We start from the raw sequence: 52,522 nt of genomic DNA, 5'->3' as shown, positions 1-52,522 counted from the left end.
CCGGGGAGGGGGACCATGACGCGAAGCGGAATGGTGGTGGGGTGGGCCGGATCAGCCACGCAAAAAGGCGGAAGGGAAGTTCCCTCGCCTGCGGTATGTTCAAAGTTGACGCGGCCTTGAATATCAAATCAGAAAAACTTCGGCAGGTTGGGCAGGGCGCCGCCGAGGCCTTCGGAGGCTTCGGCCATCAGCTTGGTGTTGAGGTCGTCGAGGTGACGGCGGGCGTCGGCATGGGCGGCGCGGATCAGATCGGCCAGGACTTCGCCCTCACCCGCCACCATCAGGCTGTCGTCGATCGCGAGCTTGCTCATGTCGCCCGACCCCTTAAGCTCCATGGTGACGAGGCCGCCGCCGGCCGTGCCGGTGACAACGCTCATATGCATCTTGGCCTGGGCTTCGTGGAGCTTGTTCTGCACCAGCTGAGCCTGTTTCATCATGGCTGCGAAATCCATTATTCGTCATCCTTTTCGCTACGTTCGTCTTCGGGCATGGCGGGGTCGAGCGGCGCCACGGTCGGTTGCGGTTTGGCGCGGATCGCGGTGATCTCGGCGCCGGGGAAGGTGGCCAGTACGGCGGCGACAAAAGGGCTTTGTTCGAGCTTGGCGCGCGCCGCGGCGGTTTCGCGCCGGTCGCGTTCATAGATGGTTTCGCCACCGCCGCCGCCTTCGGTGGCGATCAGCCAGCGTTGGCCTGTCCATTCCTTCAGGCGGGTGACCAGTTTGCGCACCAGGTCGATCGGCGCATTGTTCGCCGGTTCGAACGTGATGGCGCCGGGTTTGAACGAGACCAGGCGGACATAGCGTTCGACGTCGACGCGCAGGCCGATATCGCGTTTGTCGGAGATCAGTTGCAGGACCTCGGCGAAGCTTTGCGGATTGGGCATGGCCTGATGGGCGGGCTTCATCTGCATGGCCGTGGCGCCGTGATGGCCGCCTCCCCCGCCGCCACCGCCGCCGGAAGGCGGGATGCCGGGCAGGAGCGGTTCGCCGCTTTGCAGGCGCTTCATCAGCAGTTCGGGGCCCGGCAGGTCGGCGGTATAACAGAAGCGGACCAGGGCCATTTCGAACGCGGCGCAGGCGTCGGGCGCCCGGCGCAGTTCTTCGAACGCCTTCAGCATCAGGGTCCAGAGACGGGCCAGGGTGCCGGCGGAGAGTTGCGAGGACAGGGCCGTGACGCGCAGGGCCTGGGGTTTGGGCAGGCGCGTCGCTTCGGCGCCCAGGATCTTGGCGACCGACGTGGCGTGGCAATATTCCAGCATGTCGCCCATGATCTGCGACGGGTCGGCGCCGAAGCCGTAGAGCGTGCGGAAACCGAGCAGGGCCTCGCTCATCTGGCCGGAAATGATGTGTTCGAAGAGGGCGAGCGTCGCGGTGCGGTCGGCCAGGCCCAGCATGTCGCGGACGACTTCGGTGCCGATGACCTCGCCGGCATCGCCCTGGACCAGGGCTTGATCGAGCAGGGACAGGCTGTCGCGGACCGAACCTTCGGCGGCGCGGGCGATCAGGGCGATGGCTTCGGGTTCGATGCGCACGCCTTCGAGGTCGCAGATCTTGTTGAGGTGCGGCGACAGGATGTCGGGTTCGACGCGGCGCAGGTCGAAGCGTTGGCAGCGCGACAGGATGGTGACCGGCACCTTGCGGATTTCGGTGGTGGCGAAGATGAACTTGGCGTGGGGTGGCGGTTCTTCCAGGGTCTTCAGCAGGGCGTTGAAGGCGCCGGTCGACAGCATGTGGACTTCGTCGATGACATAGACTTTGTAGCGGGCTTCGACGGGGGCGTAGCGCACGCTTTCGAGCAGGTCGCGCATGGCGTCGACCCCGGTGCGCGAGGCGGCGTCGAGTTCGAGGACGTCGATATGGCGGCCTTCGATGATGGCCTGGCAATGGCGACCCAGGGTGGTCAGGTCGACGCTGGGGGCATGGACGGTGTCGGATTCGAAGTTGAGCGCGCGCGCCAGCAGGCGGGCGGTGGTGGTTTTACCGACGCCGCGGACGCCGGTCAGCATGAAGGCGTGGGCGATGCGGTTGGCTGTAAAGGCGTTGGTCAGGGTCCGAACCATGGCTTCCTGGCCGATCAGGTCCTGGAAGGTGCGCGGGCGGTATTTGCGCGCGAGGACGGTGTAGGCTTCGGACTTTTCGATCGGCTTGGCGGGTTGGGTGTCGAGGATGGGTTTCGAGTCGCCGAACATGTCGTCGGTCGAGTCATCGCGCTCATGGTGTTCGGCGACGTGTTCGGAGGCAAAGGGATCGAGGTCGGGATTGTCGGACATGGGACCTATATAGGGACTTTTCGGCGCGGCGTCACCACCAAGCGCGATTCGTTCACAGGCGCAAAGGTGGGGTGCCTTTGAGGGGCGATCATGATAGTTATGCGGTATAGATCCAACGCTTCATGGAGTGCTTATGTCCACTGGTGATGTGCATCGCGTACATTATGATGATCTTGAATTTGATGATCAGTTGGCGCTGCTACATGATGTGCCGTTCACAGGGGTGATCTACGCGCATTACGCTGATGGCGGGCCGGAAATAGAGTTCAATTATGTCGGCGGTCTTCCATCGGGCCTACAGCGACGATGGCATCCCAGCGGCCAATTGGAGGCGGAATGGGATGCTGTGCGAGGACGAGGATCGAACTGGTCGCGTGTATGGTATCCCAACGGAAAGATGAAATCTGAACGCATTGACGAGGACCAATTTCCCATTCTCCTCCGAGAATGGTCGGAAACTGGCGAACTTACGAAGGACATTAAACGGCCAAGTGGCAGCAATAATTAGGTAGAGCGAGACGTTTTCAGATTGAGTCGGCGGCCTTAAGAAAGGACCCCTCACCCGGCAGGCTGAAGCCTGCCACCCTCTCCCCTTGAAAAGGGCGAGGGGGAAGGAAAATCGACCGAACAAAACGTCATCATGCCGTAGCTATTGCTACGGTATAGCGCTGCGGTTGGCAGAACATTCGCCGTTAGAGTTTGCGGAAGTTGACGGTTTCCCCCTTCCGGCGAGACAAGCTCGCCACCTTCCCCGCAGGCGGGGCAGGAGAAAGAAGAAGTGACGGTAGGTCTGATGAATTTTCCAAGCCACGCTGGCTTGGTAAGGGCAAGTGCCCGCCGTCGACGTTTCGCGAGGCTTGGGGGACGCCCAGTCCGGCGTCTGAGCTAAAACACCCGAGCATAGCGAGGAGGTGAGACGACTGACCCGCAGGTGAATTCGTTGTGGCTGCTACCTTCCGGTCCTGACCAGATTGGCGAGGCCTACGCCCAGCCGTCTCGCGGCCTATATGCTTATTTTTCGAGCATGATGCAAGAGGCGAATTGCACTCAGGCGGGGGCAAAGGCCGCGCAGCCCGGGACGTCGCGCAGACAGGTATAGACCGGCAGGCCGCGTTCGCGGGCGATGCGGACGTCGTTGTCGGCGCCTTTCGAGGGGCCCTGCAGGCGCAGGACGGCGTCGCACAGGGCCAGCAGGCGGTGGGCGACGGGATGGAAAATCTCTTCGTAAAGCGCATCGCCGACATGTTGGCCGCCGGCGGCGCGCCACACCGGCAGGGCCACCCATTCGCCGATCATCGGGGTGTGGCCGGCCTGGAACAGGGCGTAGGCCGGCTCTTCGAGGGCGCGCAGATTGGCCGCCATGGCTTCGGGGTCGTCGTTGGTGCCGGAACGGTAGGGGCCGGCGATCAGGATCAACATTTTGCATGTCCTTGTGGATTTTCGTGCAGAAATATGCACATTCTTGCCGTGTGATGCGGCCTTATCACAGACTTGTCTGCAATATCGTGATATTTCATGTATTATCGTGCATAGTCAAATCTATTTTGGAGCCTTCCTTATGCTGACATCGCAACGCCGGGCGTTGATCCAGGACCGATTACGGCAAGACGGTCAGGTTGTGGCCAAGGATTTGGCTGAGGCATGGCAGGTGTCGGAGGACACAATCCGCCGCGATTTGCGCGATATGGCCGGCGCGGGGCTGTTGTTGCGCGTGCATGGCGGGGCATTGCCGGTTCAGCCGCCCCTGCCCGACTTTTCCGCTCGTACTCAAGTCGCGACGGATGTGAAGGCGGCATTGGGGCGGTGTGCGGCCGGGATGATCCAACCGGGACAGGTGATCTTTCTCGATGGCGGCACGACGACGGCGCAGATCGTCCGGCACTTGCCGTTGGACATCAGACTGACTGTCGTCACACACAGCCCGACCGTCGCCGGCGGTTTGGAACACCACGGCGGCGTCGAGGTCATTCTGATCGGCGGGCGGTTGTACAAGCATTCCATGGTCAGCGTCGGCGCCGCGGCCATGGCGGCGATCGCGACCATCCGCAGCGATATATATTTCATGGGCGTGACGGCGATCCATCCGGTGCGCGGGCTGTCGACCGGGGATTATGAGGAGGCAGCGATCAAGCGGCATATTGCGCAACATGCTGCGGAAACCATCGTCATGGCGACGGTCGATAAGCTGGACGCGGTGTCGCCCTACACCATAGCGCCGGCCGACAACGCCGCGGCCTTTATCGTGCCAGCCGGGACGGACGATGCGGTGACGGCGCCGTATTGCGCTCTGGGTATACGGATAATTGCGGCATGACGACTTGCGCCCGGCGTCAAAAGGGATTGTGGTAGCGGAAGCTTTGCACGGGACATGACAAGCATGCGGCGGGATACGGAAACGACAGCAAACGGTTATGTGCGGCGCTGGTGGAAGGAGGCGGTGGTCTATCAGATCTATCCGCGCTCGTTCATGGACAGCAATGGCGACGGTATCGGCGATTTGGCCGGGATTACGTCGAAGTTAAGCTATATCAAGGGTTTGGGTGTCGACGTCATCTGGTTGTCGCCGCATTTCGATTCGCCCAATGCCGATAACGGCTACGATATCCGCGATTACCGCCAGGTGATGGCCGAGTTCGGCACCATGGCGGATTTCGATGCTTTGCTGGCCGGGATCAAGGCCGCCGGCATGCGGCTGATCATCGATCTGGTCGTCAATCACAGCAGCGACGAACATGCCTGGTTCGTCGAGAGCCGGTCGTCGCGCGACAATCCATACCGCGACTATTATATCTGGCGGTCGCAGGTGCCGAACAATTGGACGTCGATTTTCGGCGGGCCGGCGTGGACGCGCGACGAGGCGACCGGCGACTATTATCTCCATCTGTTCGCCGAGAAACAGCCGGACCTCAACTGGGATAATCCGAAGGTGCGGGAAGAGGTTTACGACCTGATGCGGTTCTGGCTGGACAAGGGCGTCGACGGGTTCCGCATGGACGTCATCCCCTTCATTTCCAAGGACCCGGCCCTTCCCGATTTACCGGCAGGCAGCCGGCCGCAGGACACCTATGCCAATGGGCCGAAGGTGCACGAGTATCTGCATGAGATGCACCGGGAGGTCATGGCGAAGTACGACGTCATGACGGTCGGCGAGGCGTTCGGGGTGTCTTTGGCGCAGACGCCGTTATTGATCGACGAGCGGCGCGAAGAGCTTGATATGGTGTTTCAGTTCGATGTCGTCGATATCGACCGGGCGCCGGGCGGGTGGTGGAAGCCGTGGGGATTGCCGGAATTGAAAGAGATTTTCACGCGGCATGACAAGGCATTCGATGTGCATTGCTGGCCGACCATCTTCTTTTCCAACCATGACAATCCGCGCATGGTGTCGCGTTACGGCGACGACGATCCGCTGTGGCGGGTGAAATCGGCGCAGGTATTGGCGACTCTGTTGCTGACCATGAAGGGGACGCCGTTTATCTATCAGGGCGACGAGTTGGGGATGACCAATTTTCCTTTCGAACGTATTGATCAGTTCGACGATCTGTGGGCGAAGAACAGCTGGCGCGAGCAGGTCGAGACGGGTCAGGTGACCGCGGCGGACTTTATCGCCAACCAGAACAAGGTCAGCCGCGACCATGCCCGGGTGCCGATTTCGTGGACGGCGGAGGGCGGCTTCACGACGGGAAAACCGTGGTTGGCCATGCATCCCGATACGGCGACCATCCATGCCGCGCAGGCCCTGGGCGATCCAGCGTCGGTCTATCATTATTATGCCAGGATGATCGCCCTGCGCCACGCGACGCCGGCCCTGGTCTATGGCGATTACAGCGATCTGATGCCGGAGCATGAGTATGTCTTCGCCTTTATGCGGGCGCTGGGCGGCGAGACCTATGTTGTTGCTCTCAACTTCTCGCGCATGCCGGCTAACTTCGAAGTATCCGACGACGCCGAGCTGGTCGTGTCGAACTATGGTGATGAGTCCTACTGGCTGCGGCCGTGGGAGGCGCGTATCTACCGCTATGCTTAGGCGGCGTGTTGTGGCATAGGGGCGCGCATGACCGATCCCGTTTTAGATACGCTGTGCCTGCCCCTGCTCGAAGAGCTTGTTGATCTGCCTACGGACGGACCGGCCCTGTTCCTGCGGGCGCGGCGCGGCGATGCGTTGGACGACCTGCCGCATAACAAGCTGCTGTGCGAGCAGAGTTTCAAGCCGGCCTATGATGCTTTGGAGCGGACGGGCTTTTTGCTGCGCGGCATGGACGACGATACGCATTACAGCCTGGTGATGGTCTTGCCGCCGCGGCAGCGCGAGGAGTCTCGGGCGTTATTGGCGCGGGCGGTTCAGTCGGCGCGCGAGGGCGGTATCGTCATGGCGGCGGTGTCGAACCTGGAAGGCGCCAAGACGATCGAGGGCGATTTGAAGGCTTTGTGCGGGTCGGTGACCAGCCTGTCGAAGAACAAGTGCCGGGTGTTTTGGGCGCATGTGGGCGATGGCGTCGATCAGGCGCTGGTGGCTGAGTGGGCGAAGTTGGATGCGCCACGGGTGATCGAAGGCGGGCGTTTCGTCAGCCGGCCGGGCCTGTTCGCCTGGGACCATTTCGATCCGGGCTCGAAGCTGTTGGCCGATAATCTGCCGGTGTTCAAGGGCGTCGGCGCCGATTTAGGGGCCGGGTTCGGTTATCTCAGCGACGAGATTTTGCGGCGCTCGCCCGAGGTGACGCGACTGGATGTTTATGAGGCGGAAGGTCGGGCGCTGGAGTTGGCCAAGGTCAATTTGGCCGGCTATGGCGAGCGGGTCGCCTATCATTGGCGCGATGTCACCAAAGGAATCGAGGGCGGTTGCGACTTTATGGTCAGCAATCCGCCGTTCCATGTCGACCGCGCCGACCGTCATGACCTGGGCAAGGGTTTTATTCGTGCCGCGGCGGCCGGGTTGAAGACAGGCGGGGCGTTGTGGATGGTCGCCAATCGCCACCTGCCCTATGAGGAGACCTTGAAGGCGGCGTTCAAGACGGTCGTGGTCATGGCGCAGGACAATTATTTCAAAGTCTTCAAGGCGATCCGGTGAGACTTGTAAAGCTCCTGGCGAACCTGGGTTACGGCAGCCGCAAGGAGGTGCAGAAGCTGATCCGCGCCGGCGCCTTGACGTCGGTTGGCGGCGAGGTTTTGGGCGAGGATTCGGCCGTGGCGCACAACGACATCCGTTATCGCGGGCGGCCGATCGATCCGGCTTTCGGCATGGTGTTGATGCTCAACAAGCCGACGGGCTATGTCTGTTCGTTGAAGGATCGCGGGCAGTTGGTTTACGAACTGCTGCCGGACCGGTTTGCGATCAGGAAGCCGGTTTTGTCGACGATCGGGCGGCTGGATTCGGATACGTCGGGGTTATTGCTGTTTACGGATGACGGCGATTTTCTGCACAAGATCATTTCGCCGAAAAACCATGTTGCCAAGATTTATGAAGTGACCTGCGCGCGGCCTTTGGAGGCGCATTATGGCGAGGTGTTTGCGTCGGGCACCCTGGTTTTGGAGGCTGAGAAGGATGCGTTGAAGTCGGCGTTCCTGGAGGTTACGGGGGAGAAGACGGCGCGATTGACCTTGTATGAGGGGCGTTATCATCAGGTGCGGCGGATGTTCGCCGCGGTCGGCAATCATGTCGAAACCTTGCATCGGGCGCAGATGGCGGAGTTGACTCTAGGTGATCTGGCGCCCGGGAAGTGGCGGTTGTTGACGGCGGAGGAAGCGGCGGGGTTGCTGGTTTAGCAAGAAAGAACCCCTCACCCGGCAGGCTGAAGCCTGCCACCCTCTCCCCTCAGGTGGGGAGAAGGGGAAGGAAAGTATCTCTAAGACATCCAACCGGTTTGGCGACCGGTGATTTTCCAGGAGTCGCCCTCTAGTGTCACGGTGACAATCTCGCCATGGCCGCATAGCGGGCATTCGTCGGCAGCAGAAACGACTGCATTTTTGGCATCCAGATATTGCGGCAAGCTGAAGTGCCAGGCGTGGCGATCATCCCAACCGCGTGCGTCGCGATCACCGGGAACAACATGCAGGCCGGCGGCGGTAAAGGCAGTCGAACAGTCAAGCGCAATGTGTTGATCCTGGATGCCCTCGACACCACCAATGACAGGCCCGCCCAGTTGGGAAGCGACATTGGCGAGAAGTTGACAGCGCGCGTCGTCGGTGACGCCGAGCGCCGTGCCGTCGGTCGCCGGTGCCGGTTCGGCGGCGAGCGGGGACGCGAATAGACAGGCCAATGTCGCGGCAGCAATTACGCGCCTCATGACACCCAGGTGGTTTCGCGTTGAACGATCTTCCAGGTGTTGCCCTGGCGGGAGAGGGTCAGCTTTTCGCCGTGGCCGCACAGGCGGCGGCAGATATAGTCGACCGTGACCGTGGCGGCATCGTCGTCGGTGAATTGCGGGGCCGAGAAGCGCCAGGCGTGGTCGACCTCGGTATTGTTGACGCGCGGATCGTTGGGATTGCCGAAGGGGACCAGCGGCAGGCCGGCGGCCTTGAACGCCGCGGTGCAGTCGGTGGCGCGCTGGCCGTCGTCATTTGGCTTGAGATAGGGCACGAAGCTGTCGCTGCCCAATTGTTCGCCGACATCGGCCAGGACGCGGCATTGCAGGTCGTCATTGATGGCGAGACGGCTGCCTTCGGAGGGCATGGCCGGGGATGGGGACGCGGGCGCTTCGGCGCATGAGGCCAAGGTCATGCTCAAGGCAAGGGCGGCGGCGATCGTGATCTTCATGGTTGCGTCTCCTGTTTTCGCGATGATAACGGCGTAGTGTGGCCAAAGTCAGGTCAAGTGCAAACGGTCGAGAATGGCGTTGGCGGCCAGTTTCAGGGTTTCGGCGATGCCGGCCGGCGACCGCGTGGCGCCGAGCAGGCGGAACATCGGCATGGCGGTGAGGCCGAACAGAAGGTCGGCGGCTTCGGCGCGGGCGGCATCGGTGCCTGACATGCGGTTCACCAGGGTGGTCATGATGGTGCGCCGGCGGGCGTTGCGGGCGTCGATGGCTTCGGCGAATTCGGGATCGACGGCAGCGGCGTCGTGCAGTTTGGCGAACGAGGCGTGGCTGCCCCAGAAATCGCACAGGATGTCGATGGAGCGATCGAGGGCGGTCCGCGGGTTCGGATCCTGCATGGCTTCGACGATGCGGGTAATGCCGCCGCGTTGGGCGTTGTCGTCGAAGACGGCTTCGAGCAGGGCGCGGCGCGAGCCGAACTGTTTGTAGACGGTCAGACGGGTGACGCCGGCGGCCTTGGCGACCGCTTCCATGGACAGGGTGGCCGGACCTTCGGCCAGGAGGCGGCCGGCGGCGTCGATGACCTGCTGGCGTTTGACGGCCGCGGCGGCGTCGCGTTTGGCGCTTTGATAGGGACGTGGTTCAGGTGGCATTTTGCGCTTGAGATTCAGTTTACAATATGTATATCTATTATTTCAGTGTACATAGTGTTCACTGAATTAATCGTTGCCGCGGGAGAGCGCCATGCAAATCGTTATCATCATTGTCGTGGCTCTGCACGCCCTGTCGGCCGTGTTCTGGATGGCGACGACCGCCAATCTGGCGCGCGGCGGCGGCCAGGGCGTGGAGATTCTGTTTCCACGCCAGATGGGTGCGGCGACGATTGCGGTGCTGACAGGTGGGTTTTTGTGGAGCCAGCTCCACACGGGTGGGTTCGGCACCTATGAAAAGGTCCTGGCCGGCGGGGTGGTGTGCGCCCTCGCCGCCTTGATCGTGCAAATCGTCCTGGTCGGGACGCGATTGCGGCGTTTGAAGGGTGAGGACGCGGACAAGGCGCGCGGCGGGATGGCCGTGGCGCATCGTATCGCGTCGGGGCTTCAGATGATCACCCTGGTCTGCATGGTGGTGGCGCGGTATATCTAGGCCGGGATGGCTTTAGGCGGTAACAGCAGAAAGAAAGTACCCCTCACCCGGTTCGCGAGCGAACCACCCTCTCCCCTTGAAAGGGGCGAGGGGAAGTTTTCGCACATTTTGCGATTTTAAGCCGGGCGCGGGGAAGCCAGGGCGGTATAGAGATCCGGGCGGCGGTCGCGGAAGAAGCCCCAGGCGGCGCGGTGGGTGTTGAGATAGTCGAGGTCGAATTCCGCCACCAGGACGCCCTCGTCCTTCGCGCCGAAGCTTTGCACCAGGTCGCCGCGGTGGTTGGCGATAAAGCTGTGGCCGTAGAAGGTCTGGCCGGCGGCGGTGACCTGTTCATGGCCGATGCGGTTGGACGCAATGACGGGCATGACATTGGCGACGGCGTGGCCCTGCATGACGCGCTGCCAGGGGGCGGCGGTATCTAAGCTGTCGTCGTGGGGTTCCGAGCCGATGGCCGTCGGGTACATCAGGATTTCGGCACCCAGCAAGGCCATGGCGCGGGCGGCTTCCGGGTACCATTGGTCCCAGCAGATGCCGACGCCGACCTTGGCGAATTTGGTGGTCCATACCTTGAAGCCGGTGTCGCCCGGGCGGAAATAGTATTTTTCCTGGTAACCCGGACCGTCGGGGATATGGCTTTTGCGATAGACACCCAGCAGTTCGCCACCGGCGTCGATCATGACCAGGCTGTTGAAATAGTGCGGGCCTTCCTTCTCGTATATCGAGGTCGGGATGACGATGTTGAGTTCCGCGGCCAGTTTTTGCATGGCCAGGACCGCCGGGTGTTCACGCCACGGAAAGGCGGTGGCGAACCACTTTTCTTCCTGGCTGACGCAGAAATATTCGCCCTGGAAGAGTTCCGACGGCAGGATGATTTGCGCGCCCTTGGCCGCGGCGTCGCGGACGAGCTGCTCGGTCTTGGCGATATTGACGGCCATGTCGGCGCCGTAGGACGTTTGCAGGGCGGCGACGGAAACAGTGCGGGTCATGTCTATACTCCAAATTCCAAAATGCTCGCATTTTGGCAAGCGCGACCGCGCGCCCGAGCCGTTGCGAGGAGCCTTGCGGCGTTTGAGCAGAAAAGGCCCCTCATAAAGGCGTAAGCATTACGCCTTTATGAGGGGGACCTGCTGGCTAATGCAGTGGAAGGAACCGCCGCCGGTCAGGATGGCGTTCGACGACAGGCCGACCACATTGCGTTCGGGGAAGAGGCTTTGCAGGGCCTCGACCGCCAGCTCGCCGGGGCGCTCTTCGTAGATGGGCACCACCACGCAGTCATTGGCGATCAGGAAGTTCATATGGGAGGCCGGGATGATTTCGCCATCCTCATCGAGCACTTTTCCCGGTGACGGGATGCGCACGACCTGGAGACCGAAGCCGCGGGCGTCGGTTTGGGTGCTGAGCAGTTTGGCGGTCCGGTCATAGACCTCGGCATTGGGATCGTCGCGGCCGAAAGCGACGGGACAGGCGACCACACCGGGCGCCACGAAACGCGCCAGATTGTCGACATGGCCGTCGGTATGGTCGTTGAGCAGGCCGTCGTCGAGCCAGATGACCTTGCGGATGCCAAGCGCCTGGAACAGGGCCTGTTCGGCGAGGGATTGGGTCCAGCCGGGATTGCGGTTGGGGTTGAGCAGGCACTGGCGCGTCGTCAGCACCGTGCCGTGGCCGTCATGGTCGAGCGCGCCGCCTTCGAGGATGAAGTCTTCCAGGGTTTGCGAAAAGCCGTCGAGCTGGCTGATCTGCAGCGACACTTCGTCGTCGAATTTCAGGTGGTATTTGCCGCCCCAGCCGTTGTTGTGGAAGCTGACCGGGAGGGCCTGATGCAGGTCGTCGTCATCGGCGTCGTCGGCGACATAGATGGGGCCCGTGTCGCGGAACCAGATATCGCCGAAACGGCCGTCGACGATTTCGAGTTTTTTGACGTCGCCCAGAAGGGATTGGGCAGCGGCGTGGGCCTCTTCGCCCATGACCATCAGCTTGACATGTTCGTCGCCCATCTCGGCCAGGACTCGGGCCAGCGCCGCCACTTCGGCCTGGGCGGGGATCAGGTCCTCCTGCCACAGGTTTTCGTGACTCGGGAAACCCAGCCAGATGGCCTTGTGCGCTTCCCATTCCGCCGGAACGATACGTGTCATAAAGACTCCCATAGTTTCTTCGCTCAAGCGCCACGGGGCTCGCACAAACGTGCGCGGCGGGCAGTCGCCCGCTGCCAACGGCTCATGAGTTCATCTCAGTCGCCGTTGCTACTAGCATAGGGCCAGAGGCTTTGGCATACAAAAAAACGGCCCCCGGACATCCGGAGGCCGCTTTCCTTGTGGTGTCGAACCGTCCTTAGAACTGCGTGTGCAGGGCCAGGATAACCGTGCGCGGAGCGCCGATGTTGAAGTTCGGGATGCCGGCTTTCGCCACGTTGAATTCCGGGTGCGCGAAGGCCGTGGTCTGCGAGCTGATCGAACCGAAATAGTAGGCGTTGGTGATGTTGATGACGTTGAGCTGGAAGTAGGTGCCCGTCTTGGTGAAGGGGACGCCCGGCAGATCCCAACGGACGGAACCGTCAAAGGTCGTATAGGCCTTGGTCTTGTCGTCGTTCATGTCGGTCGAGAAGCGCTCGCCGACATATTTGCCGGACAGATTGAAGGTGAAGTCCGAGAAGTGGTAGCTGGCACCCAGGTTACCCATCCACTCCGGCACTTCGACCAGCGACTTGCCCTTCAGCGGAATGAAGACCACCACGCCGCCGACCTTGCCGTTCGGCACGTCGTTCTTGACTTCCGTCTTGGTGTAGGTGGCGTTGGCGTAGAGATTGAAGTTGGTCGTGGGCGACCAGGCGGCCGCGCCTTCAAAGCCGTGGAAGTCCACCTTACCGACATTGCGGTCGAAATAGGTGTCGGTCTGGACGTCATAGGCCGAGACGATGCGGTTGTCGTACTTGGCCGACCAGACGTCGGCGGAAGCCTGGATGGTCGGGGTGTTGAAGCGGTAACCCAGTTCCATGGTCTTGGCGGTTTCCGGCAGCGGATTGGCCGGGGCAGCCGTGCCGGTGCTGGACATGGTGACGGCATAGTAGTTGTCCGTACGCGGCGACGACATCGATTCGGCGTAGTTGCCATAAACCTGGCTGTTGTCAGCGAACTTCCAGGTCAGGCCGAGATTCGGCAGGACCTTCGAGAAGTCGACCGTGGTGTGGTAGGGCTTGAAGAAGCTGTCTGTATTGCCGGCAAAGGTGACCGTGCCGTCGGCCGCCGTGGCGGTCGGCGCCTGGGTGGTGCAGAAAGGCGTGCTGCTGCCTGTACCCTTGGTCGACGAATAGCAGTGCTGGTTCAGGTCACGCGTCATCTTCTGGCTCTTGACGCCGATCTGAACGCCCAGGGCGTCGTCGAAGAAGCGGCCGCGATATTCGGCGAAGAAGACGTCGACATCGGCCTTGGAGAAGCGGTCGCGACGTTCGTAGGCGGCGCCGTCCGAACCCAGGAGTGCCAGGCTGTCCTTCAGCTTGGCGCCGAACGGATCGATCGCCGAGCCATCGGCGTTGACCAGGGTGCCATCACCGGTTTGACGCGTGCGGCCGCGGTCGAACGAGGCGCCGGCGCGGATGATATCGCCACGGTCAAGGGTGTAGACGGCCGAGGTGAACAGCGAGAAACGGTCGGTCTGGGTGGTATTCGGGTTATAGATGGTGAGCGTGTCGAGCGCATCGCCGTCGCCGTTCAGATCGTGGTTCTTGAAGTTGGCATTGGTCCACGAACCGATCTTGCCGGTGACTTCGCTGACGGTCGAGGTGCCGCCGCCATTGGCCAGGACGTATTGGTAGGACGGATCGACCGTGAAGAACAGGTGGTCATTGACGACCCACTTGGATTGACCGCGCAGGTTGCCGGTGTTCGACGGGTTGATGTTGGCGATGCCAGCGCTGTTGAAATATTCACCCTTGGTCGGGTCAGCGAAGGTGGCCTTGGGTTGACCGAAGATGAAGCGGTTGCGATTGCGGTTGAAGTGACCCGACAGGCTGGCGAAAGAACCGTTGTCGAACAACGGCTGATAGATGCGGAAGTTCAGCTGTTGCTTGTGCAGCTTGCCGGTATCCGGCACTTCGCGGGTGAAGGTGTCGTAGTTCTGGTTCGAATAGGAGATGAAGGCCGAGGTGCCCCACGGACCGACCTTGCCCGTATCGAGCATCAGGAAGTTACGGGTGTAGTTAAAGGAACCGAGCGAGCCGGTATATTGGACGCCGAAGGTGTCGGACGGCTTGCGGGTGGTCAGGTTGACCGTACCGCCGGTCGACGACGCCGTCATCGAGTCGACGTCGGTACCGCCGGTCAGGACCGAGGCGGTGGCGATCACTTCGGGATCGAGTTGTTGGTTGGTATAGATGGCGTAGTTGCCGGCGTCGTTGAGCTGGGTACCGTCGACCGTCAGGGAGATACGCGGGCCGTCGAGGCCACGCAGGCGGAGATTGCCGCCTTGCGAACCGTAGGGATCGTTATTGGTGAAGTTGTAACCCGGAACGACGTTCAGGGTCTGGGCGATCGACTGGCCGGTGGTGCCCTTGGCGATGAAGGCCTGGTCGACGACCGAGCGCGTCTTGATGCCGGTTTCCTTGTTGATCGGACCGAGGCCCTTTTTACCCTTGATCACAACTTCGACGTCTTGCGAAGAGGTGGACTGGGCAAAGACATGGCTCGACATCGCGAAGGCGACGACGGCGGTGGTGGCCAGAATGATCGATTTATTCAATTTCATTGGGAGTATCCCCTCTCCAAGGTTACAAAAAAGCAAAATTTTACCCACCAAGACAAATCGTGTCCCGTGACAGCCCAAGGTGCGTTTGGAAGCATCAAAGCGTGAGGCCAAGCCGAAAGGCAGGCCGTGTGATTAATCCTTTAGTAGGTTTTGCAGCGCTTTTTGAGCGAAAAGTGCAAACCTTTTGTGACAGTGGTCACATCCGTAACGTGTTGCTGCCTTATTGCCACAGTTCGCGGCGGTGCAAACGGCATGATTTTGCCACACAGGCCAAGCGAGTCTTGTGTCCAGGGTCCGGGGCACCACAATATATATGGGAATTTCGTGTAATTTACGGGTTTTGCGCGATGCGCGACGGCTATGACGGCCGTCCGAAAAAAATGCCTAAAATGGGCGCGTCAAAAAAATAATGCCGACGAAGTGACACTTTTTGTTGCGGCGCAGAAACAGATTTGTGAGCGCGCGGCCAAGGCAGGCTCGCCCGAGGCGCGTATTTTTTGACAATTGAGCAGCAAAAAGCCCGGCCTGAAAAATCAGGCCGGGCTTCATGTTTTGGACTGAACGTCGCGTTCTGATTAGAACGTGATGTCGATCGTCGAACGACGGTTCAGGGGTTCCTTCACGCCGTCGCCGGTGGCGACTGCGGGGGCGGATTCACCCTTCCAATCAACGGCCAGCTTGGAGCCATCGACACCGAGACCGGCCAGGGCGTCGGCGACAGTCTTCGCACGGCGTTCCGACAGGCGGATGTTGTAGGCAGCCGAACCGGAGGTGTCGGTGTGGCCGACGACCACGACACGGGCAGCGCCACCGGCCTTGGCATAGTCAGCCGCGGCTTGGACGACGGCTTGAGCGTCGGAGGTCAGGTCAGACTTGTCGAACTCGAAGTACACGATGAATTCGCGAGCTTCGTAGGTCGGGGCCGGGGGAGGCGGAGGAGGAGGCGCGACAGGCGTCTCGACGACCGGGGGAGGAGGAGGCGATTCGATCGGAGCCGGCGGGGGAGGCGCTTCCGAACCGAAGGCCCAACGCAGGCCGACCGAGATCGTCTGATCGTTGAACTTGCCGGAGAATTCACCCGGTTGTTGCCAGCCGGTACCCGTGTCCGAGAGACCCGGCGTCATGTCGTGAGCCGAGAGCGGAGCGACGATACCGTCGAACTTGGCCTTTTCGGCGCCGAGATAACGATAGGTCAGGTCGAGGCTGAGGCGATCCGACAGAGCCCAGGCCAAACCGGCCAGGAACTGATAGGCCGGAACCGTGTCGGTGCCGGTCATGCTGAGATCGGCAACGCCCGTCGAAGGGCTGGTCGACAATTGGCCGATCATCTTCGCCTTAACGTGGTCGAGACCAAGGCCAGCGCCGATGAAGGGGTGGAAAGTGGATTCCGGCAGGATGTCATAGTACAGATTGACCATGAAGGTCGTCTGATCGAACGAACCCTTGGGGCCGCCGCAGGGCGTCGAAGCCGTACGGATGACGCCGACGGTGCACAGCGCGGTGTCGACCGTGCCGGTACCGGCGATGGTCGGATAATCGCGCGGATAGCCGATCGCCGTGGTGATGTCGCCGGGGCGGTAGCCACCTTCGAATTCAACACGCCAGTTCGGGCTGTAGCGATAACCGAGACGGGCGAAACCGGCCCATTGATCATCCGTGCCCACGTCGTACGAATACGCACCGCCGTCGGCCATCAGGCCGGTCGACTTCGCTTTGTAATCGCCAGTGGTGTTGTAACCGAGGTCAACCGCCCCGTACCACCCATTGGATTGTTCAGCAGCAGCACCGGTCGCTGCAACCGCAAGTGCAGCGAGAGCAGCGCCCGCCAGCAAATTGAGTTTCATGTTATTGCCCTCTCTTGGCCATCGAACGAACAGCCGATCATCTCGACTGAAACTTTTAAGTACGCGTCTTCATAACTTTCCGAAGCCGTTTTGCATAGCACCCAAATGCGACTTTGGTTAAAAATATGCACTTTTTTATCCGCTTTAACGTTTACTGACACCAGAAAGACACGCTTATGAGGATGTATCCGTACACAAGCGTCTATTGGTCAAAGTTTGCCATAAGAAATCTATGGGCCAACTACGGACGAATGTAAAAATATCATAAGGGAAGCGAAAAGGCTTGCGATTCTTTGCGGCTGTCGCTAGGAACGCCACCTCTGACGACCGCGGTGCGCGCAAGCGCCCGAGCTTCGGACCGAAACCTGACTATATAATCCTTATATGTTCAAGGCTTTGGGCCGGTTCCCTCTGACGGAGAGGTGGCTGAGTGGTCGAAAGCACCGCACTCGAAATGCGGCGTAGGGGCGACTCTACCGTGGGTTCGAATCCCACCCTCTCCGCCATCTTACCTGAAAATCAGCTCCCCTCCCGGGAGCTTTTTTTATGGAAAATTAGCCAGAAATTTACACCTGACGCGGGCGAGGATCATCGAAAATCTATTCGGGCGGTCAGGCGGCGACTTTGCGGCGGGAGCGTGGCGTTAACACTTTCTCGCTCGCGGCTCAGGTAAAAACAGACCGGTTTTGGCATTTTTTTCATGCAATCCATTGCATTGCAGCATTTGGGGCCGTCTTTTTTCCACGGGTAATAATTCACCAATGGATAGACTAGCAGGCACCAAGGGAACAAAGCGGCGAACGACTGGCCGTTCGAGAGAATAACCTCTTCCTCCAAGCCCGAGCACGCCCCTCACCCGCCGGGCTGAAGCCCGGCACCCTCTCCCCGTGGTCACGGGGCGAGTGAAGGAAGCGGGGTCAAGTCGAGAGTGGCCGGCATTGTGTCCGATTACGCAATTTATCCGAAACCTGTGAGAAACATTCTTGGCACTTTAGCGGAATGCGCTTTAAGGTCCCGGGGCTGCGGAGACCAAAAGCATGGCGGATGATACGGTAACGGCCCCCATCGGCGAACGCCTGTTGAAAGCGCGTCACGCCCTGCTCGACCTGTCGACACGCAACCGCCTGCTCAACACGCCGTTGCGGACCCGCAACAACCGCGCCATCGAAATCGTCGATGAAAAGGCCGATGAGGTCTTCCGTGCCTTGAGCGACGGCAAGGCCATGACCTTTTTGCCGGGCGCCGATTTGCCGGCCGGGGAGCGCGAGGTTGACGACAGCGATACGGCGGCGATTCCCCAGCCCGGTGACGACACAATAGATTCTCGCGGCGTGGCGGCCCGGCACAGCGATTCGCGCCTGCAGACACGGCTGACATCGGAAGGCCTGCAAAAGCGACTGTTCGATATCTGGGACGATGCGCGTACGCTGGAAAGCGAACAGGGCGTCAATATCCTCTATCTGGCCCTGGGCCTGCTGAAATGGTTCGACGCCGAATCGTCCGACGTCGCCCGCTATGCGCCGCTGGTTTTGCTGCCGGTACAGTTGGAACGATCGAGTGCCGCAGACCGCTTCAAGCTGAAAGGCCGCGACGAGCCGCCCTCGCCCAATCTGACGCTCCAGGCCAAGATGAAGAGCGAGTTCGGCCTGACCATCGAGGATTTCAGCGACGAAGACGCCGTCGACCTCGGCGCCTATGCCGCCAAGGTGGCCGAGACGGTGTCGCGCCAGGGGCGATGGGAGGTCCTGCCCGACGCCATGGTCCTGGGCTTCTTTTCGTTTGCCAAGTTTTTGATGTATCGCGATCTTGATCCCGACAACTGGCCGGAAGGAGGGATAGAACAGCATGCCTTGATTACCGCCCTGCTGCGCGACGGTATTCCGGACAGCGCGCCGCTCATTGCCGACGATGCCGCCATCGACGAGGCGATTCCCGCCGTCGATCAAACCCATGTCGTCGATGCCGACAGCTCGCAATCGGTCGCCATCGCCGAAGCCGCCGGCGGACGCACCCTGGTCGTCAAGGGACCGCCCGGCACCGGCAAGTCGCAAACCATTACCAATATTATCGCCGCCGCCGTCGCCCGCGGTAAAAAGGTGCTGTTCGTCGCCGAAAAGATGGCGGCGCTCGATGTCGTTCATCGGCGGCTGAAACAGGCCGGTCTCGGGCCGCTGACCCTGGAACTGCATTCCAACAAGATCAGCAAACGCGCCGTGCTCGAAGAACTGCGCCGGACCAAGGACGGTATGTTGCGCCCCCTGACGGCGGACGCCAGCGTGGTGGCGCGTCTGGAGGATGTCCGCGGCGGCCTGAATGGGTTTGCCGGGCGGCTGCATGGACCGCTTAGTCCCAGCGGTGCGACGCCATACCAGATTCTCGGGCGGCTGGCGGGGTGGCAGGATGGGGGGCAGGTTGGCGGCGACACGACGTTCGACGGCGCGGAGACGTGGACGGCGGGCGATGTCGCGACACGCCGGCGTTTGGCCGAAGAGGTCGTCGAGCGGTTGAACGGCCTGGGGCCCATACCGGTGCATCCGTGGCGGGGCGTGCGCGCCGACGCCCTGGAACCGGCCGAACGCGATCGCCTGGCGAAGGATATTGCGGCTTCGCAGGCGGCGTTGCAGGCGGCGCAGGCACAGGCTGCCGTGGCGACACGGCTGTTCGGCGCGCCGGACGCCGAGCGTATTCCCGACCTGAAGCGGTCGCTGGCCTTTCTTCAGTTGACGCCCCTGCCCCGCGACGGCGACCGGGCGGCTTTCGGCGACAGTGCCTGGGGGCATCCCAAGGCCTTAAGCGACCTGATCAAAACGGGCGCCACGCTGGTCCGGTTGCGCGCCGAAGCCGGCAAGCTGTTCAACGACGCCGGCCTCCGTGCCGACTATACCGCCATCCGCGCCGATATCGTCACCAAGGGACGCGCCGTGCTGCGCTTTCTCGACGGCGGCTATAAGCGCAATATCGCCCTGCTGCGTTCCTATGTCAGGGACGCCTTGCCGCAGGATCCGGATGCGCGGCTGAAGATGGTCGATGTGATCGTCAGCCTGCAAAAGACCGAGGATGACTTTTCCGCCGCGGCAGGCCTGGGGCGGGCGTTCGGACGGCTGTGGCAAGGCGCCGACAGTGACTGGGAAGCGCTCGACAATGTCCTGCGCTGGCGGTTGTCGCACAATTTGCCGGAGCCGGTGTGGCCGCGACTGGCGGCGCTGAGCGATGCGGACCTGGCCGAAGGCGACCGGGCGCGGCAGGCGCTTTATGCCGCCATGACAGATAATGACGCAGCGATGGATGCCTATGTCGCCAGGCTCGACCTCGATACGGTCGCGGCGTTCGGCGCCGAGGGCGGCACGATCAACGACTATATAGTGCGCTCGTCGCTATGGTTGGGCGATATGGAGTCGCTCAGCCGCTTTATCGCCTTCGCGTCGCGCGGCCGCGCCCTGGCGGCGCTCGGTGCGCAAAGTCTGGTCGACGACGTCCACAATGGACGGTTGGACGGCGCCACCCTGCTCGGCGAGTTCGACGGCGCCTATACGATTGTGTTGCGCGACGCCCTGTTCGCCGATTGGCCGGAGTTACGCGGCTTCGAAGGATTGAGCCAGGACCGCCATGTCGACGATTTCCGCAAGCTTGACCTGGCGCGCATTGAGTTGGCCAAGGAACAGATCGCTGCTCAGCACGCCGAGGGCCGGCCGAAGGGCGCGGCGGGCATCGGGCCGCTAGGGGTGCTCAACGGCGAACTGGCCAAGAAGCGCGCCCACTTGCCGATCCGGCTGCTGCTGGAAAAGGCCGGGCCGGCGATTCAACAGTTGAAACCGGTCTTCATGATGTCGCCTTTGTCGGTGGCGCAGTTCCTCAAGCCGGGGGCTTTCGAGTTCGATCTGCTGGTGATGGACGAGGCCAGTCAGATCGAGCCGGTCGATGCCCTGGGCGCCGTGGCGCGGGTCAAACAGTTGGTTGTGGTCGGCGACGAGCGGCAATTGCCGCCAACGGCCTTCTTCAAGAAGCTGACCGGCGAGGACGAACGCGACGAGGATGACGACCTGACGCTCCAGGCGCGCGATGCCGAGAGCATTCTGGATCTGTGCCTGGCCAAGGGCGCGCCGTATCGGCTGCTGAGCTGGCATTACCGCTCGAAACATCAATCCTTGATCGCTGTGTCGAACCGGGAGTTCTATGAGAACCGGCTGTTCATCGTGCCCTCGCCCTACGATGCGGTGGCCGGTATGGGGTTGAAGTTCCACAAGCTCGATACGGTCTATGATCGCGGCGGCACGCGGACCAATGCCGGCGAGGCCAAGATCGTCGCCGAGGCCGTGATCGCCCACGCCAAGGCAAGCCCGGAACAGACCCTGGGTGTGGCTACGTTTTCGAGCGTGCAGCGGACGGCGATCCTGAAGGAGCTGGAACTGCTGCGGCGCGCCCATCCGGAGACCGAGCCGTTTTTCGCGCCGGAGGTGGTCGAACCCTTCTTCGTCAAGAACCTGGAAAACATCCAGGGCGACGAGCGCGACGTCATCTTTATCTCCATGGGTTACGGCAAGACGGCCGAGGGCTATCTGGCGCACAATTTCGGTCCGTTGAGCGGCGAAGGCGGCGAACGCAGGCTGAATGTGTTGATTTCGCGCGCCAAGCTGCGATGTGAGGTGTTCTCGAACTTCACCGGCGGCGATATCGACCTGGAGCGGACGCCGGCGCGCGGGGTGGCGGCGTTGAAGATGTTCCTGACCTTCGCCGAAACCGGCCATTTCGGTCAGGGCGAAGCGACGGGCGACGGCCATGACAGCGCCTTCGAGCAGGCGGTGTGCCAAAAGTTGCGCGGGTTAGGCTACGACGTCAAAACCCAGATCGGCGCCTCGGGCTTTCGCGTCGACCTGGCCGTCGCCGATGCGGAAACGCCGGGGCGGTTTGTCTTGGGCATCGAATGCGACGGGGCGCAATATCATGCCTCGCGTTCGGCGCGCGACCGCGACCGGTTGCGGCAACAGGTGCTGGAGGCGCACGGCTGGATCATCCATCGTATCTGGAGCGCCGACTGGTATTTGCGGCCGAAGGAAGAACTGCGCCGGATCGAGGCGGCGATTGCCGCGGCCAAGGAGGCCTGGCGGGGCCGCGATGCTTCGGGTTATCAGACCAGGCGGGCGGTGCCCGTATCGTTCGAGACAGCCGAGGGTGATGACGGGCCGGTGCTGACGGCGTCGATCGGCCGTGAACCGCCGGCCGCCGCCAATCTTTATGAAGAGGCCGCGTTCGCGGTTTCGCGGACGGCGGAACCGCAGGACCTGCCATTGGGGCGGATGGTCGATATCGTGACGAAGATCGTCGCGGTTGAAGGTCCGGTCCATGGCGATGAAATCGCGGCGCGGGTACGGACGCTGTGGGGCCTGCCGCGCATGGGGGCCAAGGTCAAGGGCGCCGTGGCGCGCGCGGTCGAGCAGGCGGCGATCGCCGGCGCGATCGAAGGCGGTCCCTTCTTCTATGCCATGCCGGGTCAGCCCATCGTCGTGCGCGATCGTGCGAAAGTGACGTCGCCTGGCCTGCGCAAGCCGGACCTGTTGCCGCCGGCTGAGATCGACCAGGCTATCGTTACTACGGTCGCGGACAATTTCGGCGCCACCAGCGACGAGCTGGTCGTGGCGGTGGCGCGTGGGTTCGGTTTTGCCTCGACGTCGGAGGCGCTGAAAAGCGTGTTCGAGGCGCGCATCCGCCGATTGGTCGAGACCGGGACATTGGTTGAGAAAGGCGCCCTGCTGAGTATCAGGTAGGCGTGTCTTTCCTTTCGCGCTGCCTGTGTTAGGGTCGCGGCATGAAACACCTGACCCCAGCGATCGTTGCCGCCATGACCTTGCCCATATTGCCTTTGGCCGCTTGCCATCCGGCGCCCAAGCCGCCGGAAGCTCCCGTGTCGGCTGCGGCGGCAGCTGTTCCGGTCGCTTCGGCGGCGCCGGCCGCTGCGATAACAGCGCCGAACTCTGCGATGCGGGCAGCGTTTTATGTCAATGACCTTGGCGATGAGGACGCTCAGATCACGGGCTGCACGACCATGCTCTTCCGCGGCAACGATGCGCCGCACGGTCAGATATTCGCCGAGGACGGCGTCGATACGGATGGCGTCGGCTTTATCAAGATCAATGACAAGGTGATCAAGCTGGCCCTGACGTCATCAACCCACAGCGACAAGGGCGGAGTGCGGGTTTTTACCTCGGCCGACAAGGCTTTGGTGGTGACGGAGAACTATATTATCGGGGCGTCGCACGAGGAAAGCGACAGCGTCGATCTGAAGGGCACGCTCGATGTGAGTTACAAGGGCGAACTGCAGTCGTTTATCGTCAATGGCGGGACGGCGTGTTAAACCGAGTGACGGTGGGCTAAACGACCTTAAGAAAGTACCCCTCACCCGGCAGGCTGAAGCCTGCCACGGCACCGGCCGCCCGGCCTCTCCCCTTGAAAGGGGCTAGGGGTTAAGAAAAGTTTCCTGTTAAATCACACCGGGGGGAAAAGCCGTCAAATTGGATGAGTGGCTAGCCGGCTAGCGCCGCAGGTATAATTCATACCTGCAAGCGACGACTGCGACGCCAATCGCCAATTTCACGCGCTTTTCCTAGGCGGCCAGTTGGGCTTTGACGCGCTCTGCCAGGGTCTTGATGTCGAGCGGCTTGGGCAGGAACGAGATGTTTTGCTCCTCTTCCAGCAGGTCGGAGAATTCCGACTCGGCATAGCCCGAGATGAACATCACCGGGACATTGCCGAGCATCGGCCGCGCCAGTTTCAGCATCGACGGGCCGTCGAGGCCCGGCATGATGACGTCGGAGATCAGCAGGTCGAACTTGCCGTTTTCGGCGGCGATGATGTCGAGCGCTTCTTCGCCATCGCAGGCTTCCAGCACCTCATAACCGCGTTGACGCAGCAGGTGAGCGGCGATCCCGCGGACGATCTGCTCGTCCTCGACGAAGAGGATACGGCCGACGCCGGACAGGTCTTTCGGCACGGGCTTGGCTTCGACCACCGGCTTGGGCGGGGCTTCGCCCTTGTCGACCTCGATCCACACCGGCAGGAAGATGCGGAAGGTGGCGCCGTGGCCGACCTTGGAATCGATGACGATGTGCCCGCCGGCCTGATTGATGATGCCGTGGACGGTCGACAGGCCGAGACCGGTCCCCTCGCCGAGGGGTTTGGTGGTGAAGAAGGGCTCGAAGACCTGGGCGATGATTTCCGGCGGGATGCCGGGACCAGTGTCGCTGACCTCGATCAGGGCCGCGCCCTGGGCCGGCGCGGTTTCCCAGCCGAGTGCCTGGGCGTCGTGCTGCGACAGGGGCGCGGTGCGGATATGGACCTTGCCGCCGCCCTGGGCGCGCATGGCGTCGCGGGCGTTGACGACCAGGTTCATCATGACCATTTCCATCTGCCCCTTGTCGACATGGACATTGGGCAGGTTGCGGCCGTATTCGGTTTCCAGCTTGACGTCTTCGCGGACCAAGCGGCGCAGCAGGACTTCGGCCTCGCTGACCATTTCGCCGACATTCAAGGTGACGCGCTTGACGGTCTGTTTGCGGGCAAAGGCCAGCAGGTTGCGGACCAGGTCCTCGGCGCGGGCGATGATCTGGCGGATACCGTTGAGGTCGTCATAGGACGGATCGCCCAGCGGGTGGTTGAGCAGCAGCTGATCGTTGCGGAACTTGAAGCCGGTCAGGAGGTTGTTGAAGTCGTGGGCCATGCCGCCGGCGACCTGGCCGATGGCCTGCATCTTCTGGGCCTGGATCAGGGTCTGTTCCAGCTTCTTCTGCTCGCTGACGTCGAAGAGATAGATGCTGAAACCGCCTTGGACCGGTGAAACGTAGATCTGGACGGCGCGGTCGGCTTTTACGCTGAGGTGGATATCGAACGGGCCGGCCTTGCCGGTGGCCAGTTTCTCGACCAGATCGGCGCGCGAATTTTCAGTGACCAGGTCGCCGAACGGAATGCCGGCCAGGTCGTCGGAAACCTTTTCGACCAGGGCAGCGAAGACGGTATTGAACTCGGTGACACGCGCGGTGAACAGGTCTTCGCCCAGGATCAGGGCGGCGCCGAACGGGGCGGAACCGGCAAAGGCGTCAAGAGCTGCTTCCGGCATGTCAACGGGTTCGTGGCGCGAGTGGCCTTCCAGCTCCGGCTCCTCGCCCGGCAGGAAGTCGCCGGCATTGACGTCGCGCCGGTTCTCATGATTGAGCATCAGGCCGTTGCCGAGGACGCCTTGCGAGCCGGCGCGGACAAGGACCAGTTCCTCACCCAGGCGCGACACGACCATCTCGTAATCGAAACCGCCCAGGCGGACCAGGGCGCGGCCGACACCTTGCGCCTTGGCTTCGCGCAGGGCCACGAACAGGGCCGGCGCTTCGTCGCCTTGCGGCAGGCGGCGCGCACCACCGCCGGCATCGCGCCAGGCGGTGTTGGTGGCCAGGACGTGACCGTCGAAGGCGGCGACCGCGGCGGCTTCGCTCAGGCTCTTGACGATGTCCTGGGCCTTGAAACCTTCGGCGGCCAGGACGTCTTCCTCGGTCGAAAATGCGAACATGCCGAGAAAGATGACGCCTGCGAAAGCGGCCAGAATGATGGCGAGGATGACGCCGAAGGGCAGCGAACCGGAGATAAGCCACACCACCGTACAGGCGCACACGACGATCGCGGCGACGATACCGGCCGTCCAGAGGTTACTGATGTCCTTGAGACGGCCGAACTTGGCCTTGATCAAATCCGCGACGGATTTGGTCGGTGCAGTGGCGGACGATGAAGGGGTGGACAAAGCGGGCACCTCGTATACTACAATCTTAACTTGCGCCACAACCTCGTTGCGCGCAAGCGGCAAGCGAATCACTTATCAGAGTGTACAGGATTCGCGAGAGTCATGCCCTGATTCAAAACTTATGTATTTTCAAGCATCTGGCTGCCTAGAAGGGTGCGAAATAGGCATGCAGGCGGCGGACAGCGTCGTCCATCTGATCGACATCAAGGTCGATATTATGTCCGCCAGAAGCGAAAGTGACGAATTCGACCGGGCAATGAGCGGCGGTCAGCTGGGCGGCGAAGGCCTCGGCCTTGGTATAACTGGTCCTGAAGTCGTCGACGGCATGGAGAAAACGAAAGTGCAGACCGGCAGGGCATGTTCCCTTGAGCGCCGCGACGTCGGGCGCCAGGTCGTCGCGCGAGCCGAGATAGCGCAGATCGTTATCGGCCAGAGGGTCGCCTTTGAGGAGATAGGCGCCGGAATAGCCGATAGCACCGGAAAACAGGTCCGGACGCGCCAGGACGGATTTGAACGCCAGCCAGCCGCCGGCGCTTTGACCGCGCACAGCGGGCTTCGAGGTCAGGCCGGGCAGGACCTTGACGACATCTTCGGCCACCGCGACGACATCGGCGACCGCCAGGTTGCGATAGGGTGTGCGCGAGGCGATAGCATAGTCGTAACCAAGATTGCCGTCGCCGCGCACGATAGCGAAGGCGATCGCCGTCTTGCTGGTGGCCATCGCGTCATGCGTCATGGTGTGATATTCGTCGAAGACGCGGCGATAGCTGTAACTGCCGTAGACGTCGATGATGACATGCTCAGGGATTACGCCTTTTGGCATCAGGACGATATAGGGGACCTTGGTGCCGTCGGCGGAGGTCGCGACGGCCTCCCTGGTTTCGAAACTGTCGCTGTCGACGACGGCGACCCCGCTGTCGCCAAGGGTGAATTTGATATCGTCGCAGGGACGCTGCTGCCAGCCGCCCGGAGATGCCGACAAGCGCAGCAGGTCAAATTGCGGCGTATGCAGCAGGCCCGTCGTTTTGAGCACGAAACCCGTGCCGGAATGGCTGGCGACGACCGTGGTCGTCTGGCCGTGGGGGATGTCGAACACGTGCTGGAAAGCATAGTTGTCACCGTTCTTGCACAAGACGGCCAGGGTATCGACGTCACGGCTTACCAATTCGACGACCATGTCGTTATTGGCGTCGACGGCGCCGTTGCGGGCTTCGACCAGGGGGCCTGAGGTTGGCAAGGCGATGATAATCTTCCCCTTGGCGGAGATGCGGCTACCGTCGCGCGCCAGGCGGACAAAACTGAGCGACCGGCGACCGGCGACTTGCGGAGGATCTTGGGTCCAGGTCTCGCGCTCGACCAGCCCGTCACCCGATATCAGCATGTTCTCTATCCCGTCATAGAAGACGGGCGCCGGATCGATGGCGGATATGACATGCATACCGCCTTTCAGGCGATAGGCGACCGGCGTCATGCGGCCATCGATCGGCAGAAAAATGGCGTTTTCATCGCCGGTCGTTGCACCGATCGGTGTCTCCTTGCCGGCGCTCAAGAGGCTGAGGTCCTGGCCACCGTCGGCGCGTTTACGGGACAGGTAGACCGTGTCGCGATAGGGCATATCCAGGATGGTGGCGCCGGTGACCGGCAGGTGCGTGACAAGGCCGGTCGTGGCGTCGAACCGGTCGAGCCAGGTCTTGTTGCCGGCCTTCATGGTTAGGATGCAGTCGCCTGAATCGTCGGCGGCGCAGTTGAGACTGCTGACAGCGCCGGCAAGCTCATCGGCCGGCAATATGACCGGCTGCCACGGCGAGCCGTCCGCTGCGGCGCGCCGCCACACATGTTGGTCATTGTCGAGCGCTATGAGATCGGCTCCCGCCCACACGACGGCAAAGGGATCGGCCGCCAATTGGGCTTGCGCGGCGGATTGGGCGTGGACGCTACCGGTACAAAGCAAGCCCGCCAGCCCTAGCGTCAAACTGTATCTCATACCAACGGTCATAATGATTGACCGTTGGTATGAGGTCTTTTTCAGCTCAATCGCCGCATGGCTCCTCGCAACATCTCGGGCGGGCGCTTGCCCGCTACCAACGGCAGATGAGTCAAGATCATTCATCGTTGGTATCATACCCTGCCCCCCGCTCCTGTTTTAGAATCCACGCCGTTTGCGCGTCAGGATGAAGCCTATCAGTTTGGCGACCGCGGCGAAATGCTCTTCGGGAATGACCTCGTCGATCTCCATGCTGGCATAGAGGGCGCGCGCCAGGGGCGGATCTTCGACGATCGGCACGTCGTGCTTGCCGCCCTCCTCACGGATTTTCAGGGCGACCGCGTCCATACCCTTGGCGACGCAGACCGGCACGGGACTTTCGGCGGGGTCGTAGAGAAGCGCCACGGCATAGTGGGTCGGGTTGGTGACGATGACGGTCGCCTTGGCGACATTGGACATCATGCGGCGACGCGACTTTTCCATGCGCAGGGCGCGCAGCTTGGCCTTGATGTGCGGGTCGCCTTCGGTTTGCTTGTATTCTTCCTTTTGCTCCTGTTTCGACATCTTCATCTTTTCCATGAAGCGGTAGCGCTGCCACATATAGTCGGCGGCGCCGCCGACGAAGAGGAAGATGCAGACAGCGACGGCCAGGGCAATGAAAGCTTCGCGGACATAGGTCAGGATCAGGATCGGCGGGGCGCCGACCAGGGCGAGCATGTCGGTGATGCGGTTTTTCAGCACCAGCCAGACGATAAAGCCAGTGATGATGAGCTTGATCACGGTCTTGCCGAACTGGATCAGGGAATCCAGCCCGAACATCTTCTTGAAGCCCGCCAGGGGGTTGAGCTTGCTGAGGTCGGGCTTGAGTTTGCTCGGCGTGAACATCAGGCCGGTTTGCAGGACATTGCCGGCGACGCCGAAGAAGACGGCCGTGCCCAGGACCATGAGCAGGATCGGGATGATGGCGAAGATGATGTCGTGGGCGATGGTGACGCCGCCGTCGCCGTCCATGGATTGGAGCAATTGTTCCGGGTGGGCAAAGAACGGCAGCAGGTCGCCGGCGAGGTCGCGGCAGATGGACGGTCCCTTGATGGCGACGATGGCGCAGGCGCCGATCAGCGACAGGGCTTGCGGAACGTCGGCGGATTTGGCGACGTCGCCGCTGTCGCGGGCCTGCTGGAGTTTCCTGCCGGACGCCTCTTCGGTTTTGTCTTCGCCGTCATTCCCCTCAGCCATGATTTACATGGCCTCCGCGGATAAAGAGGGCGAGGAACTCGGCGTAATGGTCGATGAAGAGCATGCCGGTGGCGCCGAGGCTGAGCGCCATGAGGCTGAGGCCGAACAGGACGCTGAGCGGTGTGGCGGCGAAGAAGACGGGAAAGTTCGGCATGATGCGGCCGACGAAACCGGTGGCGATATTGAAGACAAGGGCGAAGACGATCAGGGGCGCCGACATCTGCATGGCCAGGGCGAAACATTTGGTGACGGTCTGCAGCATCAAGGTGGTGGCGTCGCCGATCATGATCGGCTTGGTCGGGGCGAAAATCTGATAGGAATCGACCATGGCGCGGATGAACAGGTGGTGGGTGTTGGTGGCGTAAATCATGACCAGGCCCAGCATGGCGAGGAAGGTACCGAGGCTGGTCGACGGCTGGGCCTGGGCCGGATTGGCGGTCTGGGCGAAGGAAAGGGTGGTTTGCAGCGACATGATTTCACCGCTGATGATCAGGGTGAACAGCAGGACGCGCATCAGGGTGCCCAGCATCAGGCCGATAATGACCTCGTGAAAGATATCGCCGGCCATGGCGCCCAGCGTATTGGGCAAGGCCGGCAGGGTGTTGCTGACGATCGGCGCTATGACCAGGGCCAGCAGAAAGGCGAAGCCCAGGCGCAGGCGGGGCGGCACGGCCTGGTCGCCCAGGCCCGGCACCAGCATGACCAGGCTGGTCAAACGCAGGAAGATCAGTCCGACCGCCCACAGTTGCGCCGAGGTGCCGAAAAATGACGACACATCGACCCCGCCCGGTCCGGGGAGCAGGTCGGTGCGCAGCGCGGCTGTGGCGAGCAGCAGCATGGCTACATGGTCGCAATCTTGTTGACGATGTTGTGCATGAAGCCAGCCAGAAGCGTGCCCATCAAGGGCAGGAACAGCAGCAGGGCGAGGAAAATCGCAATGATTTTAGGAGCATAGATCAGGGTCTGTTCCTGGATCTGGGTCAGGGCCTGGAACAGGCCGATGGCGACACCGACGACCAGGCCGACCAACAAGATCGGCGTACATAGCTGGATCGTCAGCCAGATCGCATCGCGTCCGACACCCAGAACTTCCGTACCATTCATGATTTTACTCTCTTATTAACCCGGCAGATTTTGCCGCCCAAAGGGTTAATTTGGGATTAAATCATGGAGGGATTCTTGGGCTGATGTCGAGCGGTTCACGATATACGTGGCATATTGTCGAGGGATCATCATGCCCTTACCTCGCTTCCGATATACCGGGACGCTAAATGGGTCCACAACACCTTGCCCAACGCTGTGACCTCTGGCATGGATAGCCTTTCCAAGGGGGGAGCACATGCATCGTAACCAACAGAATATTGAATCCACGAATGCCGACCCAGAATTGGTGTTGCTCACCAGCTCGGCGGATGGCGTTGCCGCGAACGCCTTTACGTACGGTGGCTTCTTAAATTGGTATGCTCCATCTTTAAGTGACGATATCGTCGTCATTACAAGTGATGCCGATAATTTGGTGACGGGCGACACCAACGGCACGACTGATATCTTCTTTAAAAGCCTGTCGACAGGCGCCATAGTTCGCGTTTCGACGACGTCAACCGGAGGTCAGGTAAACGGTTACTCTGCGTTCAAGGATGTAACCAGCGATGGCCACGGCATGCTTTTCACCTGTGACGCCACTAATATTAATTCGAACGCCAACCGAGGACTTTACTATAAAGACCTGACAACAGGTCAAGTTAGGGAAGTCGACACTCTTGCCAACGGATATCCCGGAGAGGGAACTGTCGTCACCGCCCGCTTCATGCACGACGAGACAAAAGTAATTTTTTCGACGACTGCAGGTAATTTAGCACCTGGAGACACTAACAATAATTACGACATTTTTATCAAAGATCTGACCACGGGCGCAATTCAACTCGTATCATCGAATTCCGAAGGCGTAATTGAAAACAAATATTCCTTAGCTGTGAGTCATTTCTCGGCTGACGATACCAAAATCTATCTCAACAGCACGTCCACCAATCTGGTCGCCTACGACACAAATCACGCCGGCGATATCTTTATGAAGGACATGACGACCGGCTGGATGACGCGAATATCAACGACGTCGAGTGGCGGCGAAATAAACGGTCTCAGCACCCTCGTAAACGTTACCGAGGACGACAACACAATGCTGTTTATGAGCCTTGGTAGCAATCTGGCGCCGAATGATACCAATGGCGGCAACGACATCTTTCTCAAAAACCTCACAACGGGCCAAGTGTCAGTTGTGTCAAGCAATTCTGCGGGCGAGATCGGAAACGGCTGGTCGCAAGTCTTCGCCGAAACACAAGGTGACAAGGACATCATTTTTACCAGCACATCCAGCAATCTTGTCGATGGCGATACCAATGGCTCGATAGATGTCTTCACCAAAAATATTTTGACAGGCTCGACTACGCGGATATTTACAGCTGAAAATTCTCACGATGGCGATGTGTACGACTATTACCCAATATATGTGAATGACGATGGCATGGTCGCCTTGGAAGTTACACATTATAATACAGCCAATGACGCTGCCGCAAAGATTAACGGCGGAATTACTGTGACTACCGAAACGATTTATATCATTGATCTGGCAAACTTGAACGCCACAGTTTTGACCTCGGGTTCCAGCGGGTATATCTATGCACCCGGTAATGATTTACGGGGCAGCTACGTCAATGAATTTGGACTAAGTGTTGCCTCTCCAGATACAAAACATGTAGTCCTTCATTGGTCAGAAAGCCTGGGTGGTCCTCCAACCGCCCCATTGCCAATCGGCAATGATTACCTTGTTCCCATCACGGCGACATCCATACAGAAGAACATAGGCGACAGCCACGCCGATACACTCAATGCTACGAACGGCAACAATTACATGTTCGGATTTGCCGGCAAGGACAACATTACCGCAGGCACCGGTAACGATGTCATCGACGGTGGCAAGGATGCAGACATCATGCGCGGCGGTTATGGCGATGACGTCTACTACGTCGATAATACCGGCGATATAATTCGCGAATATAGTGACCACGGTGTCGACACGGTCAATGCCTACATCAGTTGGGCCTTGGACATAAACCTTGAAACCCTTACCCTTTTGGGAACGGGTGACATAGGTGCGACAGGCAACGGTGCGGATAACATACTGACCGGCAATGCCGGCAAGAATATCCTCGATGGTGGTAGCGGGGCCGACACCATGGTTGGTGGCGCCGGTGATGATGTGTACATTGTCGAGAATGCACAGGACATTGTTACCGAAACAGATGGCGGCGGAAGTGATCTGGTGAACTCCAGCGTTACCTGTACGCTTGGCGACTTCGTTGAAAACCTGACCTTGACCGGCAGGGCCGCTATCAATGGTGTCGGCAATGCGCTCGACAATGTCATCAAAGGGAATGCCGGCAACAATACCCTGGTCGGGGGAGATGGCGACGATACACTCGACGGCGGCGCGGGAGGCGACACGATGCGCGGCGGCAACGGCAACGACCTCTATATCGTCAGCAATATTACCGATGTCGTTAAGGAAGCCGCAGATCAAGGCACGGATTTGGTCAAGGCATCTGTGAGCTTCTCATTGGTTGGCCAGCAGATCGAAAACCTGACCTTGACCGGGACGAAGGCAATCAATGCCACCGGCAACAGTCTGGCCAATACGCTCAGCGGCAACAATGCCGCCAATGTGCTGAACGGTGGTTTTGGCGCGGACACCCTGACCGGGCACGGCGGGGCCGATATTTTCCTGTTCGGCACGGCCAGCGGCGCCGACACCATCACCGATTTTTCGGCGGCGCAAGGCGACAGCATCAATGTCCATGCCTATACGTCCGGCACCGCGCACACGGCCTATATCGTCCAGGCTGGCGGCGATGTGCACATCAATCTCGGCGGCAGCAATGTCATCACCGTGACCGGCGCCAGCGTCGCCGATGTCACCGCCCATATGGTGTGGTAGACGGATCTGAAGCCGGCACCCCGGTTGCGACCATAGCTATTAAGTGATCGGCCCACACCTTGTGGGGCGCCTAGGTATCTGGCATGAAGGCTTATACAACTTAGGGAGCTATTCATGTCGCGTTCCCAGACACGCATCGAGTCCGTTGCCACCGAGCAGGTCACCGGCGCCGACCCGGGCCTTATCCTCGTCACCAGTTCAGCCGACGGCGTCGCCGGAGACGGCACCTCCTATGCCGAGGTGCGCGGCAACTTCGCCTATATTACCAGCAACGCCAGGAACCTGGTTTCCGGCGATACCAATATCGGGTTCGACATTTTTGTGAAAGACCTGACGACGGGGGCCATTACAGAGATTACGGAACAGAGCGCCGAGCAAACCGTCCATAGCGCCAGTTTTTGCGACGTCACCAGTGACGGCAACGGCATTCTCTATTTCGGCTTCTACGGCGATTACGGGCTCTTTCTCAAGGACTTGACGACCGGCCTTGTGCGACAGGTCGACACCAGCGCCACCGGCGTGCCCAGCGTCGACAGTAATATTTCCGCGCACTTCATGCATGATCAGACAAAGGTCCTGATCACAACCTCCGGGGATATGGGCCTGGGCGGGGGCCATAGAAACATCTATATCAAGGACTTGACGACCGGCGCCGTGACCGCCGTCTCATCCAGTTCCAAGGGCGTGATCGGCGATTATTATTGCAGTGACCTGGGCTTCTCGGCCGACGACAGCAAGGTTTATCTCTGGAGCTCGGCGACCAACCTGGTCGCCAAGGACACCAACCGCGCCAACGACATTTTCATGAAAGACCTGACGACCGGCGTCATGACCCGGTTGTCGACCACCTCCAGCGGAGGCCAGCTCAACGGCTTCAGTGCTGCCAACTATATCAGCCACGACGACAGCACCCTGATCTTCACAACCACCGCCACCAATCTCGACGCCGGCCTTTGCAATATTTTTTCCAAAAACCTCATCACCGGTTTGGTCACGCCCATAGCTACCAATTCGGCCGGAGAGTTGGGCAACAGCAATATATCCGGTGTTTTGGCGGTGGATGACGATGGCAAGACTGTCCTTTTTTACAGCCAGGCCACCAATCTGGTCGCGGGTGACACCAATGGCGCGCCCGATGTGTTCATCAAGGATATGGTGACCGGCACGACAACCCGCATCTTTTCTGCCGACCCTTATCGCAGCCGCGATTCCACCAGCTATCGTGCGCAATATGCCGACAATGGCAGCAAGATCATCCTGACGGTCGAACGCGGTAACGATAACGACGAACATACCGCCTGGCAGGACGGCGGCGCCTCGATCTATACGAGCACGATTTATCTTATCGATCTGGTCGCGCACACGACGACGACCCTGACTTCGGGCGCCCAGGGCATGATCTATCAGCCCGGCGGCGTGGTGGCAGCCCGGTATGTCGACTGGCTCCTGTTGGCCGGCCTCTCGCCTGACGGAGACCATCTTGTGCTCAATGAGGTGCAAAATGGGGTGCCTTTAATCCCGGTGAATGTCACCAATGTCTATGTCGCCCCCTTAAACACGACCTCCCTGCAGGATAATATCGGCGACAGCCACGATAACGTGCTGACCGGCGGCCCTGGCGTTAACGACATGTTCGGCCGTGACGGTAACGACATCCTCATCGGCAATAGCGACAATGATCGTATGGATGGCGGCGCCGGTATCGACACAGCCGCCTATAGCCGGTCGGACCATGGCGTTCACGTCGATCTCACGCTTCAATCCGTCCTGCAAGACACCGGCGGCGCCGGCCAGGACATTCTCGTATCCATCGAGAACCTGACGGGTTCGGATTTCGCCGATACGCTCATTGGCGACGATACCATCAATACCTTGCTCGGCGGAAGCGGGGACGACAGCCTGGCCGCCGGGGGCGGCAATGACCGCCTCGACGGCGGCACCGGCGACGACCAGTTGTCGGGCGGCCTGGGTGACGACATGTATATCGTCGACAGTCTTCATGACGTGGTCACCGAAGGCGTGGGCGCCGGCAGCGATACGATCGTTACCCATCTCAACTACAGTTTGGGCGACAATATTGAAAACCTCACCCTCACCGGTACGGCCGATATCAACGGCACCGGTAATGGGCTGGCCAATGTTCTGACCGGCAATACCGGTCACAATATCCTGCGCGGCGGCTTAGGCGACGACACCTATGTCACGGACGGCAACGACACCATCGGCGAAAACGCCTATGAGGGCACCGACACCGTGCGGAGCTCGGTCACCTATAGTCTGGGCAGCTATCTCGAAAACCTGACCCTCACCAGCAGCGGCAATATCAACGGCACGGGCAACGCCCTGAACAATATCCTGACGGGGAATACCCGCAATAATGTGCTGGATGGCGCCGCCGGGGCCGACACCATGGCCGGCGGACGCGGCAACGACACCTATATCGTCGACAATGCCGGCGACGTGGTGCAGGAAGGCGTCAATGCGGGCACAGACACGGTAAGGGCCTCCGTCACCTACAGCCTGGCCGGCGGGTTGAGCGAAAGACTGATCCTGACCGGAGCCGGGAATACCAATGGCACCGGCAATAGCCTGGATAACAGACTTGTCGGCAACAGCGGCGACAATGTCCTGAACGGCGGTTACGGCGCCGATGTCATGCGCGGACACGAAGGCAACGACAGCTACTATGTCGACAATGCCGGCGATGACGTCATCGAAACGACCGGCGAAGGCAGCGATATCGTCTATAGCTCCATAACCTACAGCCTGGCGGACCGCTTCGTCGAAAACATGACCCTGATCGGCCCGGACACGGCCGATGCCACCGGCAACAGCCTGGCCAATGTGATCAGCGGCAACAAGGCCGCCAATGTGCTGAACGGCGGTTATGGCGCCGACACCCTGACCGGCGGATTGGGCGCCGATACCTTCCTTTTCGGCACGGCCAGCGGTTTAGACACCATCACCGACTTTTCGGCCAGTCAGGGCGATACCATCAACGTCCATGCCTATCTGGCCCGGGCGACGGCGGTGATCAGCCAGGTCGGCGGCGATGTGCAGATCCATCTCGGCGGCGCCAATGTCATCACAGTAACCGGCACCACCATCGCCGATGTCAGCGCTCATATGGTCTGGTAACGGGGCTAGCCGGAGACCGGCTAAGCGCCGGTTTAAGGTTTCGCATACCCTGATAAAATACCGCATCTTAAGACCGTGACCTTAGGCTGGGCGCATTCTCGGAGCCCGCCATGAGTCGTTTGAATCTTACGCCCGAGACCCTCGTCTCGACCTCCACCGCCGGCAACCAAAGATTTTCCCGGATCRCGACCCTAGACGATGGCGGTTATGTCATCGTCTGGCAAGGTGCCGGCGACGGCGCCGGGACGGCAGAGACCTTCTTCCAGCGTTACGATGCCGATGGCAGCAAGATCGGCGCCGAAACCCTGATCAACACAGCGAACACCACCGGCACCCAGGCTAATCCCGATGCCGCCGGTCTCGCCAATGGCGGATTTGTCATCGTCTGGCAAAACGTCGATGACGGTCAGGGTAACGGGGTTATGGTGCAGACCTATAATAGCGCCGGTGCCGTCGTAACCTCATCCCAAGTCAACAGCACGACCGATGCCGGCTATGACAATCCCGCGGTCATCGGCCAACCCGGCGGCGGTTTTATCGTAACATGGAACGTCGATATCACGGTCGGCACCGACACGCAGACTCACGTTTTTCAACGTCTTTACGATGGCGACGGTCATGCCATCAGCGGCGAAATGGAGATCGGGACAGACAGTTATAGTGACATCGCCGTACTGGCCGATGGCAGCTATGTGATCACGTGGGGATTTAGTGCGATCCTAGCCCGCCACTTCCAGGCCGATGGTACGCCCTTAGCGGCGACGCAGACGGTCAGCGTCCCTGGGACAACATTTTACGACCAGCAGGCTCTTCCGCAGATCACGGCTACCGCCGACGGTGGCTATGTGATTGCCTGGACCTACTATCGCGGCCCCGAAACCGGCGGCTATTATTTCCAGCGCTATAATGCGGGCGGCCATAGAGTCGGATCTATCACCGAACTGCCGCCGGGCACCTACTCCGCACTGACAAAGCCGGCCATGGCAGTGCTCAGCGATCGCAGCCTGGCCATCGCCGTCACCCAGACCTATGACGGCAAGTCGGGCATCTTCGTACACCATTACGACGATCACGGTGCCCTATTGGGGCCGGCCATATTTGCCGGTGAGACCTCGGATGACGGTATCGCGCCGCAGATGACGGCGCTGGCCGACGGCGGCTTTGTCGTTACCTGGAGTGCTTTTCACGACGGCACGGGCGTGGATATTGTCCAACGCGTCTTCAGCCACTCCACCGATGGCATTGGCGACAATCTGGTCTATGGCACCTCAGGCGCCGATGTCCTCGACGGCGGCGACGGCTCCGATATCATGGCTGGCGGTCGGGGCGATGACACCTATATCGTCGACAATGCCGGCGATACGGTCTTCGAAACGATCGACAGCGGTACAGATACGGTCAAGGCATCGGTCAGCTTTTCGCTGTCAGGCCAACATATCGAAAACCTGACCCTGACCGGTGCCGGAAATATCAACGGCACAGGAAACTCCCTGGTCAATACCCTCACTGGCAACAGCGGCGACAATATCCTCGATGGCAAGGGCGGTGCTGATAGCATGATCGGTGGACTGGGCGACGATAGCTATTATGTCGATAACATCGGCGATGTCGTGGCCGAAGCTAACGGCGAGGGTAGCGATACGATCATTTCCTCGGTCAGCTATAGCCTGGCTGGACGCTTTGTTGAAACCCTGACCTTGAACGGCACAGCCGCGGTTAACGCCACCGGCAACAGTCTGAACAATACGCTCAGCGGCAACAATGCCGCCAATGTGCTGAACGGTGGCTATGGCGCGGACACCCTGACCGGACACGGCGGGGCCGATATTTTCCTGTTCGGCACGGCCAGCGGCGCGGATACGATTACGGATTTCTCGGCTGCACAAGGCGACAGCATCAATGTCCATGCCTATACGTCCGGCACGGCGCATACGGCCTATATCGTCCAGGCCGGCGGCGATGTGCAGATCCATCTCGGCGGCAGCAATGTCATCACCGTGACCGGCGCCACGGTCGCCGATGTCAGCGCTCATATGGTCTGGTAACGGGGCTATATTTTGCTATAGTAAAGGCAGTGGCTAGCGCAGCCGCTGCCTTTTTTATTAAATAAAAAAAATGTCATGACATAAATTTAAGGTACGCAAGCACCCTGCAGCCCTTGTTTGAAGACCCGCGTTCTGTCATCAGCGTCCCAACTTTTCCGCTCTCCAGGAGATCCACATGAAGATGTCCCACGGCCTCGACGCGTCCTTGGACGACGCCATCACCAGCACCGATCCCGACCTGTTGCTGGCCACCAGCTCCGCCGCCGGCGTCGCCGGCAATGGCATGTCCACGGCCGGTTTCCTGACCGACACCAGTGTCGTCATCGACAGCGACGCCGATAACCTGATTGCCGGCGACACGAATACCAAGAACGACATCTTCCTGAAAAACCTGACGACCGGCGCCATCACCCGGATCTCCACGACATCGACGGGCGCGCAAGCCAACGGCGATTCCAGCTTCGAGGGCATGACCACCAACGGTAACGGCTTGTTGTTCAGCAGCAGCGCCACCAACCTGTTCGCCGGCGGCAGCGGCAACGGCACGCCTTACGGCCAATCCCTCTATTACAAGAACCTGACCACCGGTGTCGTGCAACAGGTCGACACCAGCGCAACCGGCGTCCACGGCAATGGCTTCTTCAGCTTCGGCCAGTTCATGCACGACGAGACCAAGGTCCTCCTGGTCAGCGATTCGAGCAATCTCATCGCCAACGACACCAACGGTACCAATGACGTCTTCATCAAGAACCTGACCACCGGCGCGATCACCCTGGTATCGTCCAGCACAGCCGGCGTGATCGGCAACGGCGCCTCCTACGGCCTGCAGATCTCGGCCGACGACAGCAAGGTCTATGTGTTCAGCGCCGCCAGCAACCTGGTCACCGGCGACACCAATAGCGGCACCGACATCTTCATGAAAAATGTCACGACCGGCGCCATGACGCGGATTTCGACGACCACGGCCGGCGCCCAGATCAACGGCAGCAGTGCGCCGCTCTATATTACCGCCAACGGCAATACCATGCTGTTCCTCAGCGACGGCACCAATCTGGCCAGCGGCGACACCAATGGCGGCATAGATATTTTCAGCAAAAACCTGACCACGGGCGTGGTCACTCTGCTGTCGAGCAGTTCGGCCGGCGTGATCGGCAATGCCGAATCCGAAATCCAGACGGCGACTTTGGACGGCATGAAGATCGTATTTTCCGGCGAGTCGACCAATCTGGTGACCGGCGACACCAATGGTTCTGCGGATGTGTTTTTCAAGGACGTGGCGACGGGGACGACGACACGGATCTTTACGGCCGACGCCCATCGCGACGGCGACGTCTACGAATACAGCGCGCAATTTGCCGACAATAATAACAAGCTGGTCCTGTCGGTCACCTATCACAATGAAAACGACGACAACGCCGCCCTGTTGAACGGCGGGATTTCGGCGACCACGACCTCCATCTATGTCATCGACATGGCCACCTTTGCCGCAACCCTGCTGACGTCCGGATCGTCGGGCACGGTCTACGGGCCGAACTTCGATCTCCAGAACTTCTATACCAACGGCTTTTTACTCGAAAGCGTATCGCCCGACACAGAACACGTCATGCTGGCCGGGCAGCAGAGCGTCACCGGCCTGCTCGATCCGCCATCCATGGTCACCAACGATTATGTCGCCACCCTGACCGCGACCTCATTGCAAAAGAACGTCGGCGACAGTCATGCCAATACCCTGACCGGCGCCGCGGGCACCGCCAATTTCATGTTCGGCTTCGCCGGCAACGACACCCTCACCGGCAATACCGGCAACGACTTCATCGATGGCGGCACGGGCGCCGATGTCATGCGCGGCGCCGCCGGCAACGACACCTATTATGTCGACAATACCGGCGACATCGTGCGCGAATATACCGGCCAGGGCACCGATACGGTCAATGCCAGGGTCAGCTTCACCCTGGACGCCAGTGTCGAGAACATGGTCCTGTTCAGCACCGGCAATATCAACGCCACCGGCAACGGCATGGTCAATGTGCTGACCGGCAACAGCGGCAATAATGTCCTCAATGGCCTGGCCGGCGCCGACACCATGTCGGGCGGCATGGGCAACGACACCTATGTCGTCGACAGCAGCGGCGACGTGGTCACCGAAGACTCCGGCGCCGGGACCGACACGGTCATGGCCGCGATCGACTATACGCTGGGCGCCGATGTCGAGAACCTGACCCTGACCGGCACGGCCGGGATCAAGGGCGTCGGCAACAGTCTCGACAACATCCTGACCGGCAATACCGGCAACAATTCGCTGGTCGGCGGCGATGGCAAGGACACGCTGAATGGCGGCGGCGGGACGGACATCATGAAGGGCGGCGCCGGCGACGACACTTATGTTACCGACGGCGGCGACACCCTCACGGAATACACCAATGCCGGCAATGACACTGTCCAGAGCTCGGTGACCTACACCCTGGGCAGCAACCTGGAAAACCTGACCCTGACCGGTGCTGGCAATATCAATGGCACCGGCAACAGTCTGGTCAACAACCTGACCGGCAATGCCGGCAATAATGTGCTGGACGGCGCCGCCGGGGCCGACACCATGCGCGGCGGTTTGGGCGACGACACCTATGTCGTTTATGACGCCGGCGATGTCGTGATCGAGGCCGCCAGCGGCGGCACCGACACCGTCAATGCCGGGGTCTCCTACAGTATAGCCGGCCAGTCCATCGAGACCCTGAATCTGGTTGGAACCGGCAATTTCAATGGTACCGGCAACAGCCTGGTCAACGCCTTGCTCGGTAACAGCGGCAACAATGTTTTGAACGGCATGGGCGGCGCCGACACCATGACCGGCGGTGATGGCGACGACACCTTTTATGTCGACAATGTTGGCGATGTCGTCAATGAAGCGACCGGCCAGGGCGTCGACAAGATCTTCAGCTCGGTGACCTACACCCTGGCTGGACGTGTCGTCGAAAACATGACCCTGACCGGCACCGGCGCGATCAGCGCCACCGGCAACGGACTCGACAATATCCTGATCGGCAATACCGGCGCCAATACGCTGAACGGCGGCTATGGCCACGACACCCTGACCGGCGGCTCGGGCGCCGACACTTTCCTGTTCAGCACGTCGAGCGGGGCGGATACGATCAGCGATTTTACGGCGGCGCAGAACGATCATATCAATGTCAACGCCTATACCCACGGGACAGCGCACACGGCCTATATCGTCCAGGTCGGCGGCGATGTGCATATCAATCTGGGCGGCACCAATGTGATTACGGTGACGGCGGCGACCGTCGCCGATGTCACGGCGCATATGGTCTGGTAAGATCCCTGGTTTGTGGATGAAAAAGCGCCGGCGGAGAGTTTCCGCCGACGCTTTTTTTGTCGAGAAGGCTTTAGGGAAGAAAGAACCCCTCACCCGGTCCTTCGGGCCACCCTCTCCCCTCAGGTGGGGAGAAGGGATAAGAGGAACTCTTGCGCCTAAAGGTGTTTTTTACCAGATCATATGGCTGGAGACGTCGGCGACGACGGCGCCGGTGATCGTGACGACATTGCCGCCGCCCAGGTCGATCTGCACGTCCGTACCCACTTGAGTGATATAGGCCGCATGGGCCGTACCATGGGTATAGGCGTTGACGTCGATCTTGTCGCCGTCACTCAGAGAGAAGTCGGTGATGGTGTCGTGGCCGCTGTGGCTGGTGAAAACGAAGGTGTCGGCGCCGGCATTGCCGGTCAGGCTGTCGTCACCCTGGCCGCCGTTCAGCACGTTGGCGCCAAGATTGCCGCGCAACGTGTTGGCCAGCGAATTGCCGGTGCCGTTCAGATTAGCGCTGCCCGTCAGCAACAGCTTTTCGACGAAGCCGCCGGCCAGCGAATAGCTGACCGAGGCGGCGATTTCGTCCGTGCCCTGGCCGTTCAATTCCGTGACGACATCGCCGGCATTGTCGACGACATAGCGGTCGTTACCGTAGCCGCCGGCCATGACGTCGGCGCCGAAACCGCCGTCGAGGATATTGTCGAGGCCGTTGCCGTTCAGCGTATTGGCCAGGGAATTACCGGTGGCGTTCCAGGCATTGGCACCGGTCAGTTGCAGGTTCTCGATAAAGGTGCCGGACAGGCTGAAGCTGATCGACGACACGACGCGATCGGTCCCCTGCCCTGCGGATTCGATGACCAGATCGAGCGCATTGTCGACATAGTAGGTGTCGTCGCCGAGGCCGCCGGTCATGGTGTCGGCGCCCAGCTTGCCATCGAGCACGTCATCGCCGGCCAGGCCCTTCAGGGTGTTGGCGCCTTCATTGCCGGTGATGGTATTGTTCAGGCCGTTGCCGGTGCCGGCCGCGTCGCCATAGCCGCCGAAAAAGAGATTTTCGACATTGGCGCCGAGGGTATAGCTGATGAGGTCGGTGAGGACCGTGTCGTTGCCGCCATTGGCCTTTTCGTCGATGACGTCGCCGGCATTGTCGACGACATAGCCGTCGTCGCCGCCAAGGCCTTCCATACGGTCGGCGCCTTCCTTGCCGTTGATCATGTCGTTGCCGAGCGTCCCCTGGACGTTATCGGCGAATTTGGAGCCGTAGAAGGTCAGGCTTTCGATCTGATAGGCCTGGCCGTAGAAACCGGCCGGCATGTCGGCGGTATAGAGGCGCGTCATCCACCCGTCCGGGCTGGCGACATTGGACACGGTGACGCCGGAGGCCGAGTCGCCGTAATTGACGAAGAGCTCGTCGCTGCCTGTGCCGCCCCACCAGGTAAAGGTGCCGACCGAGGCGTCGACCTGCAGGCGGTCGTCGCCGGAGCCTGTCGTAATGGTGCCGAGGCCTTCGACATTGACGATGTGGACGGTCTTGCCGTCGACGATCAGGTTATTGCCGTAGAGTGGTGTGTCCATGCCCATGGCATTGACGTCGATGCGCGTGGTGACGGCGGAATAGTCGAAAGTGAGTTTGTCGAAACCGGCGCCGCCGTCGACTTCGTCGCTGCCGCCCTTGCCCGGATCGAGCAGGTCGTCGCCGGCTCCGCCCTTAAGCACGTCATTGCCGTCGGTGCCGCGGATATCGTCGGCGCAGGCGCTGCCGGTGACCTGCACGGCTTCGATGCCGGAGGCTTCGCCGTAGACACTGTCGCCCCACTGGTCGGCGTGGACGCTGAAAGCACCGGCGCCGGCATAGTGGGTGCGGATGCCGGAGGTCGCGGCGCTGAAGTCGATTTTCAAGGTGTCGGTGCCGGCGCCGGCCTGCCATTCGAAGGCGCCCTGGGCCACCGAGATCTTCAGGCTGTCGTCACCGCCGCCGGTTTGCAGCAGGCCGAGATGTTCGACATTCTTGACCGACATATATTGCAGCGGCGCTGTGCCGGTGGCTGTCGCCGCGGCCACGGCATTATAGTTGACGGCAAGATTGGTATAGCTGAGGTCGATCGAAATCGTGTCCGAGCCTGCGCCGCCGTCGACCGTGTCGCCGCCCTTGATATTGAGGAAAGTGTCGTCGCCGTTCGTGCCGACGAAGTTGTCGTGGTCCCAGGTGCCGGTATAGGTGGCCATGTGATGTGTCCCGAAAATGGTGAATTGTCGTTAAGCTTGCACGCTTCATGCCATCGGAGCGCGTGGGCCCGAGGGGTACGACCGGCGCCGCCGCTGCCGGGTTACAGGTGGGCCCATGTCACCCAGCGGGACGGTTCGCGCCAAGTGATTTCCCCTCTGGCGTGTGAGGCAACGATCTGCGGTTAGGCGGTGGGGGCGCATGGGCTTAGGATCATAGGCGAAGTTTGCGACACGGATGTAATGGCCGAAACCGCGAATCCTTGATTCGGAGTGGCTGTGTCCGGATTGGCGGAAAACCGACGCTCCGAATCTCAATATAGCAATTCTTGAATGGTATTATATTGCCGCATAATTACGATGCGTGAAATGTATTATCATATTTCGTATTTTTCCCGTTGACATGGCACGGCAAGCTTGGTAGCCTTTCCTCAGCATCCAGTGTTGCGAACGAAATCAACCCCACGGTCTTTGGCCGGTGGGGCTTTTTTATGCCTGAGGAGGGCCTTCCATGACCACAGAGACAAAGACAGAGCGGCGCCCGCGCAGCACCTATTCGGAAAAGCTGGCTGAGCGGGTTTGCCAGCTGATTGCGGTCAGCACAATCGGATTGAAGCGGATGGTGGCCGCCGACATGACCCTGCCGAGCGAAAGCACCATCTATCTGTGGGTCCAGCTCTATCCCGACTTCCACGACAAGTATCATGCGGCCCGGGAAGCCCAGGCCGAGGCGCGATGGGCGGCGTGTCAGGTGATCGCCGAAGACTACCAAAGGGATGTCAAGGTCCTGGTCGATGCGAGCGATCCGCAGTTGGCGGCCAAGACCAAGGCGCTGAATGAGGCCGCTAAACTGGTGATCGACGTGCAGTGCCGGATGATTGCGTGGCTGTCGCCGAAGAAAGCGAGCGAAATTGTCGGCAAGCCGCCCAAGCGCAAGAGCAAGCCGTTTATGTACAAGACCCTCGACGACCTGATTTGCTAAGGCGGGATGGCCTTTATGGCCGCGGCGATCGCTATCCGAGGATTGTCACGTGGCCGGCAAAGTCCGGACTATATTTGAGCCAGGGAGATTATGTCCTGATCCGAATTCATGTCCCCAGGAAGACATTATTGATTTCGACGTGCGTCAGGAAGGCATTGTCCAGGGTGACCCCCGCCACGATGATAAAATGGGTCTGGTCCAGCGCGATGATGACGTCCGAGCCCGATTGCGAAAAGTCCGGGGATATGTCGTTTGGACTGACAATATGAATGATGTCGCCCTGGTCGCTGGAAAAATCGCTGATCTGCTCCCCTGCGCCGATCTGGGACGCCGAATAGAAGAATTCATCGGCGCCGAGCCCACCGGTCAGGGCATCAATACCGGCCCTGCCATCGAGGATATTGGCGCCGGTGTTGCCGATTAAGACATCCTGATAAGTGTTGCCGGTCGCGCTCAGGTTATCCGTCCCGGTCAAGGTAAGCGTCGCCTTGACATTGGGCGCCATGGTATATGACACGGAGGAGTAGATAATATTGCCCTGGCCGGACGCATAAACCCGGTCGTCGATATTGTCGACATAGAAGATGTTATTGCCGCCATAGCCGATCAGGGTGTCGGCGCCGGCGCCACCATCCAGAACATTGTTCGTGCCGGCACTTTGAAGGGTATTTGCGCCAGCGTCACCGATCAGCGTGGCATTCCCGTTGCCGGCAATAACAATTTCAATGCCGATCAGCGTGTCATGGCCAATACCGGCGCCCGTTGCGATGCCGGTCGCGAGATTGATATTCAGGCCTGACCCGGCAGCGGAATAGTTCACCGTATCGACGCCGCCGGCGCCATCGAGGACGTTGTCGCCGGAATTGCCCGTCAGCCAGTTGTTCAAACTGTTGCCGGTGCCGTCGAGATTCTCATCTCCGGTCAGCGTCAACTGGTTCATATTGGCGCCGAGCGTGTAGCTGATGGAAGAGCGGATACTGCTATAGCCGGTACTGACAATAACATCGCCGACATTGTCGACAACAAAGGTACCGAAACCCGTCATGGTATCGGCGCCCCTGCCGCCATCGAAATTGGCATAGCTTCCCGACAACACGTCATTGCCGTCACCGCCGCCAAGCTGATCGTACTGGAATGGATTACCGCCCCCCTCGATCGTATCGTTACCGTCGCCGCCGATCAGGACGTTGATGCCACTATTTCCGGTTATGACATTGTCGCCCGCATTGCCCGTACCGTCGATATTGGCTGTGCCGGTCAAGGTCAGGTTTTCAAGTCCAATGGCCAATATCTGGGTAACAGAGGATTGAATCGTATCGACACCGCCCTGGTCGACACCGAGCGACAATTCGCTGACGACGTCGGCAAAATTATCGACGATATACAGGTCGTTGCCGGCACCGCCATACATGGTGTCGGCGCCCTTGCCGCCGTCGAGCTTGTCGTCACCGGCGCCGCTATCCAGGATATCATTGCCGTCTTTGCCAAGAAGGGTGTTGCGGAAGGCGTTGCCGGTCAGGCTGTTTTGCGCGTTGTTGCCGGTCCCGCCGATATTGCCGTCCCCGGTCAGGATCAGGTTCTCGACGTAATTGCCCAGGGTATAGTTTACCGACGCATGGACCGTGTCCGTGCCGGCACCGACATTTTCGCTGACGATATCGGCGGCGTTATCGACATAATAGCTGTCGTCGCCCAGGCCGCCGGTCATAGCATCGGCGCCGGTACCGCCATCGAGGACATTGTCGCCGCTGTTGCCGGTCAGGCTGTTGTCGAGATTGTTGCCGGTAGCGTTGGTACTGGCCGTGCCCGTCAAGGTGAGATGTTCGACACTGGCGCCCAGGGTGAAGCTGACGGAGCTGAAGACGCGGTCGACGCCTTGTTCGAAATACTCAGTCACGGCGTCGCCGGCATTGTCGACATAATAGGTGTCGTCGCCCTGCCCGCCCTTCATCTTGTCGGCACCCATGCCGCCGTCCAGCGTGTCCTTGCCGTCGCCGCCGACCAGGACATTGACGCCGGTATTACCCGTCAGCACATTGTCGAGCGCGTTGCCGGTGCCGTTGACAGGACCGCTGCCCGTCAGGGTCAGGTTCTCGACCTCATCGCTGAGTGTAAAGGTTACCGACGACCATACCGAGTCCTTGCCCTCGCCGGGCAGTTCGCCGACGATGTCGCCAAGATTGTCGACATAGAAACGGTCGTCGCCGGCGCCGCCCATCATGTTATCGGCCCCGGCCCCGCCATCCAGGGTGTCGTTGCCTGTGCCGCCGATGAAGGTGTTCTTGCCGGCATTGCCGATGATGACATTGTCGAGATTATTACCCGTACCGTCGATATCGGTACCGCCGGTCAGGGTCAGGTTTTCGACGCTGGCGCCCAGGACATAGGTGAGGGAACTGATCACCCGGTCAGTGCCATGGTCGAAATACTCCTTTACGTCATCGTGGACATCGTCGACGTAATAGGTGTCGTTACCCGTGCCGCCACGCATGGTATCGGCGCCGGCGCCGCCGTTTAACGTGTCATTGCCGTCACCGCCGTCCAGCAGGTTGGCTGAGCCATTGCCGATGAGGATATTGTCGAGCGCGTTGCCGGTTCCATTCCAACTGCCCGTCCCGATCAGGGTCAGGTTTTCCAGGTTGTCGCCCAGAGTAAAAGACCAATCGCTCAAGACCGTATCGGTGCCTTGGCCGGCCAGTTCCGTCACCAAGTCCAGTGTCGGGTTGACATAGTAGGTGTCGTTGCCGGTGCCGCCGCGCATCACGTCGCTGCCAGCGCCACCGTCGATCGTGTCGTTGCCGGCGCCGCCATCCAGGGTATTGTTGCCGCCGTTGCCGAGCAGGATATTGTCGAGCACATTGCCAGTGCCGTTGGCTGCGCCGCCCGCGGCCAAGGTCAGGTTTTCGACATTGGCGGAAAGCGTGTAGGAAACAGAGGTGATGACCGTGTCGGTGCCTTCGCCGGCCAGTTCCGTCACCACGTCGCCGGCATTGTCGACACGGTAGGTGTCGTTGCCGAGGCCACCCGCCATCGTATCGGCGCCCAGCCCGCCATCCAGGCTGTTATGGCCGGCATTGCCCGTCAGGCTATTGGCCAGGCTGTTGCCGGTTGCGTTCAGATTGGCCGCCCCGGTCAGGGTCAGGTTTTCGACAAACTGTCCGGCCAGGCTGTAGCTGACCGAGGCAAAAATGCTGTCCGTACCCTTGCCGGTGGCCTCGGTGACAATGTCGCCGATATTGTCGACATAATAGGTGTCATCGCCCTTGCCGCCGCTCATGGTGTCGGCGCCGGTGCTGCCATCGATGATATTGGCGCCGGCATTGCCGGTCAGGACATTGGCGAGATTGTTGCCGGTGGCGGTGAGGTTGTTGGTCCCGGTCAGGGTGAGGTTCTCAACGCTGGCGCCCAGGGTAAAACTGACCGAGCTGATGACGTTGTCGGTGCCCTGCTCGAAATATTCGGTGACGACGTCGGCGGCATTATCGACATAATAGGTGTCGTCGCCGGTGCCGCCGCGCATCTTGTCGGCGCCAAGGCCACCGTCCAGCTCGTCATTGCCGGCCAGGCCGTCGATGACATCGTCGCCCGTCGTGCCGTGCAGCGCAGTCGCCCCACGATCGTCACCGGCCGTGCCAGTAATATGCGCCATGATCATATCCTTCGTGTTTTATGCCTGTACGGTAACGAGATGGTCGGGGACCGGCGCCTCGCAAATTTGGCTGAGCGATCCTACCAGACAATGTGGCTGAGGAAGTCCGGGTCGGTTGCCGTCGTGTTCGGCACGATAATCATATTGCCGTTGCCGAAATCGATGACGGTCTTGCTGTCGACCTGCGAAATGACAGCCGTGGACTGCGCATTATAGGCGTGGACGTCGATGGTATCGCTTTCGTCCGAGGAAAAATCGGCGATGATATCCTGGCCGCTGTTGGGCGCGAAGACAAAGGTATCAGCGCCGATACCGCCGGTCATGGTGTCGCTGCCGTCACCACCCAGGTTCAATTCCGGACGGCCGGATGAGACAAGCGTATCGTCGCCGCCGAAGCCGTAAAGGGCGTCATTGCCGTACATGCCGTCCAGCCGGTTGTTCATGTCATTGCCGGACAGGGTATTACCATTGCTGTTGCCGGTGCCGTTAAAGGCGCCGCCAGCAAGCAGGGTCAGGTTAGCGATGACCTGCGTCAAGGTGTAGTCCATGGCGACGAAAACACTGTCGGAGCCGCTGCTGGCGACGATTGTATCGAACGTACCGCTGCCGGCATCGTAGTCGATATAGTAGCTGTCATTACCATTGCCGCCATCGAGGGTGTCATGACCGGTGCCGCCCATCAGGATGTCATCGCCATCACTGCCGACAAGGGTATCGTCGCCCGCGCCGCCCGAGATCGTGTCGTTGCCGGAACCGCCGTTCAACACATTGACATTGTCATCGCCGGTCAGGATATCGTCATGGCCACTGCCGACAATGTTTTCGATGCGGATGAGCGTGTCGGTGCCCTGATCGGCGCCGGTCGCGGTGCCCGTCGCGAGGTTGGCGGTTACCGCCGTGGCGGCATTGCCGTAGAAGACATTGTCGATCCCGTCGCCGCCGTCGAGGACGTTGTTTTCGCTATTGCCGATCAGGCCGTTGTCGCCGGCATTGCCGGTCCCATCAATATTGCCCGAGCCTTGTAAAATCAGGTTTTCTATATTGACGCCGATGACATAGCTGATCGAACTGTAAACCGCGTCGAACCCTTCGTTGCTGTTTTCGCTGACGATGTCGCCGACACTGTCGACCGTGTAAGTATCGTCTCCGGCGCCGCCCGTCATGGTGTCCGCGCCGGCGCCGCCGTCGAGGCTATCCATGTCGTCACCGCCCGACAGCGCATCATTGCCGGTGCCGCCTTTGAGCGTATCGCCACCGGCATCGCCGGACAGCGTGTCGTCGCCGTCGCCACCGGCCAGGGTATCAGCACCGTCGAGCCCGGAGAGACTGTTATTGCCGGCATTACCGGTCAATAAGTTGATCAGTTCGTTGCCCGTGCCCGAAATATCCTGCAACCCGATCAGGGTCAGGTTTTCGACATAGCCCCCCAGGCTATAGTCTATGGTGGACTTCACGGTATCCGTACCGCCGAAGCGGACTTCAAGGACGCTGTCGCCGATATTATCGATAAAATAGGTATCGTTGCCGCTGCCGCCGACCAGGTGATCCGCCCCCAGACCGCCGTCGAGGACATTGCCGTAACCATTGCCGAAAATGAGGTTGTTCAGGTCGTTGCCGGTACCGTTAGTCGCCGAGACAATCGGCTCCAAAATCAGATTTTCGACATTGGCCCCAAGCGTATAGTTCACCGTGGTATAAACGGTGTCGAGGCCCTCAAGGCCGAATTCGACAATGACGTCGCCAGTATTGTCGACATGATAGGTGTCGTCGCCGAAGCCGCCGATCATCGTATCGGCGCCGCCGGCGCCATCGATGTTGTCCCGGCCAAGGCCGCCGGTCATGCGATTGTCGAGTTCATTGCCGGTGGCGGTGGAGTGATTGGAGTCGGTCATGACCAGGTTTTCGACATTGGCGCCGAGACGATAGGTCTGGAGTGAGGTTATGACCGTGTCGGTGCCTCCACCAGCGGACTCGGTAACCGCATCTCCGGCGCTATCGATGTAATAGGTGTCGTCGCCTGTGCCGCCGATCAGGGTGTCGCTGCCGGTACCGCCGTTCAGGCTGTCATTGCCATTGCCGCCGCTGATGACATTGGCGATGCTGTCACCGGTCAGGTAATCGTCGAAGGCGCTGCCGGTAATATTTTCGATATTGGCGAGGGTATCGTGGCCGATATCGGCGCCGGTGGCGGTGCCGCCGAACAGGTCGACCGTCACGGCCTGATTGGTGCTGTAGTCGGCGGTATCGACACCCGCCACGCCGTCGATCATATTATTGCCGGCATTGCCGCGCAGCAGGTTGTCGAGCGCATTGCCGGTGGCATTGATATCATCGGAGCCGGTCAGGAACAGGTTCTCGACATTACTGCCGAGGACATAGCTGACGGCGGCTCGCGCGGTATCCGTGCCTTCACCGATCTGTTCGACGATCGCGTCGCCGGCATCGTCGACAATATAGGTATCGTCGCCCTTGCCGCCGGTCATGATGTCGGCGCCGGCGCCACCGTCGATCATATTGTTCAGGACGTTGCCGGTGGCATGGGTAGCTGCGCCGGTCAGGACGAGGTTTTCGATATCGGCGGCAAGGGTGTAGTCGATGGCGCTGTAAACCGTGTCGGTCCCGCCGCCGTCGCTTTCATCGACCGTGTCGGCGCTATTGTCGACATAGTAGGCGTCGTCACCCAGGCCGCCGGCCATCTTGTCGCCGGCCGCGCCGCCGTCCAGGACGTCATTGCCGTCGCCGCCGCGCAGCCAGTCGACATCCTGCCCGCCGAGCAGATGGTCGTTGCCGGCAAAGCCGTAGAGATAGTCGGTACCGCCGCCACCGCTCAGTGTGTTGTCGAGGCTATTGCCATAGAGGGTATTGTTGATGTCGTTGCCCGTACCGTCGAGCGCGCCCGGGCCGGACAGGCTAAGGGTTTCGACGTTCGCCGTCAGGGTATAGTTGATGGTCGCGGTGACGGAATCATTGCCTTCACCGGCATTTTCAATGACGACATCGCCGGCATTGTCGACATAGTAGTCGTCGATGCCTGTGCCGCCGACCAGGGTATCGGCACCCAGCCCGCCATTGAGCCGGTCATTGCCGCCGCCGCCATGTAGAGTGTTGGCAGCGTCATTGCCGATAATGACATTGTTCAGGCCATTGCCGTTGCCGTCGATGGCGGCCGCGCCGGTCAGGGTCAGCGCGTCGACGGCATTGCCCAGGGTGTAGGTCACGGACGCCACGACGGTGTCATTGCCCTGGGCGGACGCTTCGACCACGACATCGTGGATATTGTCGACGACATAGGTGTCGTTGCCGTCGCCGCCCGTCATTGTGTCGGCGCCGGCGCCGCCGTCGAGGAGATTGTTGCCGGCGGTGCCGGTCAGCTTGTTGTTGAGCGCATTGCCGGTGGCATTGAGGGCCGCCCCGGTCAGGGTCAGGTTCTCGACATTGCTGGCCAGCGTAAAGCTGACACTGGCGACGACGCTGTCGGTACCGGCATTGCTGTTTTCGACGACGGCGTCAGCGGCATTGTCGACGGCGTAGGTGTCGTTGCCGAGCCCGCCGGCCAGGGTGTCGGCGCCGGCCTTGCCATCCAGGCTATTGTTGCCGGCATTTCCGGTAATGATATTGTTGAGGGCGTTGCCGGTGCCGGTCAAGGCGGTCCCGGCCAGGGTCAGGTTCTCGATATCGCTGCCCAGGGTGTAGTCAAGGGTGGTGATGACCGTGTCCGTGCCGCCGCCGGCTGCCTCGGGCTCGATAACGCCGTCATTGATATTGTCGACATAGTAGGTGTCGTTGCCCTTGCCGCCCGACATATTGTCCGCGCCCGCGCCGCCGTCCAAAGTATCGTTGCCGTCATTGCCGAACAGCATATTGGCCGAAGTGTCGCCGGTGATGATATTGTCGAGCGCATTGCCGGCGCCCTGTCTGCCGGTATTGCCGGTCAGGGTCAGGTTCTCAATATTGCCGGCGAGGGTGATATTCACCGAGCTTAACACGGTGTCCGTGCCCTGGCCGGTATATTCGGTGACGAGGTCGTTGACATTATCGACAATGAAGATGTCGTTGCCCTGGCCGCCGCGCATGGTGTCGGCGCCAAGACCGCCATCGATCGTGTCATTGCCGTCGGCCCCGCCGAGCGTATTGTTGCCGGCATTGCCGGTGACGTGGTTGTCGAGATTGTTGCCGGTGCCGAAGCGGTCGGCCGTGCCTGTGATGATCAGATTCTCGACGCTGGCGCCCAGGGTATAGGTGCCGTTGATCACGACGGTGTCGTTGCCCTGCTGGAAATATTCGGTGACCTTGTCCGACGCGCTGTCGAGATAATAGCGGTCGTCGCCAAGGCCGCCCTTCAAAGTGTCGATACCTTTTCCGCCATCGAGCGTATCGTCGCCCAGCCCACCGATCAGAATGTCGTTGCCAGCCAAGCCGTTCAGCCGATTGCCA

General features: G+C 60.6%; 31 protein-coding genes, 1 tRNA gene and 1 other RNA gene. 14 read left to right on the top strand and 19 right to left on the bottom strand.

Translation table 11 applies throughout. The annotated features are described in order from the left end of the window. Positions 1-128: 128 nt before the first annotated feature. Positions 129-452: a YbaB/EbfC family nucleoid-associated protein gene (locus tag AC1DX3_RS23835; protein WP_476991857.1), complete on the bottom strand. Its 324-nt coding sequence runs from the start codon at positions 450-452 to the stop codon at positions 129-131. Then, positions 452-2,269, bottom strand: coding sequence for a DNA polymerase III subunit gamma/tau (locus AC1DX3_RS23830; protein WP_476991856.1), 1,818 nt, complete (start codon positions 2,267-2,269; stop codon positions 452-454). The genes AC1DX3_RS23835 and AC1DX3_RS23830 overlap by 1 nt, the downstream gene beginning before the upstream one ends. A 133-nt stretch (positions 2,270-2,402) precedes the next feature. Between AC1DX3_RS23830 and AC1DX3_RS23825 the strand changes: the two genes are divergently transcribed. Beyond that, positions 2,403-2,777 (top strand): toxin-antitoxin system YwqK family antitoxin, encoded by a 375-nt coding sequence (locus tag AC1DX3_RS23825; protein WP_476991855.1) that lies wholly within the window; start codon positions 2,403-2,405, stop codon positions 2,775-2,777. Between the two features lie 399 nt (positions 2,778-3,176). Here the strand turns inward: AC1DX3_RS23825 and ffs are convergent. Together ffs and AC1DX3_RS23815 are read right to left on the bottom strand one after the other, a co-directional pair. Continuing rightward, positions 3,177-3,270: signal recognition particle sRNA small type (gene ffs / locus AC1DX3_RS23820), an RNA gene on the bottom strand. A gap of 46 nt (positions 3,271-3,316) precedes the next feature. Then, positions 3,317-3,688, bottom strand: coding sequence for a hypothetical protein (locus AC1DX3_RS23815; protein ID WP_476991854.1), 372 nt, complete (start codon positions 3,686-3,688; stop codon positions 3,317-3,319). 139 nt (positions 3,689-3,827) lie between these two features. On the opposite strand from AC1DX3_RS23815, the gene AC1DX3_RS23810 reads away from it, so the two are divergent. The 4 genes from AC1DX3_RS23810 to AC1DX3_RS23795 all read left to right on the top strand — a co-directional run bounded on the left by AC1DX3_RS23810 (position 3,828) and on the right by AC1DX3_RS23795 (position 8,029). After that, positions 3,828-4,583: a DeoR/GlpR family DNA-binding transcription regulator gene (locus AC1DX3_RS23810; RefSeq protein ID WP_476991853.1), complete on the top strand. Its 756-nt coding sequence runs from the start codon at positions 3,828-3,830 to the stop codon at positions 4,581-4,583. A 63-nt stretch (positions 4,584-4,646) separates the two neighbouring features. After that, a complete protein-coding gene (locus AC1DX3_RS23805) occupies positions 4,647-6,293 on the top strand; it encodes a glycoside hydrolase family 13 protein (protein ID WP_476991852.1) in 1,647 nt (548 codons plus the stop codon). A 27-nt stretch (positions 6,294-6,320) separates the two neighbouring features. Next, positions 6,321-7,334, top strand: coding sequence for a class I SAM-dependent methyltransferase (locus AC1DX3_RS23800; RefSeq protein WP_476991851.1), 1,014 nt, complete (start codon positions 6,321-6,323; stop codon positions 7,332-7,334). Continuing rightward, positions 7,331-8,029 carry a pseudouridine synthase gene (locus AC1DX3_RS23795; protein WP_476991850.1) on the top strand — a complete coding sequence of 233 codons (699 nt, stop codon included), beginning with the start codon at positions 7,331-7,333 and terminating at the stop codon, positions 8,027-8,029. The genes AC1DX3_RS23800 and AC1DX3_RS23795 overlap by 4 nt, the downstream gene beginning before the upstream one ends. An 80-nt stretch (positions 8,030-8,109) precedes the next feature. On the opposite strand, the gene AC1DX3_RS23790 is transcribed toward AC1DX3_RS23795, so the two are convergent. From AC1DX3_RS23790 to AC1DX3_RS23780, 3 genes are read right to left on the bottom strand one after another with little or no spacing between them, the layout of a single operon-like run. Then, complete coding sequence (locus AC1DX3_RS23790) at positions 8,110-8,550, bottom strand: hypothetical protein (protein WP_476991849.1); 441 nt, start codon at positions 8,548-8,550, stop codon at positions 8,110-8,112. Next, complete coding sequence (locus tag AC1DX3_RS23785) at positions 8,547-9,020, bottom strand: hypothetical protein (protein WP_476991848.1); 474 nt, start codon at positions 9,018-9,020, stop codon at positions 8,547-8,549. Before AC1DX3_RS23785 ends, AC1DX3_RS23790 begins: the two co-directional genes overlap by 4 nt. 48 nt (positions 9,021-9,068) lie before the next feature. Next, the gene (locus AC1DX3_RS23780; protein ID WP_476991847.1) at positions 9,069-9,671 is read right to left on the bottom strand and encodes a TetR/AcrR family transcriptional regulator; all 603 of its coding nucleotides are present in this window, start codon (positions 9,669-9,671) and stop codon (positions 9,069-9,071) included. Between the two features lie 91 nt (positions 9,672-9,762). Here AC1DX3_RS23780 and AC1DX3_RS23775 point away from each other — a divergent pair, with 91 nt between their 5' ends. After that, complete coding sequence (locus AC1DX3_RS23775; protein WP_476991846.1) at positions 9,763-10,161, top strand: hypothetical protein; 399 nt, start codon at positions 9,763-9,765, stop codon at positions 10,159-10,161. Between the two features lie 116 nt (positions 10,162-10,277). Here the strand turns inward: AC1DX3_RS23775 and aguB are convergent, their stop codons facing one another. The 4 genes from aguB to AC1DX3_RS23755 all read right to left on the bottom strand — a co-directional run bounded on the left by aguB (position 10,278) and on the right by AC1DX3_RS23755 (position 16,745). Next, complete coding sequence (gene aguB / locus AC1DX3_RS23770; RefSeq protein WP_476991845.1) at positions 10,278-11,147, bottom strand: N-carbamoylputrescine amidase; 870 nt, start codon at positions 11,145-11,147, stop codon at positions 10,278-10,280. Positions 11,148-11,264: 117 nt separating this feature from the next. After that, positions 11,265-12,296 carry an agmatine deiminase family protein gene (locus AC1DX3_RS23765; RefSeq protein WP_476991844.1) on the bottom strand — a complete coding sequence of 344 codons (1,032 nt, stop codon included), beginning with the start codon at positions 12,294-12,296 and terminating at the stop codon, positions 11,265-11,267. Between the two features lie 196 nt (positions 12,297-12,492). Further along, complete coding sequence (locus tag AC1DX3_RS23760; protein WP_476991843.1) at positions 12,493-14,901, bottom strand: TonB-dependent receptor; 2,409 nt, start codon at positions 14,899-14,901, stop codon at positions 12,493-12,495. Between the two features lie 575 nt (positions 14,902-15,476). Further along, positions 15,477-16,745, bottom strand: coding sequence for an OmpA family protein (locus AC1DX3_RS23755; RefSeq protein ID WP_476991842.1), 1,269 nt, complete (start codon positions 16,743-16,745; stop codon positions 15,477-15,479). A 416-nt stretch (positions 16,746-17,161) separates the two neighbouring features. Here AC1DX3_RS23755 and AC1DX3_RS23750 point away from each other — a divergent pair. The 3 genes from AC1DX3_RS23750 (at position 17,162) to AC1DX3_RS23740 (ending at position 23,094) form a co-directional block, all read left to right on the top strand. Then, positions 17,162-17,251, top strand: a tRNA-Ser gene (locus AC1DX3_RS23750). A gap of 531 nt (positions 17,252-17,782) precedes the next feature. Beyond that, entirely contained in the window at positions 17,783-22,507 is a 4,725-nt protein-coding gene (locus AC1DX3_RS23745; RefSeq protein ID WP_476991841.1) for a DUF3320 domain-containing protein, read from the top strand. 41 nt (positions 22,508-22,548) lie between these two features. Next, positions 22,549-23,094: a hypothetical protein gene (locus AC1DX3_RS23740; protein ID WP_476991840.1), complete on the top strand. Its 546-nt coding sequence runs from the start codon at positions 22,549-22,551 to the stop codon at positions 23,092-23,094. A gap of 249 nt (positions 23,095-23,343) precedes the next feature. Here the strand turns inward: AC1DX3_RS23740 and cckA are convergent, their stop codons facing one another. From cckA to fliQ, 5 genes are all read right to left on the bottom strand, one after another. Then, positions 23,344-25,530, bottom strand: coding sequence for a cell cycle histidine kinase CckA (gene cckA / locus AC1DX3_RS23735; RefSeq protein ID WP_476991839.1), 2,187 nt, complete (start codon positions 25,528-25,530; stop codon positions 23,344-23,346). 136 nt (positions 25,531-25,666) lie between these two features. Further along, positions 25,667-27,493, bottom strand: coding sequence for an alpha/beta hydrolase family protein (locus AC1DX3_RS23730; protein WP_476991838.1), 1,827 nt, complete (start codon positions 27,491-27,493; stop codon positions 25,667-25,669). Positions 27,494-27,664: 171 nt separating this feature from the next. Further along, on the bottom strand, positions 27,665-28,741 hold the full coding sequence (flhB, locus tag AC1DX3_RS23725; protein WP_476991837.1) for a flagellar biosynthesis protein FlhB: 1,077 nt from the start codon (positions 28,739-28,741) through the stop codon (positions 27,665-27,667). Further along, positions 28,734-29,579: a flagellar biosynthetic protein FliR gene (gene fliR / locus AC1DX3_RS23720; protein ID WP_476991836.1), complete on the bottom strand. Its 846-nt coding sequence runs from the start codon at positions 29,577-29,579 to the stop codon at positions 28,734-28,736. Before fliR ends, flhB begins: the two co-directional genes overlap by 8 nt. A 2-nt stretch (positions 29,580-29,581) precedes the next feature. Further along, the gene (fliQ, locus tag AC1DX3_RS23715; protein WP_476991835.1) at positions 29,582-29,845 is read right to left on the bottom strand and encodes a flagellar biosynthesis protein FliQ; all 264 of its coding nucleotides are present in this window, start codon (positions 29,843-29,845) and stop codon (positions 29,582-29,584) included. A gap of 235 nt (positions 29,846-30,080) precedes the next feature. Here fliQ and AC1DX3_RS23710 point away from each other — a divergent pair, with 235 nt between their 5' ends. From AC1DX3_RS23710 to AC1DX3_RS23695, 4 genes are all read left to right on the top strand, one after another. Continuing rightward, complete coding sequence (locus AC1DX3_RS23710) at positions 30,081-32,732, top strand: calcium-binding protein (protein ID WP_476991834.1); 2,652 nt, start codon at positions 30,081-30,083, stop codon at positions 32,730-32,732. 114 nt (positions 32,733-32,846) lie between these two features. Continuing rightward, positions 32,847-35,870 carry a beta strand repeat-containing protein gene (locus AC1DX3_RS23705; RefSeq protein WP_476991833.1) on the top strand — a complete coding sequence of 1,008 codons (3,024 nt, stop codon included), beginning with the start codon at positions 32,847-32,849 and terminating at the stop codon, positions 35,868-35,870. A gap of 110 nt (positions 35,871-35,980) precedes the next feature. Next, complete coding sequence (locus AC1DX3_RS23700; RefSeq protein ID WP_476991832.1) at positions 35,981-37,915, top strand: calcium-binding protein; 1,935 nt, start codon at positions 35,981-35,983, stop codon at positions 37,913-37,915. A 175-nt stretch (positions 37,916-38,090) separates the two neighbouring features. Further along, positions 38,091-41,243, top strand: coding sequence for a beta strand repeat-containing protein (locus AC1DX3_RS23695; protein ID WP_476991831.1), 3,153 nt, complete (start codon positions 38,091-38,093; stop codon positions 41,241-41,243). Between the two features lie 168 nt (positions 41,244-41,411). On the opposite strand, the gene AC1DX3_RS23690 is transcribed toward AC1DX3_RS23695, so the two are convergent. Then, positions 41,412-43,460, bottom strand: a complete 2,049-nt coding sequence (locus tag AC1DX3_RS23690) for a calcium-binding protein (RefSeq protein WP_476991830.1) — start codon at positions 43,458-43,460, stop codon at positions 41,412-41,414. 508 nt (positions 43,461-43,968) lie between these two features. On the opposite strand from AC1DX3_RS23690, the gene AC1DX3_RS23685 reads away from it, so the two are divergent. Beyond that, positions 43,969-44,439, top strand: a complete 471-nt coding sequence (locus AC1DX3_RS23685) for a terminase small subunit-like protein (protein ID WP_476991829.1) — start codon at positions 43,969-43,971, stop codon at positions 44,437-44,439. Between the two features lie 106 nt (positions 44,440-44,545). Here AC1DX3_RS23685 and AC1DX3_RS23680 read toward each other — a convergent pair whose 3' ends face one another. Both AC1DX3_RS23680 and AC1DX3_RS23675 read right to left on the bottom strand, forming a co-directional pair. After that, positions 44,546-48,088, bottom strand: coding sequence for a beta strand repeat-containing protein (locus AC1DX3_RS23680; RefSeq protein WP_476991828.1), 3,543 nt, complete (start codon positions 48,086-48,088; stop codon positions 44,546-44,548). Between the two features lie 80 nt (positions 48,089-48,168). Next, positions 48,169-52,522: beta strand repeat-containing protein (locus AC1DX3_RS23675; protein ID WP_476991827.1), on the bottom strand; the 4,354-nt coding region annotated here is incomplete at its 5' end.

The sequence above is a fragment of the Asticcacaulis sp. P2_B1 genome, assembly GCF_056404915.1.
This window is presented reverse-complemented; position numbering and strand designations above follow the sequence as displayed.

Excerpts from the sequence above, each read along its gene's own strand:
- AC1DX3_RS23835 (WP_476991857.1), bottom strand. The coding sequence starts at position 452 with ATGGATTTCGCAGCCATGATGAAACAGGCTCAGCTGGTGCAGAACAAG.
- AC1DX3_RS23830 (WP_476991856.1), bottom strand. The coding sequence starts at position 2,269 with ATGTCCGACAATCCCGACCTCGATCCCTTTGCCTCCGAACACGTCGCC.
- AC1DX3_RS23825 (WP_476991855.1), top strand. The coding sequence starts at position 2,403 with ATGTCCACTGGTGATGTGCATCGCGTACATTATGATGATCTTGAATTT.
- AC1DX3_RS23815 (WP_476991854.1), bottom strand. The coding sequence starts at position 3,688 with ATGTTGATCCTGATCGCCGGCCCCTACCGTTCCGGCACCAACGACGAC.
- AC1DX3_RS23810 (WP_476991853.1), top strand. The coding sequence starts at position 3,828 with ATGCTGACATCGCAACGCCGGGCGTTGATCCAGGACCGATTACGGCAA.
- AC1DX3_RS23805 (WP_476991852.1), top strand. The coding sequence starts at position 4,647 with ATGCGGCGGGATACGGAAACGACAGCAAACGGTTATGTGCGGCGCTGG.
- AC1DX3_RS23800 (WP_476991851.1), top strand. The coding sequence starts at position 6,321 with ATGACCGATCCCGTTTTAGATACGCTGTGCCTGCCCCTGCTCGAAGAG.
- AC1DX3_RS23790 (WP_476991849.1), bottom strand. The coding sequence starts at position 8,550 with ATGAGGCGCGTAATTGCTGCCGCGACATTGGCCTGTCTATTCGCGTCC.
- AC1DX3_RS23785 (WP_476991848.1), bottom strand. The coding sequence starts at position 9,020 with ATGAAGATCACGATCGCCGCCGCCCTTGCCTTGAGCATGACCTTGGCC.
- AC1DX3_RS23780 (WP_476991847.1), bottom strand. The coding sequence starts at position 9,671 with ATGCCACCTGAACCACGTCCCTATCAAAGCGCCAAACGCGACGCCGCC.
- AC1DX3_RS23775 (WP_476991846.1), top strand. The coding sequence starts at position 9,763 with ATGCAAATCGTTATCATCATTGTCGTGGCTCTGCACGCCCTGTCGGCC.
- aguB (WP_476991845.1), bottom strand. The coding sequence starts at position 11,147 with ATGACCCGCACTGTTTCCGTCGCCGCCCTGCAAACGTCCTACGGCGCC.
- AC1DX3_RS23765 (WP_476991844.1), bottom strand. The coding sequence starts at position 12,296 with ATGACACGTATCGTTCCGGCGGAATGGGAAGCGCACAAGGCCATCTGG.
- AC1DX3_RS23760 (WP_476991843.1), bottom strand. The coding sequence starts at position 14,901 with ATGAAATTGAATAAATCGATCATTCTGGCCACCACCGCCGTCGTCGCC.
- AC1DX3_RS23755 (WP_476991842.1), bottom strand. The coding sequence starts at position 16,745 with ATGAAACTCAATTTGCTGGCGGGCGCTGCTCTCGCTGCACTTGCGGTT.
- AC1DX3_RS23745 (WP_476991841.1), top strand. The coding sequence starts at position 17,783 with ATGGCGGATGATACGGTAACGGCCCCCATCGGCGAACGCCTGTTGAAA.
- AC1DX3_RS23740 (WP_476991840.1), top strand. The coding sequence starts at position 22,549 with ATGAAACACCTGACCCCAGCGATCGTTGCCGCCATGACCTTGCCCATA.
- flhB (WP_476991837.1), bottom strand. The coding sequence starts at position 28,741 with ATGGCTGAGGGGAATGACGGCGAAGACAAAACCGAAGAGGCGTCCGGC.
- fliR (WP_476991836.1), bottom strand. The coding sequence starts at position 29,579 with ATGCTGCTGCTCGCCACAGCCGCGCTGCGCACCGACCTGCTCCCCGGA.
- fliQ (WP_476991835.1), bottom strand. The coding sequence starts at position 29,845 with ATGAATGGTACGGAAGTTCTGGGTGTCGGACGCGATGCGATCTGGCTG.
- AC1DX3_RS23710 (WP_476991834.1), top strand. The coding sequence starts at position 30,081 with ATGCATCGTAACCAACAGAATATTGAATCCACGAATGCCGACCCAGAA.
- AC1DX3_RS23705 (WP_476991833.1), top strand. The coding sequence starts at position 32,847 with ATGTCGCGTTCCCAGACACGCATCGAGTCCGTTGCCACCGAGCAGGTC.
- AC1DX3_RS23695 (WP_476991831.1), top strand. The coding sequence starts at position 38,091 with ATGAAGATGTCCCACGGCCTCGACGCGTCCTTGGACGACGCCATCACC.
- AC1DX3_RS23690 (WP_476991830.1), bottom strand. The coding sequence starts at position 43,460 with ATGGCCACCTATACCGGCACCTGGGACCACGACAACTTCGTCGGCACG.
- AC1DX3_RS23685 (WP_476991829.1), top strand. The coding sequence starts at position 43,969 with ATGACCACAGAGACAAAGACAGAGCGGCGCCCGCGCAGCACCTATTCG.
- AC1DX3_RS23680 (WP_476991828.1), bottom strand. The coding sequence starts at position 48,088 with ATGGCGCATATTACTGGCACGGCCGGTGACGATCGTGGGGCGACTGCG.